The sequence below is a fragment of the Fibrella arboris genome, assembly GCF_041321095.1.
Lineage (GTDB): Bacteria > Bacteroidota > Bacteroidia > Cytophagales > Spirosomataceae > Fibrella > Fibrella arboris.
Genome location: NZ_JBGGWE010000004.1, coordinates 403,700 through 461,370, shown reverse-complemented (window position 1 = coordinate 461,370; position 57,671 = coordinate 403,700). Strand labels below are relative to the sequence as shown.

The 57,671-nt window shown below is 51.7% G+C and carries 47 protein-coding genes and 1 tRNA gene (2 of these 48 running past the window's edge); 26 read left to right on the top strand and 22 right to left on the bottom strand.

All coding sequences use genetic code 11. From position 1 onward, the window contains the following. The 11 genes from ACAW75_RS09510 to ACAW75_RS09460 form a co-directional block, all read right to left on the bottom strand. Positions 1 to 260, bottom strand: the 5' portion of a protein-coding gene (locus ACAW75_RS09510) for a hypothetical protein (RefSeq protein WP_370728459.1). The gene continues 1,081 nt to the left of window position 1, outside the view; only the first 260 of its 1,341 coding nucleotides appear in the window; its start codon is at positions 258 to 260; the stop codon falls past the left edge of the window. Positions 261 to 380: 120 nt separating this feature from the next. Next, the gene (locus ACAW75_RS09505; protein ID WP_370728458.1) at positions 381 to 1,676 is read right to left on the bottom strand and encodes a metal-dependent hydrolase family protein; all 1,296 of its coding nucleotides are present in this window, start codon (positions 1,674 to 1,676) and stop codon (positions 381 to 383) included. Between the two features lie 85 nt (positions 1,677 to 1,761). After that, positions 1,762 to 2,187: a hypothetical protein gene (locus tag ACAW75_RS09500; RefSeq protein WP_370728457.1), complete on the bottom strand. Its 426-nt coding sequence runs from the start codon at positions 2,185 to 2,187 to the stop codon at positions 1,762 to 1,764. Positions 2,188 to 2,280: 93 nt separating this feature from the next. Beyond that, the gene (locus ACAW75_RS09495) at positions 2,281 to 2,673 is read right to left on the bottom strand and encodes a hypothetical protein (RefSeq protein ID WP_370728456.1); all 393 of its coding nucleotides are present in this window, start codon (positions 2,671 to 2,673) and stop codon (positions 2,281 to 2,283) included. A 139-nt stretch (positions 2,674 to 2,812) separates the two neighbouring features. Beyond that, entirely contained in the window at positions 2,813 to 3,265 is a 453-nt protein-coding gene (locus ACAW75_RS09490; RefSeq protein WP_370728455.1) for a DUF4920 domain-containing protein, read from the bottom strand. Positions 3,266 to 3,358: 93 nt separating this feature from the next. Beyond that, positions 3,359 to 6,592: a DUF7948 domain-containing protein gene (locus tag ACAW75_RS09485; protein WP_370728454.1), complete on the bottom strand. Its 3,234-nt coding sequence runs from the start codon at positions 6,590 to 6,592 to the stop codon at positions 3,359 to 3,361. A 168-nt stretch (positions 6,593 to 6,760) separates the two neighbouring features. Next, positions 6,761 to 7,399, bottom strand: a complete 639-nt coding sequence (locus ACAW75_RS09480) for an ABC transporter ATP-binding protein (RefSeq protein WP_370728453.1) — start codon at positions 7,397 to 7,399, stop codon at positions 6,761 to 6,763. Positions 7,400 to 7,503: 104 nt separating this feature from the next. Then, complete coding sequence (lpxA, locus tag ACAW75_RS09475; protein WP_370728452.1) at positions 7,504 to 8,295, bottom strand: acyl-ACP--UDP-N-acetylglucosamine O-acyltransferase; 792 nt, start codon at positions 8,293 to 8,295, stop codon at positions 7,504 to 7,506. 122 nt (positions 8,296 to 8,417) lie between these two features. Continuing rightward, positions 8,418 to 9,812, bottom strand: a complete 1,395-nt coding sequence (locus tag ACAW75_RS09470) for a bifunctional UDP-3-O-[3-hydroxymyristoyl] N-acetylglucosamine deacetylase/3-hydroxyacyl-ACP dehydratase (RefSeq protein WP_370728451.1) — start codon at positions 9,810 to 9,812, stop codon at positions 8,418 to 8,420. Between the two features lie 105 nt (positions 9,813 to 9,917). Then, positions 9,918 to 10,943: a UDP-3-O-(3-hydroxymyristoyl)glucosamine N-acyltransferase gene (gene lpxD, locus ACAW75_RS09465; RefSeq protein ID WP_370728450.1), complete on the bottom strand. Its 1,026-nt coding sequence runs from the start codon at positions 10,941 to 10,943 to the stop codon at positions 9,918 to 9,920. Between the two features lie 124 nt (positions 10,944 to 11,067). Further along, positions 11,068 to 12,312, bottom strand: coding sequence for an HD domain-containing protein (locus ACAW75_RS09460; RefSeq protein WP_370728449.1), 1,245 nt, complete (start codon positions 12,310 to 12,312; stop codon positions 11,068 to 11,070). 116 nt (positions 12,313 to 12,428) lie between these two features. Between ACAW75_RS09460 and ACAW75_RS09455 the strand changes: the two genes are divergently transcribed. From ACAW75_RS09455 to ACAW75_RS09390, 14 genes are all read left to right on the top strand, one after another. Then, positions 12,429 to 12,502, top strand: a tRNA-Ile gene (locus ACAW75_RS09455). Positions 12,503 to 12,751: 249 nt separating this feature from the next. Continuing rightward, positions 12,752 to 13,591: an MBL fold metallo-hydrolase gene (locus ACAW75_RS09450; protein WP_370728448.1), complete on the top strand. Its 840-nt coding sequence runs from the start codon at positions 12,752 to 12,754 to the stop codon at positions 13,589 to 13,591. A gap of 63 nt (positions 13,592 to 13,654) precedes the next feature. Then, a complete protein-coding gene (locus tag ACAW75_RS09445) occupies positions 13,655 to 14,416 on the top strand; it encodes a patatin-like phospholipase family protein (protein ID WP_370728447.1) in 762 nt (253 codons plus the stop codon). Between the two features lie 368 nt (positions 14,417 to 14,784). After that, positions 14,785 to 17,955 carry a SusC/RagA family TonB-linked outer membrane protein gene (locus ACAW75_RS09440; protein WP_370728446.1) on the top strand — a complete coding sequence of 1,057 codons (3,171 nt, stop codon included), beginning with the start codon at positions 14,785 to 14,787 and terminating at the stop codon, positions 17,953 to 17,955. 27 nt (positions 17,956 to 17,982) lie between these two features. After that, positions 17,983 to 19,629 carry a RagB/SusD family nutrient uptake outer membrane protein gene (locus tag ACAW75_RS09435; protein WP_370728445.1) on the top strand — a complete coding sequence of 549 codons (1,647 nt, stop codon included), beginning with the start codon at positions 17,983 to 17,985 and terminating at the stop codon, positions 19,627 to 19,629. A 381-nt stretch (positions 19,630 to 20,010) separates the two neighbouring features. Next, entirely contained in the window at positions 20,011 to 23,256 is a 3,246-nt protein-coding gene (locus tag ACAW75_RS09430; RefSeq protein ID WP_370728444.1) for a SusC/RagA family TonB-linked outer membrane protein, read from the top strand. 18 nt (positions 23,257 to 23,274) lie between these two features. Further along, positions 23,275 to 24,960, top strand: a complete 1,686-nt coding sequence (locus ACAW75_RS09425) for a RagB/SusD family nutrient uptake outer membrane protein (protein ID WP_370728443.1) — start codon at positions 23,275 to 23,277, stop codon at positions 24,958 to 24,960. A 320-nt stretch (positions 24,961 to 25,280) separates the two neighbouring features. Continuing rightward, positions 25,281 to 28,358, top strand: coding sequence for a SusC/RagA family TonB-linked outer membrane protein (locus ACAW75_RS09420; RefSeq protein WP_370728442.1), 3,078 nt, complete (start codon positions 25,281 to 25,283; stop codon positions 28,356 to 28,358). Positions 28,359 to 28,385: 27 nt separating this feature from the next. Then, positions 28,386 to 29,729, top strand: a complete 1,344-nt coding sequence (locus ACAW75_RS09415; protein ID WP_370728441.1) for a RagB/SusD family nutrient uptake outer membrane protein — start codon at positions 28,386 to 28,388, stop codon at positions 29,727 to 29,729. A gap of 205 nt (positions 29,730 to 29,934) precedes the next feature. Further along, positions 29,935 to 31,128, top strand: coding sequence for an OmpA family protein (locus ACAW75_RS09410; protein ID WP_370728440.1), 1,194 nt, complete (start codon positions 29,935 to 29,937; stop codon positions 31,126 to 31,128). 96 nt (positions 31,129 to 31,224) lie between these two features. Next, positions 31,225 to 31,878, top strand: a complete 654-nt coding sequence (locus tag ACAW75_RS09405; RefSeq protein ID WP_370728439.1) for an endonuclease III domain-containing protein — start codon at positions 31,225 to 31,227, stop codon at positions 31,876 to 31,878. A gap of 25 nt (positions 31,879 to 31,903) precedes the next feature. Further along, positions 31,904 to 33,019, top strand: a complete 1,116-nt coding sequence (locus tag ACAW75_RS09400) for a hypothetical protein (protein WP_370728438.1) — start codon at positions 31,904 to 31,906, stop codon at positions 33,017 to 33,019. 161 nt (positions 33,020 to 33,180) lie between these two features. Then, the gene (locus ACAW75_RS09395; protein ID WP_370728437.1) at positions 33,181 to 34,476 is read left to right on the top strand and encodes a cation:dicarboxylate symporter family transporter; all 1,296 of its coding nucleotides are present in this window, start codon (positions 33,181 to 33,183) and stop codon (positions 34,474 to 34,476) included. 120 nt (positions 34,477 to 34,596) lie between these two features. After that, on the top strand, positions 34,597 to 36,864 hold the full coding sequence (locus ACAW75_RS09390; RefSeq protein ID WP_370728436.1) for an NADP-dependent malic enzyme: 2,268 nt from the start codon (positions 34,597 to 34,599) through the stop codon (positions 36,862 to 36,864). Positions 36,865 to 36,946: 82 nt separating this feature from the next. Here the strand turns inward: ACAW75_RS09390 and ACAW75_RS09385 are convergent, their stop codons facing one another. From ACAW75_RS09385 to pth, 5 genes are all read right to left on the bottom strand, one after another. Continuing rightward, positions 36,947 to 37,336: a Rossmann-fold NAD(P)-binding domain-containing protein gene (locus ACAW75_RS09385; RefSeq protein WP_370728435.1), complete on the bottom strand. Its 390-nt coding sequence runs from the start codon at positions 37,334 to 37,336 to the stop codon at positions 36,947 to 36,949. Beyond that, positions 37,285 to 37,827 (bottom strand): NAD-dependent epimerase/dehydratase family protein, encoded by a 543-nt coding sequence (locus tag ACAW75_RS09380; protein ID WP_370728434.1) that lies wholly within the window; start codon positions 37,825 to 37,827, stop codon positions 37,285 to 37,287. The genes ACAW75_RS09385 and ACAW75_RS09380 overlap by 52 nt, the downstream gene beginning before the upstream one ends. A gap of 108 nt (positions 37,828 to 37,935) precedes the next feature. Continuing rightward, positions 37,936 to 38,865, bottom strand: coding sequence for a helix-turn-helix domain-containing protein (locus ACAW75_RS09375; protein ID WP_370728433.1), 930 nt, complete (start codon positions 38,863 to 38,865; stop codon positions 37,936 to 37,938). Between the two features lie 242 nt (positions 38,866 to 39,107). Further along, positions 39,108 to 39,554 carry a hypothetical protein gene (locus tag ACAW75_RS09370; protein WP_370728432.1) on the bottom strand — a complete coding sequence of 149 codons (447 nt, stop codon included), beginning with the start codon at positions 39,552 to 39,554 and terminating at the stop codon, positions 39,108 to 39,110. Between the two features lie 240 nt (positions 39,555 to 39,794). After that, a complete protein-coding gene (gene pth / locus ACAW75_RS09365) occupies positions 39,795 to 40,355 on the bottom strand; it encodes an aminoacyl-tRNA hydrolase (protein ID WP_370728431.1) in 561 nt (186 codons plus the stop codon). Positions 40,356 to 40,463: 108 nt separating this feature from the next. Here pth and pyrR point away from each other — a divergent pair, with 108 nt between their 5' ends. Beyond that, positions 40,464 to 41,024 carry a bifunctional pyr operon transcriptional regulator/uracil phosphoribosyltransferase PyrR gene (gene pyrR / locus ACAW75_RS09360; protein WP_370728430.1) on the top strand — a complete coding sequence of 187 codons (561 nt, stop codon included), beginning with the start codon at positions 40,464 to 40,466 and terminating at the stop codon, positions 41,022 to 41,024. Between the two features lie 178 nt (positions 41,025 to 41,202). Then, entirely contained in the window at positions 41,203 to 44,451 is a 3,249-nt protein-coding gene (locus ACAW75_RS09355) for a TonB-dependent receptor (protein WP_370728429.1), read from the top strand. A gap of 89 nt (positions 44,452 to 44,540) precedes the next feature. On the opposite strand, the gene ACAW75_RS09350 is transcribed toward ACAW75_RS09355, so the two are convergent. Further along, positions 44,541 to 44,975: an Hsp20/alpha crystallin family protein gene (locus tag ACAW75_RS09350; RefSeq protein ID WP_370728428.1), complete on the bottom strand. Its 435-nt coding sequence runs from the start codon at positions 44,973 to 44,975 to the stop codon at positions 44,541 to 44,543. 279 nt (positions 44,976 to 45,254) lie between these two features. Between ACAW75_RS09350 and ACAW75_RS09345 the strand changes: the two genes are divergently transcribed. After that, positions 45,255 to 46,595 (top strand): tetratricopeptide repeat protein, encoded by a 1,341-nt coding sequence (locus ACAW75_RS09345; protein ID WP_370728427.1) that lies wholly within the window; start codon positions 45,255 to 45,257, stop codon positions 46,593 to 46,595. Positions 46,596 to 46,805: 210 nt separating this feature from the next. On the opposite strand, the gene ACAW75_RS09340 is transcribed toward ACAW75_RS09345, so the two are convergent. Further along, entirely contained in the window at positions 46,806 to 47,579 is a 774-nt protein-coding gene (locus tag ACAW75_RS09340) for an AMP nucleosidase (RefSeq protein WP_370728426.1), read from the bottom strand. 55 nt (positions 47,580 to 47,634) lie between these two features. Here ACAW75_RS09340 and ACAW75_RS09335 point away from each other — a divergent pair, with 55 nt between their 5' ends. The 3 genes from ACAW75_RS09335 to ACAW75_RS09325 all read left to right on the top strand — a co-directional run bounded on the left by ACAW75_RS09335 (position 47,635) and on the right by ACAW75_RS09325 (position 50,026). Continuing rightward, positions 47,635 to 48,081: a type I restriction enzyme HsdR N-terminal domain-containing protein gene (locus tag ACAW75_RS09335; protein WP_370728425.1), complete on the top strand. Its 447-nt coding sequence runs from the start codon at positions 47,635 to 47,637 to the stop codon at positions 48,079 to 48,081. A 71-nt stretch (positions 48,082 to 48,152) separates the two neighbouring features. Continuing rightward, positions 48,153 to 48,992, top strand: a complete 840-nt coding sequence (locus tag ACAW75_RS09330) for a crotonase/enoyl-CoA hydratase family protein (RefSeq protein ID WP_370728424.1) — start codon at positions 48,153 to 48,155, stop codon at positions 48,990 to 48,992. 119 nt (positions 48,993 to 49,111) lie between these two features. After that, on the top strand, positions 49,112 to 50,026 hold the full coding sequence (locus ACAW75_RS09325) for an SDR family oxidoreductase (RefSeq protein WP_370728423.1): 915 nt from the start codon (positions 49,112 to 49,114) through the stop codon (positions 50,024 to 50,026). A 73-nt stretch (positions 50,027 to 50,099) separates the two neighbouring features. On the opposite strand, the gene ACAW75_RS09320 is transcribed toward ACAW75_RS09325, so the two are convergent. Next, positions 50,100 to 50,879, bottom strand: a complete 780-nt coding sequence (locus tag ACAW75_RS09320) for a UDP-2,3-diacylglucosamine diphosphatase (protein ID WP_370728422.1) — start codon at positions 50,877 to 50,879, stop codon at positions 50,100 to 50,102. Between the two features lie 122 nt (positions 50,880 to 51,001). Between ACAW75_RS09320 and ACAW75_RS09315 the strand changes: the two genes are divergently transcribed. The 6 genes from ACAW75_RS09315 to ACAW75_RS09290 all read left to right on the top strand — a co-directional run bounded on the left by ACAW75_RS09315 (position 51,002) and on the right by ACAW75_RS09290 (position 55,575). Beyond that, entirely contained in the window at positions 51,002 to 51,775 is a 774-nt protein-coding gene (locus ACAW75_RS09315) for a hypothetical protein (RefSeq protein WP_370728421.1), read from the top strand. Positions 51,776 to 52,074: 299 nt separating this feature from the next. Continuing rightward, a complete protein-coding gene (locus ACAW75_RS09310; RefSeq protein ID WP_370728420.1) occupies positions 52,075 to 53,028 on the top strand; it encodes an OmpA family protein in 954 nt (317 codons plus the stop codon). Between the two features lie 19 nt (positions 53,029 to 53,047). Beyond that, positions 53,048 to 53,539 (top strand): helix-hairpin-helix domain-containing protein, encoded by a 492-nt coding sequence (locus ACAW75_RS09305; RefSeq protein ID WP_370728419.1) that lies wholly within the window; start codon positions 53,048 to 53,050, stop codon positions 53,537 to 53,539. Between the two features lie 12 nt (positions 53,540 to 53,551). After that, a complete protein-coding gene (locus ACAW75_RS09300) occupies positions 53,552 to 54,250 on the top strand; it encodes a helix-hairpin-helix domain-containing protein (protein ID WP_370728418.1) in 699 nt (232 codons plus the stop codon). 114 nt (positions 54,251 to 54,364) lie between these two features. Beyond that, a complete protein-coding gene (locus ACAW75_RS09295; protein WP_370728417.1) occupies positions 54,365 to 54,925 on the top strand; it encodes a thioredoxin family protein in 561 nt (186 codons plus the stop codon). Then, positions 54,922 to 55,575 carry a hypothetical protein gene (locus ACAW75_RS09290; RefSeq protein WP_370728416.1) on the top strand — a complete coding sequence of 218 codons (654 nt, stop codon included), beginning with the start codon at positions 54,922 to 54,924 and terminating at the stop codon, positions 55,573 to 55,575. The genes ACAW75_RS09295 and ACAW75_RS09290 overlap by 4 nt, the downstream gene beginning before the upstream one ends. Positions 55,576 to 55,591: 16 nt before the next feature. On the opposite strand, the gene ACAW75_RS09285 is transcribed toward ACAW75_RS09290, so the two are convergent. The 3 genes from ACAW75_RS09285 to topA all read right to left on the bottom strand — a co-directional run. After that, the gene (locus ACAW75_RS09285) at positions 55,592 to 56,296 is read right to left on the bottom strand and encodes an endonuclease III domain-containing protein (protein WP_370728415.1); all 705 of its coding nucleotides are present in this window, start codon (positions 56,294 to 56,296) and stop codon (positions 55,592 to 55,594) included. A gap of 35 nt (positions 56,297 to 56,331) precedes the next feature. Further along, positions 56,332 to 57,051, bottom strand: a complete 720-nt coding sequence (locus ACAW75_RS09280) for an SIR2 family NAD-dependent protein deacylase (RefSeq protein WP_370728414.1) — start codon at positions 57,049 to 57,051, stop codon at positions 56,332 to 56,334. Between the two features lie 145 nt (positions 57,052 to 57,196). Then, on the bottom strand, positions 57,197 to 57,671 hold the final stretch of the coding sequence (topA, locus tag ACAW75_RS09275) for a type I DNA topoisomerase (protein WP_370728413.1). It continues 2,099 nt past the right edge of the window; the window shows 475 of its 2,574 coding nt (coding positions 2,100–2,574); its start codon lies off the right edge, out of view; the stop codon is at positions 57,197 to 57,199.

Below are 57,671 nucleotides of genomic sequence, written 5' to 3'. Positions count from 1 at the left end.
AAGTTGGCCAGGAAAGCGGCAAAAAGTACATAAAATGTAGCGCGTATCATGCTGTACGACAGCGATATAAGTACTTGTGGTATTCCCTCCGTATTGAGCAGGAAATTGTGTTGCAGGTAACTGAAGGCCGAATCGAGCAGGTCGGGTAGTTGCAGAATGGCAAACATCGCAACGCCCGAAATGGCCAGTTCGAGGTTCCAGCTCTGGGCGGTCAGTTCCCGTAGTTTTTCCTGCTCTTCAGGTTCTAACGATGAAGCCATAAAGTGTCAAGTGTTGAGTGTCAGGTGTCAAGTATCAGGTGTCAAGTGCTGTGCTTACCCACCATCTGGTTGATAAGCACAGCACTTGAAACCTGACACCTGACACCTGACACTTAACACCTATTTATACTGCTTGCCGTCTTTCATCACGAACCGGACGGCCTGCAAGGTTTTGATGTTCTGGATAGGGTTTTCGTCAACGGCAATGATGTCAGCGAACTTACCGGGCTCGATCGAGCCGATCTGCGCATCCATGCCCAGCAGTTTGGCATTGGTCATCAGGGCCGACCGGATGGCTTCGACCGGCGGCATGCCGGCCTCGACCATGTATTCGAACTCTTTGGCATTGTAGCCATGCACATACACGCCTGCATCCGTGCCGAAGGCAATATTTACGCCTGCTTTGTAGGCTTTGGCAAACGTGGCCTGAATTTTCGGGCCAATGGCCAGTGCTTTGGGTGTCACCAGTGCCGGATAGTAGCCAAACATACGCGCCGAATCGGCCACGGTTTTGCCCGCAATGATGGTGGGTACGAAGTAGGTGCCCATCTTCTTGCAGATAGCTATGGCCTCATCATCCATGTACGTACCGTGTTCGATGGTCTGAACGCCCGCGCGGGCCGCCCGTTTGATGCCTTCAGCCCCGTGGGCATGGGCGGCAACAGCAAAGCCATAATCTTTGGCCGCTTCAACAATAGCACGAGCTTCTTCTTCCGTAAACTGTGGACCAGAACCGTCTTTTGCATTGCTCAGAACGCCGCCCGTAGCCGTAATTTTGATTAGATCGGAACCGTCTTTATACCGCTGACGAACCGCTTTGCGGGCTTCATCAGGGCCATTGATCACACCGTCTTCAGGGCCCGGATCACCCATGAGGTCTTTCCGGTAGCCGTTGGTCGGGTCAGCGTGTCCTCCCGTAGTCGCGATGGATTTACCCGCCGTCATGATCCGTGGGCCATCCACCAGGCCCCTGTTCACCGCATTACGCAGCGATACGTTCACGCCGGTTCCGCCCAGATCGCGTACGGTGGTGAAACCGGCCAGCAGCGTTGTTTTGGCGTATTTAGCGGCCTGAAAAGCAACATCAGGTACGTTCATTGTAAACCGGTCGACCAGGCCGCCCCGCCGGGTCTCTGTTTCCAGGTGCACGTGCATATCGATGAGGCCCGGCAATACGGTTTTACTTTTCAAGTCGATTACCCGATCCTGAGCAGTTGGGGCCGTGTAGCCTTTCTGGATCGTTGCGATCCTGTTGCCTTCGACCACAACAGTCATTTCGCGTTGCAGGTCGTTGCCCGTGCCGACAAACAGATTGCCGCAGTGAAGTAGTGTGCGGGCTGGCGCGGCCGTTTGGGCCAGTAGAGAAGACGTGCCCAGGCAAAGCCCGAGCAGTAAGGACAAGTAGTAACGGTTCATGAAGTTGATTTGAAGGGTACAAAAAACGCAACCTGTTTGGGTTGCGGCCTTGAAGATAGGAAAATGATCGGTACGCCTTCTATAATCAGAGGGGGGCAAGCTGAAGAATAGCGCGTCCCAGACGACTTTGTTCAGTTTCACCGATATATTGCCCGCTCAGAATCACTTTGTAGAGCTGGCCCCCTAGCCGAACGCCTGTCGAATCACTGGAACTAACGTCGCGCCGACCCTGGCTATCGAAAAAAGCAAAAAGGCGTACCGACTGGCTTTCCCGATCACGTACCAGGCGAAGTGATGCCGATACGTTGTCAGGGGCAAAGCAGGCTGCTGGTTTAGGGCAGATGGATACGCGTATAGTATCCGCAATGACAGTTAGGTTCGATGACGTAAGTACTGGTTTACCTGTCTGTATCTCTACGTAACCGGCCGGAAGTGGCGGTACTGACGCATCCTGCTTGCAGGCATACGCTACCGTGATAATAGCTAGCAGAAGGGCGACAGACTGGTTCATGGACTGGGTTGGCTTAGGAAAATAGAGCTGTTTGAGCGTTCAGTTTTGTCACCCCGACAACGGAGGGATGACAAGAAAGGCAATGGTCATTCGTTACAGCTTCGACACGTCAATAACGGCTTGTGGAGCAGGCGATGTTTGATTGGCTGTCGGGTAGGGCGTTACGTCACGCAGGATCACTTTGTACGTTGCTCCCGACAAGACGACCCCCGTCGAATCGGATTTCTTTCGGGTACCGTTGGCCATGTCGGGTCCCAGCACCAAACGTACCTGGGCCTTATCAACGTCTTTCGACAGGCTTGCTTTCACCACCACGTTACCTTCCCAAAGGCAAACTACGCCCTGCGGACAGCGGCTGTCATTGAGCGAGTCGACCCGAACCGTGATGTCATTTTGTAAACGGCCCGACTGGTAAGCACTGAGCGTCACCCGGTTTGTGGGCGTCATGTCTGTCGATTTACAGGCATAGGTCAGTAGTGATGCCATGAAAAGAAAAGCCGCCAAAGATTTTTGTGAGTAAGTCATACCAAAAGCAGATTAAATCAGAAAAGCGTAGTTCATACCGCCACTGCCGCATGCCTACGCTTTTATTGACCCGACCAATAAACTGATCGTTGGAATCGATTTATTGTTTTTTAACAATCACGCCATCGGCCACAAACGTGAGGGCTTTCTCTGGCTCAGTAATCTTCGCGATTTCTTCTTTACTCTTGCCGGCATCTTCAGCATAGTGGCGCAACTCATCAACGGGCGTAATGCGTTGAACAGCAGTGCCCTGCATAACTACTTTCTTGCCGACGATGTCTTTCGGAACGAAAAAGCCGTAATCTTTAAACGACACGCGCATGGTTTGGCCATCAGTCGTATTCACCTTCATCCAGCATCCTTTAACCTTGCAGACCGATTCAACAGTGCCTTCTACCTTCGCGGGCATCTCCTTCTTATCAGCCATCGTAGCGGCTAGCTGAGCGGCGGGAACGGCACCCTTTTCAGTGATTCTTTTCCCGTGGAAAGAATCCTGGGCCGACGCGCCAATGGCGAGCCCCATCATAAGGGCCAGTGTTGCAACGAGTTTCATGTTAGTTTGTGTGTTTATGATACAAAGGTAATAGTTTGAGGTTTCAGGTGTCAAGCTTCAAGTCTCAAGCTTCAAACCTCGAACTACTCCCCCTTATTCCAGCACCTCGATCCAACCTTTGCACTGGCTGCCACCGGGAGTAGTGAGCAGGTAGAAGTAGGTGCCGTGGGCAATTTTACGGCCCCAGTCGTTGGCGTAATTATCGGTTTGAAAAAGCAGCTTTCCCCAGCGGTTATAAATGGCTAGTTTGGCGCCGGAAAACCCAACGTCGAATACGTCGTTTTTACCGTCTTCATTGGCCGTGATAGTGTTGGGGATCTGACTGAAATCTTCGTAAATAATTGGGTACGTCAGCGAAATAGCGCAATCATTCTTCATCGCAGTAACCACAATTTCATAGGTACCGGATCGTGGATACCGGTAATTCTCCGGCACGCGCGTTCGGAGCGTATCCCCTGTGCCCATAACCCATACGAATTGGTTGGCCCCAACGGTTGAATTGGTGAAGGCAAGCCGGGTGGGTTGACCACAGTCGGGCGTTGCCTCAACGCTAATATTGGGTTTAAACGTGTTGTCGGCACTCACAGTGACGGTCCGTGTGACCGAACAACCATACTCGTTGGTGATCGATACACTGTAGGTAGTCGTGGTTTTAGTTGCCACCAGGATACTGGCCGAGGTTGGATTGGCTAGTCCGGCCGCTGGTGACCATAAATACGTTACGCCGCCCTGCGCCGTGAGTGATACAGGCCGGTCGGCGCAAAGCGTGGTGTCTTTGCTTACCCGAAAGGCCGACGGTAACACGGTGATTAGCTGATCGGTTGAGTCAACGAGTTTGCAATTCAGTGGATTATAGGCACGCAGTCGAACAAGGTATTCGCCGGGTCTATCGAAGGTGTAGGTAGCAGCAAGCGGGTCGGTTGATTGCACTTTACCCACAATTTGCCATTCGTAGCGACGTCCACCGATGCTGGTATTCTGGAAGTTCAGCGTCAGTGGTGCGCAACCGGTAACCACATTTTTTCGGGTACCCAGGTACGTATCGAAGGTAGCTTTAAGCTTATCGGTGTCGAACTTGAACGCAATGTTGTTACAGTTGGAGTTGCCGCGTGTTTTTGACCAGGCAGTTGCCGTGGCCGGAAACAGGTTCGAGCGACAGCTACAGGCTGCATGGTAGATCGTGCCATCCTTATCGAACCGGCACGTGCCGCCATCCACATGGTCGCCATCAGACGTAGCAGCGGCGGCCGACCGGGTATCGCCCATAAACGTGCCGTACAGCAATGATTTGGCGTTGCGTTCCAGTACGCCAATCCAGAAATTACTGGCACTGGTAACAGGTTGATAGGCATCGGTCGTGACGGGTAAACCGGTGGTGGTACTGAACGCGTTGTAGCCGTTCAACACGTTGACCGACCCGCCCCACCCGGCAATGTAAATATTACCGCAGGAATTGACCAGAAAAGCCGTTGGCGAAATGTCGGGGCCCGTTACCGATCCGTTTGGCTGCAAGGCCCGCCCGGTACCAAGCACCGTAGAGAAAACGGTTTTGCTTAGGTCAGGTGAGAGGGCGTGAATAAACTGACCGCTCCGCGCATTGGTATACACGTTTGCCGAAACGGGGTAAAGCCCTTTGGTCAGCCCCAGCACGTGCGGAACATTGTCGGGCCCAATATCAACCAGATCGGCCACGTCGGAGAAAGACGTGCCCAGGTACGTTAGCGCCGTGATGGTACCATTGACCAACCGCGCCAGGTACCCATCATTCAACCCGGCAAGTTGGGGTTGCAGGCTCCCGGCGGTGCCGAGGTTCGTGCTGAATGTGCTCCCGCATACATACAGCGAACCATCAGCGGCAAGGCGCAGGCCGTGGGCTTCGTCGGCATTGTTGCCGGCAATTCGGGTCGACCAGCGAAGTTGGGTCAGGTCAGCCGAAAGCCGGCAAACAACACCATCGAACGTACCTGATAACCTCGACCCGTCGGTCACCGGAAAATCAGTCGACTGCGAGCTGCTGGCCAGGTACACATCATCGTCGGGACCAACGATAACCTCGCCTCGAAACTCATCGGAGTAGTTACGGATGTATGCATTGCCCGGAACCGGATTTAATCCGTCGTTATTCGATCCGCCCAGCAAGGTGCTGCCTGTCAATGTTTTGCCATCGCTGCCCAGTCTGACAATGAACAGATCGCTCGCCAGGTTGTAGCCGAGATACCCCCCGTAGACGGATGTGCCACCGCCCAGAATGGATGTCAGTGTGCGCTGAAAAGCCCCGGCGGTGGTGGGAAAAGTGGGGGAGGCTGTACTGCCCATCACAATTAGCTCGCCTTTGCTATTCACAACGGCGCTGTGCGGTAAGTCGGCCCCGCTACCGCCCAGGTTTACGGCAAAGAGCAGTTGTGAACCATCGGGTGAGAACTTCATGATACCAACATCCGTTTGTCCGGCGTAATCGACCTGAAAGGCACCAGTCGTTGCGGGAAAACTAGTACCCCAGACCGAGCCTGCCACATAGGTATTGCCCTGGGCATCGTAGGTGGCCGTGTGACCGAAATTGTCGGCTCGTGAACCTGAGAATGTCGTAAAGACCAGTTCCGGGTCAACGGTCAGGGTTTGTGTGTTGTCATACCCTTTTGGAAACTCGAACCGGGCTACCTGCCCTGTCAAAACCCAGCGAGTGGCTACTTCGGTGGCCTTATCGGCCCGGGTGACAAAGCTATAAGGGGCATTTTCCCGAAACTCATTCACCGACGTTTTGATAATCAGTCGGTTGTCGAGGAGAGAAAGCTGCTCGGCGCCGGTGTAGGCCAGTTGAATACTGGCTGGATTGGCACCTGGCTGCACGACGAACTCGTACTTTAATGTTTCGTAATAAGCGTAAATCCGCAGGTTGATACCGGGGTAAACGTCATGGTAGATCACCTCCGGAAAGCCCCGAATGCCGCCTGCCCACCGCGAAAGATCGTTGCCGGTAAAATAACTGAACGACGTACCTACCGGATTGACGCCCTCCATATGCCCTGAACCAGACTGATTCAGCAACGAAACCGCGACGCCGTGTGCTCGTATGGTAGGTGAAACGGGGTCAGTTGGGGCCGCAGCTGCATGGCGACGGGCTGTTTCGCGGGTATCGTAAAAAACGTAATGAAGCCCGCTTTTTTTCAGGAAAAGAAAACCACCCGGCAGATCGGCCCTGAACAGAACATCGCTCGCCCACTGCCCCTTGTTCTCAACAAACACCACCCCCGATGTGGTGCCTCCGGGGGAAGACCAACAGGTCAGGAAGGGTAAAAACAAAGTGATCCAGAGTAGAATAAAGCGCATAAGGGCAGGGTGAGAAGTAACCTTACCTAAAGCTACAAAAATTATTCCGCGCCCGCTGAACCGTCGATCTTTTGGCTGGCTCCGGTTGCTTAGGCACTATACCGGAATACTGCCGCCAGACCAGATACGTTGCCAGACAAACTGGCATTCAGTAGTTTTTTTGGCCATTTATGAACGCTTCCACTGACCGACATCGAGTACGTTCGGGCAGAAATCGTATTCTGCGGGCTGATTGGAGCCGATCAGGAGTAAGACCGGGGGCGTTGTTGCGGGATCAATCAACCGGCTGACCTGCTCGTGATACCAGGCGGCGCCCTGCCGGTCGAGGTTCGAGGTTGGTTCGTCGAGCAGGACGATACTGGCTTCTGAGAAAAACGCGAGCCCCAGCTTAACCCGTTGCTTCATGCCCGACGAAAAAAACTTGATCTCTTTATCCCGGGCGTGGGTAAGTTGCATCTGATCGATCAGCTCAAGCGATGCTGTACCATGCCGAAACGGTTTGAACCGTCGGTGAAAATCAAGCAGTTCGAGCAGCGTTAGTTCTTCAATGAGCTCGAGATAAGGCGCCGCCAGAATAAGGTGACGAAACCAGTTTTCGTCGTCGATCTTTTTGTTCCCGACCAGATACGTTAACGTACCTGCCGACGCGGGCTGCATACCGGCCAGTACTTGCAGTAGCGTCGATTTTCCACTACCGTTCGGGCCAACAAAGGTGTAGCTGTTTCCGGCCGAAAGCGTTAGATCAACGCCCCGGAAAATCCATTCCCGGCGGTACTTTTTGCCAATCTGTTCAGCTATAACTTTCAAGTTTGCAGGTTGCAGTTTACAGTCCTCAGTTGCTTTGCCAGGTAGCAACGCATTCAGCAAGCAGCGCAACTTCAACCGGTGAACTGCATACTGTAAACGGATCTTTATTCCCCGCTGCCTCCACCTGGCCCTTTCATGATACCGCGCTCCGAATTCCGGATGAAGTTGAGCACTTCGTCGCGCTCGGCAGTGGCCGGTATGTCAAGCTCGATGCGATTCAGGGCTTCGGCGTTGTTGAAGCCGCGCAGGAAGATGTAGCGGTAAATTTCCTGAATCTCGTTGATCTGCTCGTTGCTATATCCCCGGCGACGAAGTCCGATAGAATTTATGCCCGCGTAGGATAATGGCTCACGCGCCGCTTTCGTGAAGGGCGGAACATCTTTACGCACCAATGATCCGCCAGATACCATGGCATGCGAACCAACTTTAACGAACTGGTGAACAGAGCTCGATCCACCGATGATGGCCCAGTCGCCCATGTGTACATGACCCCCCATCTGCACATTATTGACAATGATGCAGTGATCGCCAATCCGGCAGTCGTGGGCTACGTGGGCATAGGCCATTATGAGGCAGTTGGCCCCGATTTCCGTGCGCCAGTGCTCTTCGGTTCCCCGGCTAATGGTGGCATACTCACGAATGGTGGTGTTATCACCGATGATGGCTTGGGTTATTTCACCATTGAACTTTAGATCCTGAGGGACACCGGCAATGACGGCACCTGAATAAATTTTACAGTTGCGACCAATGCGTGCGCCAGAGTTGATGACGGCATGAGAGCCAATCCAGGTGCCTTCTTTGATTTCAACGTCCTTGTGGATAATAGCGAAAGGCTCAATCACCACATTCTGAGCAATCTTGGCTTCGGGGTGGACGTAGGCTAATGGTTGAATCATTCTGAAGATGGTTTGCTGTTTACCGTTTACCGTTTACTGTTGCTCCGCTTGCTCAGGTACGTTCAGATTAGCAGCGCACCGCAGCGGCGGACCGCAGTAAACAGTAAACAGCAGACAGTAAACTATTTTTTCTTTACCAAACTGGCGATCATGTCGGCTTCGCAGACCAGATTATTATTCACATAGCCACGTCCCTGCATTTTTACGATGCCGCGCTTCATGGGTGAGCTGAACTCACAACGGAAGATTACGGTATCGCCGGGCAATACGTTGCGACGGAACCGACAGTTTTCTATACCGATCAGGTAAGGCCAGTAGTTTTCAGGATCTGGCACGGTACTTAGAACCAGTATACCACCTGTTTGCGCCATTGCTTCCAGCTGCAATACGCCCGGCATAACCGGATTGCCCGGGAAATGCCCGGGAAAGTAAGGTTCGTTCATCGTCACGTTCTTGATGCCGACCACGCTGCTCTCGTCGAGCGCAACGATTTTGTCGATCATCTGAAACGGATAGCGGTGAGGCAGTAACTGCGTAATGCGGTTGATATCGAGTACGGGCGGCTGCTTGGGATCGTACTGAGGCACCTGGTTCTGAGCGTTCTTTTGAATCAGGCTTTTAATTTTCTTGGCAAACGCTACGTTGGCGGCATGACCCGGCCGGGCGGCCAGGATCTGCGCTTTAATGGGCCGGCCGATCAGAGCCAGATCACCAATCATGTCGAGCAGTTTGTGGCGGGCCATTTCGTTGGGATAGTGCAACTGCAGGTTATTCAGGATACCCGCCTGCTTGTTTACGCCAACGCGTGGCTTGTTCAGTAGCTGGGCCAGATGATCGAGCTCCCCTTCATCAACGTCCCGGTCAACGATGACAATGGCGTTGCTAAGATCACCCCCTTTGATCAGGTTCTGCTTGTAGAGGGCTTCCAGTTCGTGCAGGAACACAAACGTGCGGCACGAGGCAATTTCCTGCGAAAAGAGCGTCAGGTCATTCAGCGAAGCATGCTGGCTGTTGATCACCTGCGAGTTGTAATCGACCATCACCGTCAGGCGATAATCATTCAGCGGCAGGGCCGCAATCTCGATGTCTTTTTCGGGATTCCGGTGATGAACAAACTCAGTGATTTCGAAGTACTTCCGGTCGGCGTTTTGCTCTTCAAGACCGGCAAACTGAAGGGCTTCCACGAATTTGATCGATGAGCCATCCATGATGGGGGGCTCCGGCCCGTCGAGCTGGATCAGGGCATTGTCGATCTGGAGACCAACCAGAGCCGCCAGCGTATGCTCGACAGTATGGATGCGGGCCCCATTCTGCTCGAGCGTAGTGCCGCGCGACAGGTCAACGACAAAATCTACGTCGGCATCTACTGTTGGCTGACCCGGCAGGTCGATCCGCTGAAATTTATAACCGTGGTTTGCAGGCGCCGGCATGAACGTCATGGTAGCTGACACGCCCGTGTGCAATCCTACGCCCGATACCGAAACGGCTTTTTGTATAGTTTGCTGTTTAATATTCATCGTAAACTGTTTTCTGTCTTCTGTCTTCTGTCTTCTGTTGCGTTGCTATATGATATACCAGATGAATAGCGCAGCAACAGAAGACAGAAAACAGAAGACAGAAAACTAATTTTGTTTTTTTTCTAATTCATTAACCCGGCGTTCCAGCTCGGGCAACCGACGGAAGATGGCCTGCGAGCGCATATTATCACGAAGCAGAAAGGCTGTTGATCCATTCAGCGAAACGCCTTCTTCCGACACACTCTTGCCAATGCCCGACTGGGCACCAACTTTAGTACCATTGGCAATGGTGAGGTGACCGGCAAAACCGACCTGACCCGCGATAACGCAATTCTCGCCAATCCGGGTTGACCCTGAAATGCCCGTTTGGGCGGCAATAACTGTATTACGGCCAACCTCAACGTTATGACCAATCTGAATCAGGTTATCGAGTTTGGCTCCCTGACGAATGATGGTAGACCCCATGGTGGCGCAGTCGATGGTCGTATTGGAGCCAATACTGACGTAATCCTCTATAACTACGTTGCCCAGTTGGGGAATGGTTTTGTAGGTGCCATCGGCCTGAGGCGCAAACCCAAATCCATCTGAACCAATAACGGCGTTGGGGTGGATGATGCAATGACGGCCAATAACCGTGTTGTCGATAAGTTTGACACCGGAATGGATAATGGTGTTATCGCCGATGGTCACATTATCACCAATGTAGCAGTGCGGGTATATTTTTACGTTTTGCCCAATCTTGCATTGCTTGCCGATATAGGCAAACGCCCCCAGATAGCCCCGCTCGCCCATGCTGCTGCTCTCATGTATGTAGGACGGCTGCTCGACGCCAACGCGTGCAAAACTGATTTGCCGATGGTATTCTTCTAATAATTGGGTGAACGCCAAATAAGCGTTTTCGACCTTAATCAGCGTGGTAGAAACAGGCTCACGTGGTGTAAATGAGTGGTCTACAATGACAGCAGACGCCTGAGTACTGTATAAAAAAGGCTCGTATTTCAGGTTGGAAAGGAAGGAAATACTACCGGTAGATGCCTCTTCGATTTTAGCTAACTGGCTGACCGTCAATGTGTCATCGCCACTAACCTCAGCGTTAAGCAGGGCAGCTATTTGCCTGACTGTGAACTCCATAAGCGTTTAATAAGCCGGGAACTAGGATTCCGTCTAAGTAGACGTTAGGTTCGCAAGGTAGCCAACAAATTGCACTATTCGTATAAATGGTCATTTAATTCAATTTATTGTTTGTGCTGTCTAATCAGGAGCGGGCAACAACCCAATTCAGCTCGCGTGCCCAGCAAACGTAGTGGCGTCTGACGATGGTAGAGAGCGCACCAATGTTGGCTAGATCCGACGCATCGGCAATATCACGCACGAGTCCATTCTTGAATTTGATCCGAATAGAGTCACCCGTGGGCAGGTAAGCGGCATTCGTCGCCTGGCCTTCAACCAGAAAATAAGACAGTTCATCGTCGGAAAGCCCTTTGCGGCGAAGTTGCTGGGTCATCTCTTCGACCAGAACGGGCTGGAAAGGCTCGGTCGATAGGATAATCTTGAATAGCCGCCGATCGAGCAGCATCTGACAGAGTATGGACAGAACCGGATCAGGGTGCGTGGCCCAGGCTTTAACGCAGGCCCAGACGTCGTAATCATCGATCTGGGTAAAGGCCTGCAGGTACGTTGGATTTGCCCTGAACTCATCGATAGAGATGCTTTCACGCAGGAACATCAGAAAGTCGGGCAGCGCGTCAATTCGTTCGCCATTGCGCGCCAGAAAGCGAGCCCGTCGAAGAATCTGCACCAGCATGGATTCGCAACAGATCGACGTTTTATGCAGGTAGACCTGCCAGTACATCAGCCGCCGGGCATTCAGAAAATTTTCGACGCTAAGAATCCCTTTATCCTCCACAACCAGCTGATCATCGGCCAGATCGAGCATTTTAATGATTCGCTCCGCCCCGATGGCGCCTTCCGCAACGCCCGTATAAAAACAGTCGCGATTCAGGTAATCCATCCGGTCCATATCTAACTGGCTGGATATCAACTGGTGGAAGAATGGCCGATGATACGTGCCTTCGAACATTTCGATCGCCAGTGACAAGGCACCACCAAACTGCCGGTTCAGGTCGTGCATCAGCATCAGTGATATTTCCTCGTGGTGTATGCCTTCCAGAATACAACATTCCAGCACATGCGAGAACGGGCCGTGGCCTACATCGTGAAGAAGGATGGCAATCTGAGCGGCTTCGCATTCGGCCTCCGACAACTGATTTCCCTTACTGCATAACGTACCGGTGGCCTGCCCCATCAGGTGCATAGCCCCCAGGGCATGGTGAAAGCGGGTGTGCAGGGCGCCAGGATATACGTATTCTGACAAGCCTAACTGTTTGATACGACGAAGGCGCTGAAAATGGGGATGTTCAACCAGATCGAAGAGTAACGGCGATTGAATGCTGATGAAACCGTAGACCGGGTCGTTAAGGATTTTCTTCTTGTTGGCCATGGGCTAAAGGTAGCAGGTCGCTACCGCCTTAAAAACGAAAAAATCGGCGGGATGGTCATAAATTCGGTTGAAAGGTGTATTTTTGTGCTGTCAGAACGGCAACGACGGTCTGATAAGGGCTTGTAACTCAGTTGGTTAGAGTAACTGACTCATAATCAGTAAGTCCCTGGTTCGAGCCCAGGCTGGCCCACACAGCAGCCCCGCAAGCCAACTGGTTGCGGGGCTTTTTACGTTTTAGGACCCCCTTAGCCAGGGTTAAGCAGGCTCAGCTCAGGCGAGGAAGGACCCGTTACTACCAGGTCAGCTCAGTATTGGCCGATTTGTTGCACCAGCCGGTAAAGCAGAGGCTATCAGCGTTCCTGGATGCGTTTAGCCAGGTAGGGGCTACCCTGTCGCTGAAATTATCCGTAAGTTCGCCCAGGACTTGTCAACGCACTCAATGACTGTACAGACGATTGATACGGGCTTTTTCAAACTCGATGGAGGAGCCATGTTTGGGGTAGTGCCAAAACCGCTCTGGCAGAAGAAAAATCCGGCCGATGAGCAGAACCGCTGCAATTGGGCCATGCGGTGCCTGCTCATCGAGTCCGGTAACCGGTTGATACTGGTCGATACAGGCATTGGCACGAAGCAGGACGAAAAGTTCTTTGGCCATTATGCACTGAATGGCGATGCCACGCTGCTTTCATCGATTCAAAAGGCTGGCTATTCGGTATCGGATATTACCGATGTGCTGCTGACACATTTGCATTTCGACCACGTTGGTGGCGCCGTTGAGCGGGTAGGAGAGACCCTTCGCCCTACGTTCCCGGCGGCTAGTTACTGGACGCACCCGGCCCATTGGGAATGGGCTGTTCGTCCGAATCCGAGAGAGCGAGCGTCGTTTCTGCGCGAGAATATCCTGCCGTTGCAGCAAAGTGGACAACTGCGGTTTGTGAACGACACGTACCTGAACGTACCTGGCCTGGAGCTACTCTATGTTGATGGGCATACCGAAAAAATGGCGTTGCCCAAGTTGACACTTGGCGAACAAACAGTGGTATTCTGCGCTGACCTTATACCCTCGGCGGGGCATTTGCCGCTCCCCTACGTAATGAGCTACGACGTGCGCCCGTTACTAACCATGACCGAGAAAGAGCAATTGCTGGCGCAGGCAGCGGCCGAAAACTGGGTACTTGTGTTTGAACATGATCCGGTCATTGAAGCCGCCACTGTACACCAGACCGAAAAAGGCGTCACGATTCGGGAGCAGGGCCGACTGGCCGACTTACTGGCGTAAACCTTCGCCGAGGATAGTACGTTTCCTAGGTGCGTTCGTTGGTCTTTTATCAGCTGAAACTACATGAAGATTGGTTTGGTCTTATCGGGAGGTGGCGCGCGCGGCATTGCTCACCTCGGTGTCATAAAAGCCCTGATCGAACAGGGCATCCAGATTGATCGTCTGTCGGGTACGAGCGCCGGGGCTATAACAGGCGCCCTGACCGCCACTGGCTACACGCCCGACGAGTCGCTGAAAATTATAGAGTCTTCCTCCTTTGTCCGGCATTTGCGGCCTGCCTGGACCCGGATGGGCTTGTTACGGATCGACACCGCCATTGATCTGTACCGTAAATATATTCCTACCGATAGTTTTGAGGCACTCAGTATTCCCCTGCACGTCGCTGCCGTGGATCTTAATGCAGGCGAACTGGTGATCTTCGATCAGGGTGAGCTGATTCGTCCCGTGCTGGCTTCCTGTTGCTTGCCGGGAATTTTTGAGCCCTTACTCATTAACAAGAAGCAGTACATTGACGGAGGAGTGCTGAATAATCTTCCGATCGAGCCCGTAATCGACCATGTAGATTACCTGATCGGCTCGCACTGCAATCCATTTCCGGCCAATAAGCCTATCCGAACGGCGCGCGGCGTTATTGAGCGAAGTCTGGTCTTATCGGTGCGTAGTAAAACTAAAGAGCGCCTGGAGCACTGCCACTTTGTTATTGAGCCACCAAGCCTCGTTAACTTCTCGGTAACGGATATTCGCCACGCCCGCGAGATCTTCCAGTCAGGTTATCGGTACGCCCGAACGCTCCGGATAGCAGACGCTATTGCCAGCGCTGTCTGACATAAACACATACGTATTTTATAAGAAAGGCAACAGCCAGCTGGTAGTTGGCCGCCTTGCTGTATTACTATACTTACTTATTTTTTTAAGTATTAAATGGTATATGTAAGCTGAGTGTTGATCAATAAAGTGGTATATTCTAGTGGTTTATGGCAAAGATTTTAGATTGGCTCGTAAATCATTACATTATAAAAAATATCGAATACTAGAATAATATTCTGATATAGTAATTTATTGCCGAATAAAAAGTTGCCAAATACAGGAAGGCCTATTGTCTACTCACCGAACAATAATTAGTTTTGTGAATTCATTAGCACTAGTACTTTCACTCAATCTAAAAACCGTACTCTATGAGGCAACTATTACTCATGAGCTTACTTCTAGTTTGCTCTACCTGGACTATATGTCTAGCCCAGGACAAAACCGTAACCGGAAAAGTAATTTCAGCCGATGATAACCAGGCTGTACCGGGTGTTTCAGTCGTTATCAAAGGCACAACGCGTGGGACATCATCAGATGCGGAAGGAAACTACTCAATCGCGGTGCCTGGCACGGGTGCAACCCTGGTTTTCAGCTTTGTCGGGTCTGTAACGAAAGAAGTAGTCGTTGGCAACCAATCTGTAGTGAATGTGTCACTCGCTAGTGATGCCCGTCAACTTGGCGAAGTAGTGGTAACCGGTGTTGGTGTGGCTACAACGAAAGCTAAACTGGGTATTGCGGTTGAATCGGTATCGTCAAAAGATCTGCCTGCTGCTCCAACCGCCTCGATCGATCAGGCCTTGGTCGGTAAAATTGCCGGTGCCCAGATTGTGAGCGCAAACGGCACACCCGGTGCACGGGCCAATATCCTGCTGCGTGGGATTAATACGGTAAACCGGGGAACGGCTCCCATAGTGCTGATGGATGGTGTGCAGGTTGGGGTGACCGACCTCAACTCGCTGGATCTGAGCAGCATTGATCGGGTCGAAGTGATTCAGGGTGCCGCTGCCTCAACGCTCTACGGAGCGCAGGGTGCCAATGGGGTCATTCAGCTGTTCAGCAAGCGCGGCGTCGACGGCCCAATCCGGGTTAACTTCTCAAACAGCTACGCCGAAAACACGTACCTGAACATTGGTAACGTACGCAAAGCCGACAAGCATGCCTTTGTGACTGACGCCAGTAACAATGTTATCGGTGTATCGGGTAAGCCCATTACGCTTGACCCGAACTCCCTCCGGTGGAGCGAAAACGTGCAGTACAACGCACTGGATGTAAACAGTAACGCCAACAAAGCCTACGACCAGAACCTGAAGTACTACGATCACTTCAACACCTTCATGGTTCCGTCGAAAACGATAAACAACTCGGTGAACCTGTCGGGTGGCAACAGCCGGTCCGATTTCAGCATCACGCTCTCGAACAACTACCAGTCGAGCCCAATTCGGAATAACGGTGATTTCAACCGGACCAACCTGGTAACCAATATCGGCATGACGCTGGCCAAAAACCTGACACTGCGCAGTGTAACGCAGTTGGTATACACGCGCAATTCGCTGAAAGTGGATGACCGGAATTTGCTTTACTCGGTAAACAACACGCGTCCTTTTGCCAACTACGATGCCGTTGACGTAGACGGAAATTACGGTGGATATTATGGGGATGCATCGGGTGTAAATGCGTTTAACCCAAATTACCGCCAGCAATATCTGACCCATAACGACAATAAGATCGATGTGATTCAGAGCCTGAATCTGACGTATAGCCCCATCAAGTTCCTTGATCTGAACGCCCGTTACGGGCTGAATTACCAGACTGAGACAGATCGGTATACATACCTTAACCAGACGCAGAATCGTAATAACATAGCCGACAGAACACGGTATACATCGTATTATAACTCTGACGGAAGCGGCGAGATCACGGAGTTTAACTACAAAACCGTGTTTCAGAACGCGTTTACAAGCGCGACCATCAAGACTGATTTCCAAAAGGATTTTAACATCAACCTGCCCATCCGTACCAACACCCTGGTAGGGTTTGATTACCGGAAAAACGTGTATAGCGAAAACGGTGTAGCCAATCTGGGCCTGCCCCTGTATAGCCCCGTAACGGCAGCTCAGGCAACCTCTACCCGCACCCGGTTCGACAACGTGACTCCGTTCATCACCTTTGGGTATCTGGTCAGCCAGAACATTGAATTTGGCGATTTCGGTGGGGTAACAGGTACGTACCGCAGCGACTACTCATCGGCTTTTGGTCGTGGGTCAACGCCATTTGGCTTCCCGGCGGGTAACGCTTATATCCGGCCATCTTCATTCAACTTCTGGCAGAATAGCTCGCTCGGGCAGATTGTACCCGAGTTCAAGATTCGGGCGGCCTATGGCGAAGCTGGTATTCAGCCCCGTCCGTTTGACCGGTACGTGACATTAAGTACCAGATCGATGGGCACCAACAACGTATTCTACTACAGTCCAACTCAAAGTAACCCTGACCTGAGCGTAGAAGTATCGAAAGAGCTGGAAGTTGGGACCGATTTTAGCGTAAAAGGTGGCAATGGCGACTGGCTGCGTAAACTGAACTTCTCATTCTCCTACTGGAAACGGAGCACCGACAACTCAATTTATAACGTCGATGCTGCGCCATCTACGGGTATTGGCCAACTGAAAGACAACGCGTTTGGGTTATCATCGAATGGGCTTCAGTTCTCACTGAATACAACCCTGTATCGCGGTAAGAACATTACCTGGGATTTCACAACCAACTTTGGTAAACAGACTTCAGAGATTACGTCTGTAAAAGGGAACGCACAAATTACAGTAACCTCAAGCGCGGGTAGCACAAACTACGTGCTGAAGGCCGGTGAGAAAATTGGCCAGTTGTTTGGATTCGTGGCCATTCGTGACCTGAACCAGATTTTGCCTGATGGCACGCCGGCTATTTCGGAGGCAAACAAAGCCTTATATGAAGTGGCAAGCAATGGGTACGTTGTCAACAAAACGACAAAACAGCCTTTGTTCAGCTCGAAGCAGTACAGCCTGGGTGACCCCAATCCGGCCTTTACCTCGACGTTTATCAACAGCGTATCGTTCCGGGATATTGTGACGCTCGGGTTCCAGTTTGACTGGACGCAGGGAAGCCATGTTTACAACCAAACCAAAAGCTGGTTGTATCGCGATGGTATTAGCTCAGACTATACCGAGCCAATCACCATCAATGGCAACACCGGTGCCTGGACAGCCTTCTACCGGGGCGTGTATCAGGCCGGTGCTAACAATGGTACCAAGAACTATTTCTACGAAGATGCTTCGTTTGTGCGCCTACGGAACGTCTCGCTCCGGTTCAACCTGGCAAAAGCCATTCCTAAACTGCCTGTTCGCAACCTGCAACTTGAGCTTAGCGGCCGTAACCTGCTAACGTTCACGAAGTATACGGGCATGGACCCTGAAGTGAGTTCAGGCCAGACAACGGGTAACGAAAACTCAGCCTTTGACCGGGGAACAGATCATAATACCATGCCTAACCTGCGCTCATACCAGATTGGTCTAAACTTCGGTTTCTAATCGCTCAATCAACACTGAATCAAATTCATGAAGACATACATCAAAAATACCCTGCTTACCCTGACCGTCACCGGCTTACTGATGGCCTGTAGCACGGACGAGCTGGATGTAAAAAACCCCAACCAGCCTACGCCCTCCAGCGCGGCAACGGAAGTGGGCGTAATCTCGCTTGCCCAGGGAACGGTCTATATCAACGGTATGGGTAACTCAAGTGCCGGTATAAAATATTATGACGGTGTGCCCGGCGGTTTCTGGACAGGCGCTGTTGGCTTTCACTCCCTGATGGGTGATGAGGTGGGTGAAGAAGCCGCCAACCAGTTTGGTAATCAGATCGGTATGCCCGATCTGGTGACGCTCGATGATGGCACAAAAGTGACTAACCCAAGCTCGGTAAATACGCAAATTGCCCTGATTCGCACGGTAAACGTAAACGCTCAGGGTGGTGCCAATCCGTTGTTTAACGAGTGGGCCTACATGTATAACCTGAATAACGGGATGAACTCCGTGCTGGAAATTGCGGCCAGTACCAAATTTGCGGGCGATGCGGCGGCTCAGGCTGCCAAGCTGAACACCCTGAAAGCCTGGGCTTACTGGTGGAAAGGCTATGCCTACTCGCGTATAGGCTCCATCTACTATGCCGGGCTCATTAACGATAAGGCCGGAGTAACCAGCGGAAACTACGTTACTAAAGAAAAGATCATTGAAGAAGCCGCTAAAAACTTTGACCTCGCCAGCACCGCGCTTACGGCGTTGGGTGCAGGTGGTACTGATTATACGGCGGTGATGAGAGGCTTGATCCCTTCGTTCAACCAGGTGGGTAAAGGCGTAGTGCCAACACCAGACGAGTGGAAGCGGAATATAAACACCATGAAGGCCCGTAACATACTGGTCAATACACCAGCCAAAACGATGACCGCCGCACAATGGAGCCAAGTGCTGACGCTGACTAACGATGGGGTGAAAGCAGCGGATAAGGTGTTCACAGGCCGGTCCAATGCAAACTCTGATTTTATGAGCAGGCTGGACGGGAACATTGCGGCTAAGTCTACCGGCCCAACTGGGGGTACATTTAAGATCAGCGAGCGCCTGATTCAGGATTTCCCGGCGGGCGATAAGCGGTTAGACAACAACTTCACTAAACAACCGTCGGCGATCCTGTTCAACCAGGACCGGGGCAATTCATTTAACACCCGCTGGTTGATTGATGACGGTGGTAAGGGGATGGCTGGTGTTGTGGTGTTGAACAACCGGACCGAAGGTGCCTATGAACTGTATCTGGCGAGTACGTTTGAAGAAAACGAGCTAATGAAAGCCGAAGCCAAAATCTATACCAGCGACATTGCCGGTGGCTTGACATCGCTTGATGCCGTTCGTACATCGCAGGGTGCTGGTCTGGCCCCGTTAACGGGCCTCACCCAGGCGCAGGCTCTGGAAGAATTACGTAAAGAACGTCGGGTAGCGTTGGTCTTCCGTGGTTTAGCATTCTACGATGCCCGCCGCTGGGGCGTGATCACCGATGGCCGCAAAGGGGCTGTCGTTGTGGATAAAGCCGGTAAGGTGAGCACCAACGCCACCATCAACTACAACTTCCTGGATTATTGGGACGTACCTGACAACGAACTGGCCTATAACCCAGCCGCTACGGGTAGTGCCGCTACAAAGAATCCGAAGTAAGCTACCGACACGTTGGGGTACACCCAGTCGTAGGTTCATGAACACACAACGCCTGGCCAATTGGTCGGGCGTTGTGCGTTTACAGCCTACTGGCTAAAGGTGGAGGCCGCCAAAAGCGCCATGAAGCAGGAATTCAATTAAATTGTTATTAAAAACCCAGGCCATTTCCAGGGAGACAAGGCGTAAACATCTGCGTTTTTGTATTTAATCATTTATTTGTATAAATAAAGAATATACAAAATATTATATCATGAAATAGTGATAATACGGTATAAACTACCGGTAAATGCGAAAAATGTATATTGCTTTCTCTATGCCAGTACCTGTCTGACAGGCTAGGTATAGGGCTGTTGGTATTACTTAATCTAACGATCTATTTACATGAGGCAATTATTACTTATGAGCTTACTGCTGGTTTGCTCTACCTGGACTATCGGTCTAGCTCAGGACAGGACAGTGACCGGAAAGGTTACTTCGGCCGACGACAACGCAGCCATACCTGGTGTATCGGTTGTGATCAAAGGCACTACACGGGGAACATCAACGGATGCCAATGGTACTTATTCGATTGCCATTCCAAGTAAGGGGGCTACACTTGTCTACAGCTTTGTAGGTGCCGAAACCAAAGAAGTTGCCGTTGGTAACCAGACATCACTGAACATTGCGCTCGGTAGCGATACCCGGCAGTTAACCGAAGTGGTAGTAACGGGTAGTGGGGTGGCAACCAGCAAGGCCAAGCTGGGGATTGCCGTAGAGAGCGTGTCGGGGAAAGATCTGCCACAAACACCAACGGCCTCTATTGACCAGGCATTAATTGGTAAAATAGCCGGTGCCCAGATTTCGTCGGTCAGTGGTAATCCTGGTGACCCGGTGAACATTCTGCTTCGGGGCATCAACAGCGTTCAGGGCGGAACAAAACCACTCATTATGGTAGACGGTGTACAGGTCGCTTCTACTGATATTAACTCGCTGGATCTGAACAACGTTGACCGCATCGAGGTGGTGCAGGGCGCTGCTTCAGCGTCGATCTATGGCGCGCAAGGCGCTAATGGCGTTATCCAGGTGTTCACTAAAAAAGGGAAGAAAGGGCGCACGGCCATCAATTTCTCGACCAGCTACTCGGCCAATCAATTCCTGAATACAGGTAATGTGCACAAGGCAGAGTTGCACCCCTACCTGACCGATGCCAACAATAACATCGTTGATGCTAAAGGCAATATCCTCGATTATACGGATGTGGGGGCTATCACGGGTATTTCCTATAAGTATGGCGGCGCCACTCGCTATGCCATTCAGGATATTCGGAATGACGCCAACACCCCGTATAGTGGTAATCTGAAATATTATGATCACTTCAAGCAAGTGTTTCAGACGGGCGTTACTACCAATAACAACATCAGCATTTCGGGCGCATCAGATAAAAGCGATTTCAACATAGCGGTTGCCAACAACCATACTACATCGCCTATCCTGACGAATAATAACGGTTTTGTTGACCGGAGTAACTTCTCCGCCAACCTGGGCACGGAACTGTTCAAAGGATTTACACTTCGGTCGAACACGCAACTGATTTACACCAAGAATACGCTGAAGCCAGGTTTGGGGGCTGCGTTCGGAACGGGGAATGGTAGCGTTGGCTCGGTCTACGGGTTTCTGAACACATCGCCTTTCTTTGATCTGACCCGTAAGCTGGCTGATGGCACGTACCCCGTTTATCCGACGGCCGACTTTTTGAGTATCAACGCCGGTAATCCTTATTACCAGGCGGCCTATACCGACGCGGTAAACAACAAGATCGATGTGGTACAGAATTTTGAAGCGGATTACAAGCTCAACAAGTTTGTTGACCTGAACGCGAAGTATGGTATTAACTACCGTACCGAAACTTCGAGACAGACCTACTTTAATCAGTCTCAAAATATAAGCTCCAATTACTATAATTCGTACGCAAGTGCCTACGCACCGGATAACCTGGGCGAAATTGACAACTATCAATACACCAATACTTTCCAGAACTTCCTGGGAACGGCTTTCATTCGGACCGACTTCCAGAACGATTTCAATAGTAAGCTGCCTATTCAGACCAGCACGCAGATCTCGTTCGATTATCGGAAGAATAAGTCGACAGAATATGATACGTACGGTATTGGCTTAGGTACTGCGCCTCCGTATAACATTGGTGCCACATCGACGCAGTCAGTAGCTTACGATAACGTGACTCCCTTCATTACGTACGGTTATCTGGTGAACCAGAAGATTGAGTATGGCGACTATGGCGGCCTTACAGCTGGCTTCAGAACCGACTATTCATCTGCCTTCGGTGCCGGTTCTACGCCCTTCACCTTCCCGCATTTCGACGCCCACGTTGCGCCGCTATCTTTCGTGAAAAATAGCGCGCTGGCTAATACGCTGACATACTTCAAGCTAAGGGCAGCCTATGGCGAGGCAGGTATTCAGCCGGGCGCGTTTGACCGGTACCCTGTATTAAGTCAGCGGAACCTGGGTTCGGGCCTCGTCTACACGATTCCAACCACTACCAACAACCCGAACCTACAGGTAGAGGTATCGAAAGAATTGGAAATCGGCACTGACTTCACCGTGGGAGGCAACTCGAACCGGGCGTGGTTCAACGCAATTTCAGGTTCATTTACCTACTGGAAACGCTCGAGTGCCAACGTAATCTATACCGTTAGTGTGCCCCCTTCGATTGGCTCCACCGGCCAACTGACCAACGCGATCGATATGTCGTCGAACGGTGTGCAGTTCTCGTTGTCGATTCCTGTATTTAAAACGCCTGGCCTGCGGTGGGATTTCACCACAAACTTTGGCCATCAGATTTCTAAAATTGACGCTATTTCTGGTGGGGCGGACATTATCCTGACCTCAAGTGCCGGCAGCACCGCCCTGGTGTTAACACCCGGTCAGCCAATTGGTCAGGTATACGGTTACAAAGCGTTGACAAGCCTCGACTATGTAAATCAGGCGGGTGTTCCGTATATCCGTGAAGCAGACAGGGCCAACTATACGATCGTGGATGGTCGTGTGGTGAGCAAACTCACGTATCAGCCACAGTTTACGAATGAGACGTACCCACTGATGAACCCAAACCCGATTTTCAATGCATCGTTCATCAACGGCGTGACCTTCAGAAACTACCTCACGTTGAACTTCCAGTTCGACTGGGTGTATGGCAGCCACTTATACAACCAGACCAAAGAGTGGATGTATCGCGATGGCATCAGCGGTGATTTCTCGAAACAAGTGACTATTGATGGAAAAACGGGCGCTTTCCCCGCCTACTGGTCAGGTGCTTACTACAACCTGTGGGGTAGCACACGTGGCGCCGGTAATAATGCGACCAAAGATTTCTTCGTGGAAGATGCTTCGTTTGTACGCCTTCGGAATATCTCTCTGGCCTTCGACGTGGCCAAATTTGTTAAGCTCCCTTACCTGAATAAGTGCCAGCTAGTCTTTACCGGACGCAATATTTTAACCTTCACGAAGTATACGGGCTACGATCCCGAGATCAGTTCTGGCTCGTCAAACTCATCGTTCGACAGAGGGGTAGATCACAGCACACTGCCGAATACCAAGTCGTATCAGGTTGGCCTCAATATTGGGTTCTGACCATTAACTTCCCTGACTATGAAACGCATTCATACAAATAAAATTATTGCTTCAGTGCTTGCAACGGTGGTCCTGATGGGATCAGTCTCTTCCTGCAAGGATCAACTAGACGTCGGTAACCCGAATGCGCCAACCCTGGCGGCCAACGTAAACAACGAAGCCGGTCTTATCGGGTTTGCCCAGGGCGGGGTGTATGTAAACGGTTTTCTGAATGGCGATGGCTGGTTAGGCAACAGCTACTTTTCATTGCCCTGGGGATACAGCGAACTAATGGCCGATAACGTTGGCGCCGATGCCTCGAACAATCAGATCACCACAATCGGCGTACCCGATTATATTATTCTGGACGACGGCTCGAAACAGACCAACCCTGCTCCGCAGATCGGCATCATTCGTGCCTACAATAGCCGGGCTGCTACCGGGGCCGGCAATAACCCAATTTATTATCAGTGGCTGAACATGTACGCCCTCAACAACGTCTGCAACCAGATCCTGGACCTTACCGGAGCGATTAAGTTTGAGGGCGACGCCGCCAGCCGGGCCAATACCATGCGGGCCTGGGCATATTGGTGGAAAGGGTATGCGTATGGGTCAATCGGTTCGATGTATTACGCTGGCCTTATCGCAGACAAAACCGGGACAACAGATGGTGGGTACGTGCTGCACGACGTGATGATCAGTAAATCGAACGATTACTATAACCTGGCGGCTACGACACTGGGCAAGGTGACTAGTGCAGCTGATTATCAGACGATCATGTCTAAGCTGATCCCGTCGTTCTTCCAGGTTGGTAATGGTACCGTGCCAACCATCGATATGTGGAAACGGAATATCAACACCATGCTTGCCCGGAACATTCTGGTAAACAAGCTGGCTCCGTTTGTAAAGGGTAACCCTGCTGCCACAATCGCCAAGTCATCGACAACGGCCATGACCGCTGCTGACTGGAACACGGTGCTGACGCTGGTTACCAATGGCATCAAGAAAGGAGACGCCGTATTTACGGAGCGTAGTTCAGCAGCGAACTCCCCGTTCTCCCCAACGGGAGGCACCGTTGCTGCGTTAACCTCCAACGTGAACACAAGCTCGACATTTAAAATTAGTGAGCGATTTATTCAGTCGTTTAACCCAGGTGACCAGCGGTTGGCCAACAACTTCAACACCAAAACGATGTATAAGAACAACTATTCATTTACCACCCGGTACAGTATGGTGCCGAATGGTAATGGGCTGGCAGGTGTATACGTGTATGGCTCAAAAGACGTTGGTGCTCACGAAGTATACATAGCCGGGAGTTACGAGGAAAATACCCTGATGTTGGCCGAGGCTAATATGCGTCTGGGAAATATTGAAACCGGTCTGGGCTTTGTTGATGCCGTTCGTGCTTATCAGGGCGCTGGTGTGCCGGTTACGGCAGGCACAAAGCTCACACTGGCGGGAGCACTGACTGAACTCACAAAAGAAAGACGAGTGGCCCTGTTTAGCAGAGGGCTGGCTTTTTACGACAACAGACGCTGGGGGTGGATCTACGATATTGCCAACGGGGGTGGAAGCTACGGCAATGTCATGATCACATCGGCCGGCACGGTGATCAATAAAAATGTGACCATCAATTACAACTTCCTGGATTATTGGGACGTACCTGCCGACGAGTCGGTACTAAACACATCAACAGGTGTTGCTGTTAAGAATCCCAATTTTTAACGGATAACCTTACGTATACAAAAAGCCCGGCCATATGGCCGGGCTTTTTGTATACGCTGACCGGCAAACCCACCGGCCCAACGTGGTCTGGACCTGAATGCTATGGCAGAAATCTACTTATACTAAAACACAAGTATACGAACTCGCTGGAATGGTAATTGATTTCTTACTAAAATTAAAATACAGAATTATATTTTGATACTTTTTTGAAAGGAAGTATAAAAATTTGCCGAAATCAGCTAGTAACGCAATTACGTATTAATTGGTTTTTAATTTTGTGGCTTAGTAGTCCGTGTATTTCAACTTACTAAAAACAAAGTATGAAACAATTATTACTCGCAAGCCTGCTTTTGGTGTGTTCAACCTGGAGCATCTGTTTCGGACAGGATAGAACAATAACGGGGCGAATCACGTCATCTGAAGACGGTTTGCCTATACCAGGTGTATCTGTACTGGTTAAGGGAACAACGCGTGGTACATCGTCTGATGCGCAGGGCAGCTATTCATTGTCGATTCCGGGAGGGAATGCTACGCTGGTCTACAGTTTCATTGGCTCAACCACGCAGGAAGTGGTTGTTGGCAACCAGTCGGTTGTCAACGTAGTACTGCTGAATGAATCACGGCTACTTTCCGAAGTAGTAGTTACCGGATATGGGCAGCAGATCAAGCGTGATCTGACCGGGAATATCGCCAAGATTCGTCCGGCCGATATTCAGGATCAGCCTGTTACTACCTTCGATCAGGCTATTCAGGGAAAAGCCGCCGGGGTGCAGGTGAATGCAGGAAGCGGCAAGCTGGGCCAGGGTATTCAGGTGAGCATCCGGGGGAAATCGTCGGTGTCAGCCTCCAACCAGCCGCTGTATGTGATTGACGGTACGCCGGTTACGACCGATAACCTCTCGTTCAATTCGGCCGCCACGAACCCGCTTAATGATATTAACCCGCAGGATATTGAGAGTATCGAAATTCTGAAAGACGCGTCGGCGGGCGCTATTTATGGGTCCAGGGCCGCCAATGGGGTAGTGCTGATCACAACGAAGAAAGGTAAATCGGGCCGGACCAACATCACATTTGGGGCCCAGGTGGGGTCCAGCAAACCAACTCGTAAGGTTCAGTTTCTGAACACGCAGCAATACGTTGATTTTTACCGGAAAGCGGCAGCCAACTCAGACCGCATAGATGGCTACGATGCCGCTGATCCTGATTCCTACACGACCTACATGGAAGATTTTTTCGTGACGCAGGGGCTGGGTACGTTCACTAAGGACAAGCAGGTCAGCACCAACTGGGGTGACCTGAGCTACCAGGATGCCCCTTATCAGCAGTACGACATGAATATCAACGGCGGTAATGAGAAGACAACCTTCTACTTATCAGGGCAGCTGCTCGACCAAAAAGGCATTCTGATCGGCAACGCAATAAAACGGTACTCCGGGCGGATCAACCTCGATCACAAAATTTCGGATCGGTTCCGGGTGGGCTTCAACACAGGTATCACGCGCACCTTCAACGAACGTTTATCGGGCGACCGGCAGTTCGATAACCCGATGCAAATGGTGGCCTTACCACCCATGACGCCTTCAATTGATCCGGCCACGGGATTGCCGGCTGGTACACCCCCCGGCGATATCAGTATTCCGTACTATTACAACCCGATCGTGAATATTGGTAACTCGATGTTCAATACGACCGTGTACCGCAACATCAGCAATGTGTATGGTCAGCTGGGTATTATAAAAGGGCTTACGTTCCGGTCAGAATTTGGCCTGGATGTCCTGAATCAGCAGGAAGAACTGTACTACAACAGCAAAACACAGCGTAACTCCGGCTCACCGTTGGGGGAGGCCTCGAACCGGTATGTGCGGGTTGAGAACTATACGACCAACAACTTCTTCACCTACAACACCGTAGTTGGCCGAAACGCGATCGATGGCATTGTGGGGATGTCGTACCAGCAGTCGCAAACACGGGCGAACCTGGCTGAGGGGCAGGATTTTCCATCGGATGCGTACAAGCAGATTGCCAGTGCCGCCCGCAAAACAAACGCCAGCTCATCGGCCACCGATTACCGGTTCCTGTCGTACTTTGCCCGGGCCAACTACAAGTTTGCCGACCGTTACCTGCTGGGATTGAGCGCCCGGATCGACGGTTCGTCACGATTCGGTAAGGATAGCCGGTACGGTTTCTTCCCGGCGGCATCGGCAGGCTGGGTCATATCGGAAGAAAATTTCCTGAAAAACACGGCCGTCGTTAGCTTCCTGAAACTCCGGGCCAGCTACGGCCGCACGGGTAACGCCGAAATTCAGAACTTCCCGCAGCTTGGCCTGTTCACCGGCGACGCTGGCTATGCTGGCCTGCCGGGTCAGCGCCCTTCGCAGTTGGCGAACCCTGACCTGAAATGGGAAACAACCGACCAGGCCGACTTCGGTATCGACTTTGGGTTCCTGAACAACCGGATCAATGGCGAAATCGACTACTACAATAAACAGACAACCGGACTGCTGCTGAACGTGAACGTACCTGGGACTACCGGCTTTGCCACACAGTTCCGCAACGTGGGTAGCCTGCAAAACCAGGGTTTTGAGTTTGTGCTGAACACGGAAAACACGACGGGTGCGTTCCGCTGGACTACCAGCCTGAATGGGGCGTTTAACCGCAACAAGATCACAAACCTGCAGGGTCAGGTTATTGAGGGCGGGTTAAGCTCAATGAGCCGGGCCGTTGAAGGCCAGCCGCTGGGTGTTTTCTTCACACCCGAATACGCCGGTGTAGACCCCGCTAATGGCAACGCTATCTGGTACAAAAACACGACGCTGGCCGATGGCACTATAGACCGCACAACAACCAGCACCTACAACTCGGCGCAACGGGTGGTAGTGGGTAACCCTCAACCTAAATTCACCGGTGGGGTAACCAATACGTTCAGCTACAAAGGATTGAGCCTGAGCGTATTCTTCAATGCGGTCATCGGCAACAGCATCAACTTCTACGGTATTGGCCGGTTCTCGTCGGCGAATGGCCGTTTCGAGGATAACCAGACCGTTGATCAGCTGGCGGCCTGGACACCGCAGAACACCATCACGAACGTACCTGAGGCCCGGCTGTTCTTTAACAATGGTGCACAGCCATCGAGCCGCTTCATTCTGGACGGCTCGTTTGTGCGGCTTCGCACCGTTACGCTGGCCTACAACCTGCCTAAAGCCGTTATCAGCAAGGTTAAGCTGAACTCGGTACGGCTGTTTGTCACGGGCCAGAACCTGCTGACATTCACCAAGTACGCCGGCTGGGATCCGGAAGTCAACGCCGATGATATCGTGAGCAACATTGCTCAGGGCTACGATTTCTACACGGCACCACAGGCACGCACCATCACAGGTGGAATCAACATTGGTTTTTAAGCAATCAGACAAACTGAACTTCACACGATGAATATATATAGCAAAAATGGCCTGGTCGTTGGTTTAAGCATCCTGGTGATGACCGCCTGCAGCGACCGCCTGAATGTGCAACCGACGCAGAGTATCGATGCCACACAGGCATTGGCTACCGAGCAGGACGTGACTATTACCCTGACTGGTGCCTATGACGGAATCAGCGACGGGAACCTGTATGGAGGTGGTATCCAGTATACGGGCGAATTGCTGGGCGACAACAGAGACGTTGTATTTGGAGGCACCTTTACCACCCTCGACGAGTTCTGGCGCAAGACGATCACCACGAGTAACACCGACGTGCGAGACACCTGGCTGGATGGGTACAATGCCATTAACCGGGCGAACAACGTATTGGCCAATATCGACAAGGTAGGGACGACCAACAAGAATTCGATCGAAGGACAGGCCCGTTTCATTCGTGGAGCGATGTATTTCGAGTTGGTCAAGCTGTACGGGAAAAGCTACAACGACGGGTCACCAGCCACTAATCCGGGTGTTCCGCTGGTGCTGACGCCGACCAATAGTGTTACCGATGCCGACTACCGGACACGAAACACCGTGGCTGAGGTATACACGCAGGTGCTCGACGACCTGACCAAGGCGGAGCAACTGCTGCCTGCTACCCAGGCCAACGGTACTGGTTTTGCTACCAAAGGAGCGGCGCAGGCCATGTTGGCGCGGGTGTATCTGCAACAACAGAACTTCTCTTCGGCGCGCGATGCTGCCAACCGGGTCATCACGTCAGGTACGTTCTCGCTGGCTACCACATTTGCTGCTGCATTCACCGATGCTTCGCCCGAAACGATTTTCAAAATTGTTGTGACGGATCAGGACGGCAGCAACGGACTGAATACTTACTATGGCTCAACCCGCGTATCTGGCCGGGGCGACATTCGGGTGCAGACCAAGTTCCGCCAATTGTACTCAGCAGCAGATGTTCGCGGTCAGTTTTTTACAACGGTGAGCAACAACGTGTTTACGAATAAGTTCAACGACCGGTTTGGCGACGTACCTATAGTGCGTCTGGCCGAAATGTACCTGGTTCGGGCCGAAACGAACCTGCGTCTGAATAGTAGTGTGGGCGCGTCTCCACTAGCCGACGTGAATACCATTCGGGCCCGCGCCAGTGCGCCGGTGCTGGCAACGGTAGACCTGGCTACTGTTCTGCTGGAGCGCCGCCTTGAACTGGCGTTTGAGGGACAGCAAATTGCCGATGTCAAGCGCACCGGTGCTAGTATCGGCACTACGCCGTTTTCGGCCAATAACCTGGTGTTACCGATTCCACAGCGTGAAATTGACACGAATAAAAAATTAGTCCAGAATCCGGGTTATTAAGTCGGCTTTCAGGATAGACAAAAGGCGAACTGCATCAGCGGTTCGCCTTTTTTTATGGCAACTGTTGCCGGAATTGACCATAACGCTACCGCTTGATGGCCGATTTGCCGTTTATACGAAACTGGCGCTCCTCATACATTAAACCTAAACTACAGCACCAACTCTAACGTTTTGACTACGGTATTCACGTAGGCTTAACCCACATATGTTGACGCGTATTCTTGTCATTCTAGGCGTTTTCGCTTCTTTCTGTGCACAGGCACAGGCTGTTGAGTATTCAACGCCCCGCCCACGGGTCGACGATGCCAATGGCCAGAGCGTTGTGATCAACCGCATTGACCTCACGGCACAGTATACGATTATTTACCTGCGCTTTCGGGAGCGGTCTCGGGAGGGCAGTACGATCGAATTTGTCTCTTCTGCCCGGCTATATGCCAATGATGGGTCCCGGTCGTTTAAGTTTATCCGGGCAGATAATATTCCCATCGATGAAATGCGTCGTAAGGTCAAGCCCGGCGAGGAAGTTGACTTTGTGGCCTATTTTGAACGGCTCGATCCGGGTATTCAGACATTTGACCTGTTTGAGTGTTCGGATCGGAACCGGCCCGGCATTACGTGCTTCAACTTTTGGGGCGTGCACGTCACGAATCCGTTGAAACGCCAGCAGCGTACCCCCCCTCAGTCGCCACAAAAGCCGGCGTCGCCCCGGCAGGTGCCCCGCCCTACGCCGGCTAAGCCAGCTCCAGAGCCAGTGCAACCACCCGCCCAAACCACACCGACGCTGGCCATCAAGGGTGTGGTGCGTGACGCTAAAACCGGGAAACCCATGGTGGCTACGATCACGTACCGGCTACTGTCGGGCGCTGAAACATATAGCCATGCCGCCCCGGACTCAATCCGGTCAACGCCGCAGGAGGGTGCGTATCAGATTCCGGGCGATGCCCTCACGGTCTGGGATGTAGCCGTATCGGCGCGGGGTTATTTCGGGCAACGCGATACCATCAGCATCAATTTAACCGAGAAAACAGTGAATTTTGAGCTGGCCCCTATTGTGGCTGGTGCCAAAATCACGCTGACGAATATCTATTTTGAGCAGTCGAAATACGAGTTACAGGCAGAATCGTTTCCTGAACTCGACAGGTTAGTGGCCCTCATGCGTCAGAACCCGACGATGACCATCAGACTCGAAGGACATACCGATATCATTGGCGATTTCGACAAAAACCTTGCACTATCGCGCAACCGGGTACAATCGGTTAAGCAATACCTGACCAGCAAGGGGATCGCTGCTGCGCGGGTCGAGGCGACTGGTTATGGCCATTCGCGCCCGATCAACAGCACGCCCGGTAAACCGCACCCCGAAAACCGCCGGGTTGAGATGGTGATAACCAAAGTTTGAGTTTACAGTTTTCTGTTTACTGTCTGCTGTGGCGGAGATGCCATTTAGGTGAATAAGCAGCGGAAGACAGTAAACCGAAAACGGCAAACACATTTTATGTTCCCTCTCGATACTGTTTTAGCCGCTATCGAACCGGCCATAGCGAAGTACCCGAAAGCCGCCATGTTTGAACTGTTCGAGCGCGGCTATAACAGTTTGTTCGAGCAGCTGATCTCCTGTATTATTTCGATTCGCACCCTCGACGAAACGACGATCCCCGTGTCGCTGCGGCTATTCGACGTAGCCCGCACGCCCGCCGAAATGGCCGCGCTCTCGCCCGATGAACTGATTCCATTGTTGTATGGTACGAGCTATCCCGATCAGAAAGCATACACTATGCTTGGCATAGCACAGCGCATCATGACTGAGTTTTCAGGTACGTTGCCTGCCGATTTCGACGTGCTCACGTCGCTCAAGGGCGTTGGCCCGAAATGTGCCAATCTGGCGCTGGGCGTAGCAACCGGGCAGGCGGCCATCAGCGTGGATATCCATGTACACCGCGTCACGAACAGGTGGGGTTTTGTGCACACGAAGACGCCGGAAAAAACATTGGCTGCGCTGGAAAAACAGGTACCCGTTGAGCAGTGGATCAACATTAATCGACTGCTGATGCCTTTTGGCAAGCATATCTGCACCGGTACGCTGCCGCACTGTTCGACCTGCCCCTTGTTGGCCTATTGCGAACAGGTGGGGGTAGAGCGGCACCGATAAACATAGCAGCTGTACTTTTACCGCAATGAGCCAACAGCCCCACCAGCAGGTCGTCCGAATTGCAACGACGACAGCAGTTCCCTTGTCTAAAAATCAGAAAACGTTCAATCGGCTCACCAGCCGTATTGGCGAGCAGGCGGGCGAGTGGGCCTTGCTTCAACAAACAGCTGAGAAAACGAGGCGACGAATTCAGACCGATCTGCTTCCCTTACAGGCCGAATTAGATAAGCTCAGGGCAAAAATGGTGTATCTGTTTGATCGGGCCTGCACGATGGGGAGCTACGCTAGCCCGGAGCGTAAAAAGCTCGTTTACCTGATCACCGACATGGCGTATGACCTTATCCAGCAGGGGTTTGACGAGCTGAAGCCCATTTATGACCGGTATAGTGACAACAGTTTCGATGAGGTGCTGGCCGAACTGAAAGCTTACGATGCGCTGATGGTGAAGCGAATGGCTGAGCTGAAATACGGAATTCAATTTGAGCTGGATGCCGACATTAGCACGCCCGAGAAACTGAACGCTTATATAGCCACTCAATTGCAGGCCCAGCGAGAAGCCACCGAACAGCAGAAGCGGGACGAGGCAACGCAGTGGGCCGGCAGGCCTAAAAGTGCCAGGCAGCAGGCACGTGCAGCTAAAAAAGAGGCAGAGGTCCAGAAAATGACAAAAGCCGTTCGGGCCATGTACATGGACCTGGTGAAAGCGTTTCATCCTGACCTGGAACTGGATGAAACGGAGAAAATCCGTAAAACGGCCATCATGCAGCGAGTAACGGAGGCCTACGAAAAAAGTGACCTGCTTGGCCTGTTCCGGCTTCAACTTGATTTTGAGCGCATTGATCAGGCGCATCTCGAAAAGCTGGCCGATACGCAGTTGACCTATTACAACGGCATCCTGCAACAGCAGGTCGATGAGCTCGATCAACGAATAGAGGCTGTACAGCAGGAGTTACGTTCGCTCGTCGGCGGTAAAACGCCTGGTTCCATCTCGCCAATAGGCATCGACTATGCCATTAACCACGATGTCCGGCAGATGAAGCAACACATCAAAACCCTGAAAGTCGACCTGAGAGCACTGGCTGATGCAGGCGTAATGAATCAGTGGCTGAAGATGTACCGGATTCCTAAATCCATCGATTAGTGCCAACAATCGGGCAGGTACGTTGCATTGCCGGTCGAAAGTTGGTTGGATTGGGGAAGGAAAATAGTAATTTCCAGCTTGAGCGCCGTTGCGGTGGCTACGCCTGCCTCGCGTAGGTTATTCGGCCCCAGATCCCGGTCGGCGCACTAGCCATTCTACGAATGAAAAAACTGGTTACGAACCTCACCTTTTGGGTACTCACCTCCATTACGCTAGGCATTTTGGTTGGCCATTTTCGCCCCGATATTGCGCTTTTGCCAGTGCTTGACGCGCCATTGAAAGGTCGTTTCATGGGGCAGGAGCTGACCATTGGCGCCACGTTCAGTGAGTTTCTGAGCGGCCTCTTCATCAGTGCCGTAAAGCTGTTTATCAGTCCTATCATTTTCCTGACCATCACGCTGGGGATCGTCAGCATGGGTGACCTGAAAAAAGTGGGTAAGGTGGGGGCGAAAGCCTTGCTCTATTTCGAGGTGGTCACTACCGTGGCTTTGCTGATCGGAGTGGTTGTGGCCAATGTTATCCGGCCGGGCGACGGGGTTGTGACGTTGGCGTTGAGTGGCGGCGATATTTCGAAATATACAAAGAGTGCCGAAGCCTTTAGCTGGTGGAAATTCTTTCTCGACAATGTGACGCTTCAGGTGTTGCTGGCGGCCATCATTACGGGTATGGTGCTGAGCCGGTACGAGGGCCGGGAACGGATCGTAGCCGGCATGAACCGGTTGTCGAAAATCATTTTCTCGGGTTTGCATAAAGTGATGTTGCTGGCCCCAATTGGCGCCTTTGGTGGTATGGCGTACACCATCGGAAAGTATGGGCTGGGTACGTTACTGCCGCTGGCAAAGCTTATGGTGACGGTGTATACAACAATGGCCCTTTTTATTTTTGGCGTGCTGGGGGCTATCCTATACACCTGTCGCGTGCCTATGCTCCAGTTCCTGCGCTACATCCGTGAAGAACTGCTGATTGTGCTGGGTACGTCCTCGTCAGAGGCAGGGTTGCCCTCATTGATGGAGAAGCTGGAGCGGATGGGCTGTGCTAAATCGGTGGTTGGATTGGTCGTGCCGGCTGGCTATTCATTCAACCTGGATGGAACCACGATCTATCTGTCAATGGCCACCATCTTCCTGGCGCAGGTCTTCAACGTGCATTTGAACGGCAGTCAGTTGCTAACGATTATCGGCATTCTGATGGTTACGTCGAAAGGTGCTGCCGGCGTTACGGGTAGCGGTTTTGTGGTGTTGGCCAGCACCCTGACGGCGATCAACGTTATTCCGGTAGAGGGGCTGGCGCTGCTGTTGGGCGTCGACCGATTCATGTCGGAAGCGCGGAGTATTACCAATTTTATCGGGAACGGCGTAGCTACGATCTGGCTGGCCAATCACGAAAAATCCTTTGACCGCCACCAAATGCAGCACGCTTTCGGAAATCTGGAACAGGAGGAAAAAATAAAGGTTTGAGGTGGGATCGGTGTACTTTTGGGGCAACATATATAACCGCAAAAACGCAAAGGTCCCGGAAGTAGTAGCTGACAGTCGCGCCGATGGCGCGTTCCTTGGTTTTTGCGGCTAAACCAATACATGAGCACGTCATCGCAAAAACTCCGCGAAGATGCCCTGCATTACCATGCCAAGGGCCGTCCCGGTAAAATTGAAATTACACCGACCAAGGAAACCGAAAACCAGCGCGACCTGTCGCTGGCTTACTCACCGGGGGTGGCTGAACCCTGTCTGGCCATCGCCGATAATCCCGACCGAGCCTATGATTACACGGCCAAAGGCAACCTGGTGGCCGTGATCTCCAATGGCACGGCAGTACTGGGCTTGGGGAATATCGGAGCAGTGGCATCTAAGCCCGTGATGGAAGGTAAGAGCCTGCTGTTCAAGATATACGCCGATATCGACGCTTTCGATATTGAACTGGAAACAACCGACGTTGACGAATTTATCAGGACCGTAAAGATTCTGGAACCAACCTTCGGTGGCGTCAACCTGGAGGATATCAAAGCGCCTGAATGTTTCGAGATCGAGCGGCGGCTGCGGCAGGAGCTGAATATCCCCGTCATGCACGATGACCAGCATGGAACGGCTATTACGTCTGGGGCAGCGTTGCTGAACGCGCTTGAACTGGCCGGAAAAAAGATCGGTGAAATCAAGCTGGTTGTGAATGGGGCAGGGGCGGCGGCCATCGCCTGCCTCGATCTGTACGTCGACCTGGGCGTATCGCCCGACCGGATTACAGTCTTCGACAAAGATGGACTGCTGACCAAAGATCGCACCAATCTGGTTGGTAATCAGTATAAGTACACAACAGACCGGCACCCGGCTGGGTACGTTCTAGCCGACGCAATGGTGGGAGCCGACGTTTTTTTGGGTCTGTCGGTAGGCGGCGTTGTTACGCAGGCAATGATCAAGAGCATGGCAGCGGATCCTATCGTGTTTGCCATGGCGAACCCGAACCCGGAGATAACGTACCCGGAGGCCACCGCCGTTCGCCCTGATATTATTATGGCAACGGGCCGGTCAGACTTTCCAAATCAGGTAAATAACGTGCTCGGTTTCCCATACATTTTCCGGGGGGCGCTCGACGTGCGGGCTACAGAAATAAACGAGACCATGAAACTGGCTGCCGTTCGGGCGTTGGCGCAACTGGCTAAGCGGCCTGTTCCAGAGGCGGTCAGTCGTAGCTACGGTACCGACGGATTAGTGTTCGGACGTACCTATATTCTGCCTAAGCCCACTGACCCCCGGCTACTGACAATGGTAGCTCCTGCTGTGGCCAGGGCTGCCATGGATTCGGGGGTCGCCCGGCTCAATATTCGTGACTGGGCTGAATACGACCTGCAACTGGCACGTCGGCAGGGGCAGGATAACTCATTTATTCGGAACCTGGTTCGGTTGGCGCAACAGGCGCCAAAGCGGGTTGTGTTTACCGATGGCGAGAACCTGTCTGTATTGCGGGCTGTAGCAGAGGTACGTGAGCAGAAAATGGCTGTTCCCATTCTATTGGGGAATCCCGACGTCATTCACGCGATGCTTCGTGAGCACAATATGGAATTGGGCGATACCCGAATTATCGATCATCGGGCAAGCCGACAGGATCGTATGCGGGAAACGTTCGCTCAGCTACTGCACGAGAAGCGGAAACGGAAAGGAATGACCCTGCCAGAAGCCCAAAACCTGATGCGCGACCGCAACTATTTCGGAGCCGTGCTGCTGGAAACAGGCGAAGCCGACGTACTCATTTCGGGGCTTACCCGTAACTACCCGCAAACGTTGCGCCCTGCCTTGCAGGTCATTGGTCGTCAATCGGGCATTCGTAAGGTATCCGGCATGTACGTGCTACTCTCACGCTTTGGGCCAATTTTCCTGTCGGATACTACGGTGAACATGAATCCCACGACGGCCGAAATTGTTGAGATTGCCGAAACCACGGCCCATGCTGTTCGTCGACTGGGTATTGAACCGCGTATTGCCCTGCTCTCGTACTCGACGTTTGGCAGCGCTACCGGCGACGATGCCGTGAAAATGCAGGAAGCAACGGCCATGCTACAGGCCCGCCACCCCGACTGGATTGTTGATGGCGAGATGCAGGCCCACCTACCGTTCAATCAGGAGTTGATGCGCGAATCGTACAGTTTCTCGCCCCTGGCTGATCAACCCGCGAACGTGCTTATTTTCCCGAGCCTGGCAGCATCGAACATCGCGTATAACCTGCTAAAAGAAATTGGCCGGATCGAGAAGATTGGCCCGGTGCTGATGGGACTGCGCAAGCCAGTTCACGTTTTGCAGCTGGGTAGCTCCGTTCGCGAGATCGTTAACATGGTAGCCATTGCCGTGGCCGACTAGGTACGTTAGTGCCCTGTGCGCCTACGATTGCTTTACTGATAAGGGGAGCAACCATAGGCGTACAGGGGGAAATTCGACGCGCCTATTTGGTAAAATAGCGCCCGTTTTCCAGGTCAGCCAACAGTGATGAGTGGCCGGGATGCCAGCCTAGCTGTTGCTGCGTGATGGTACTGGTAGCCGGAACGTCCATGCCAACAAAACGCGACATCCAACCGAAATGAGTGGCGGCCTCCTCGGGCGTTACGGAAGCCACAGGTACGTTCAAATGGCGGCCAACTACAGCGGCAATGTCGCGCATGGGAACGCCTTCGTCGGCAACACCGTGATAGCTGACTCCTATCGCTCCTTTTTCCAGCGCCAGCCGGAAAAGACGGGCCGCATCGAGCCGGTGCACGGCAGGCCAGCGGTTCAATCCGTCGCCTACATAGGCCGCCACGCCCTTCTGACGGGCGATAGTAATGAGGGTAGGCACAATCCGTAATCGCCGTCGTCATGCACAGAGGGGGCCAGGCGAACTACTGAGGCGTGTACGCCCTGCGCTGCCAATTTCATGGCTGTCTTTTCAGACAGGCGGGGCGAGGCGGCCGGTACATCGAGCTCGGTAGTGGGGCGACCTAATGAAAAACCGGCCAGACCGGCCGTCACGATGAGTGGACGGGCTGACCCGATAAGTGCGTTGCCAAGCGTTTCAATGGCGCGCCGGTCTGCCTCACCGGCGGCGGCGTAGGCGGCAAAATCGTGAATGAAAGCCAGGTGAACAACACCATCCGCAGCGGCGGCGCCACGCTTCAGGCTATCGAGGTCGTCGAGGGAACCCATATGGGCGTCGGCACCAGCAGCGGCAAGTGCCTGAGCGGCGGCATCTGAGCGGGCAAGACCGAGCACCTGGTGGCCTGAGCCAATTAATTCCTGAACAAGGGCCGAGCCAATGAAGCCCGTTGCGCCAGTTACGAAAACACGCATAAGAAGCTGGTTGAGTTTGATTGCTGATTGGGCAACAAAGGTCTACCGGATAGCTGGCGATGGGGCTGCGCAGGTCAAACTATTTACTGAATAATTCAAACAATGGTTTTAGGCCCGCAGTGCGCCCGGAACAAGCCCCGTCTGGCGTTTGAAAAAATTGCAGAAATGGGCCACATCCGCAAAACCCAGGCTTTCGGCAATTTCCGAGACGGTCCAGTTCGTTTGCTTTAACATGATTTTGGCTTCCTGTAGAACCCGGTTGCTAATCAATTTAGTGGTTGTCTGGCCGGTTGTTTCTTTCAATACCCGGTTCAGATGGTTAACATGTACGGCCAGCTGGTTCGCATAATCGTTGGCTGTACGCAGACGTAGTTGTTGCTGTGGACTTTCGAGGGGGAATTGCCGTTCCAATAGTGCAGCAAACAGGGTAGCTAACCGTGCCGACGCAGAGTGAGTGGGCGTGAGCGCCGTAGCAGGCTGAAGCTTTTGCCCCAGGTAGATCAGTTCGAGCAGATAGGCCCGAAGCAGGTCGTACTTATACGAAAAAGTAGATGTTATTTCCTGCGTCATCTTCAGAAATATAGCCTCTATGGCTACATATTCGTCGTTTGTTACCGACCAGATCGGGCAACTACCCGGCTGGAAAATGGATAGCTCGTCCAGATTCATCCCGCCTTTCGCCGGTAGCAGAAACTCGTCGGTAAAAATGCAGAAATAGCCAACCTGCGCTGAATCGCCCGGCAACCAGCGGTAGGGCACCCGCGACGTAGCAAACCAAATGGCACATTGATCAACATCAATGACCTGATCAGCGTACTCGACCTGACTTCGTCCACGAATCAGGCTGATTTTGTAGAAGGCCCGCCGGTCAAAGGTCATTGGCGGCTTGTCGCGGTTGCTACGCATCAGATCTTCCACATTGAACACATTGAAATGCCCGACCTCCCGCTGCATTCCCATAGATGACAACGTACCTGATGCTTCAGCAGCCACCGGTGCCATTTTGACATACAACTCTTCGAGTGACTTTTGCTTCATGACAGATCGTTGTAAAAAACAAAGATAGACTGGCTTGTTCTGCAAACGAGCTGCTCCTGGTGAAAACCGAAACCGCTTGAAGGAAAACGCCAGCCAACGGTCACATTGACAAAAAAGAAAGGGCCGGATCATCGACCCGGCCCTTTACTGACTATTCCTAAACCCTTAACCTTTTCTACTTGAAAAACTAACTTAAACTCGTTCTTGTTCCAAGAACCCAACTAAAATGGTAGATTTTATAACTACTCATTATCAGGCAATTGTGGTACTTCCTGGCTCACTACCCAGAAGTAAGATATCGTTTTAACGGTATTGTTCACCTGGTTTAACCACAGGCTGGCAACGTCGTCTTTTTGCTTAGCCAGTTGCTTTGTCACTGCTGACGAAGCCTGCTTGAATTTGGCACGTTCGGCTGCTGAAAGGGTCAACACCGAAACGGGATTCTCGTTGTACCTGGTCACTACATCCATCATGGTCTGCCACTCGGGCTGACGAGTCAGGCGGTTCATTTTTTGATCTGCGTAAACGCCGAACAGTTTTTCTGACCCATTAACTAACATTGTTCCCGCTGGCTTATTGGCAGCCGGGCTATCATCGATTGTGGTGGTAGCTACGCCAATGGCCGCGTTGGATGTTGCCGTGATACTTAATCCAAGAATCAACGATGCAAAGATAACACGCGTTTTCATTGTTTTATTCTATTTTATGTTCAGTGATAGAACACGAGTGCATTCCAGGAAGTTTACAAACTTTGGCTGGTTATTAGTGGCCTAACAAAATAATGTTTCGTGAAAAAGCAAAATATTAGCCGTTTTACCCAAATTATCTATCGAATATTCAGATTATTAAGAATAATATTCTCCTCTGATTTGTTACTACCTACACTTGATGACTCTTGGTATAATTCAAAAATTCTTTAAATAGTTATATCATTGGTTGTAATTATTCATGGTGTTCTGTATGCCCATAGTGCAAAAACTAACTACAGCCTCGCCAGCCCGATCCAGAAAATCGGGCAATTGAATCAATTCATCTTCTGGAAACTGGCCCAGCACGAAATCAATTTGCCGGCCCCGCGAGAAATCATTGCCAATGCCGATCCGTAATCGGGCATACTCCTGGGTGCCCAGCAACTCGTCTATGCTCTTGAGGCCGTTGTGTCCGCCGGGAGAGCCTTTGGGTTTCATTCGCAGTTTGCCAAAGGCAATGTCCTTATCATCGGTCAGTATCAGGATATTCTCGATCGGGATATGTTCCTGCTTCATGTAGTATGATACGGCCTTCCCGCTCAGGTTCATAAAGGTTGTGGGCTTGATGAAGACGAACTGCCGGCCTTTGTGCGACCAGCTAGCTGTATACGCAAGCCGGTTCATGGTAAAAGAGAACCCGTGTTGTGCAGCCAACCTATCGAGTACCATAAAACCCGCATTGTGCCGTGTCAGGGCATATTCGGGGCCGATATTGCCGAGGCCTACAATCAAAAATTTCATTGATTTGCTAAAAATGAATGCGTTTGTAATAAGAATTTTGTGGGTGCAAAGGTCATAAAATTGGTAGCTGAAAGCCAGAAACTACCGCCGGAAACCTACTTTTAAGGCATGAATCAAAAACGTCTCGTGTTGTCCAGCCCGTTGCTGGAGATCGTCATCAGTCGCCTGAGTCAGGAGTTGATTGAAAACCACAACGATTTTGCCAACTCGGTAGTGCTGGGCCTGCAGCCGCGCGGCATTTATTTTGCCGAACGGGTCGTGCGTGAGCTTAATCGGACACTGGCAGGCACGAACCCTGGCGTGACCGTACCACTGGGATATCTTGACGCGACCTTTTACCGCGATGACTTCCGCCGCCGTGATTCACCCCTGCGCGCGAACACAACGAACGTCCCGTTCCTGCTTGAGAACAAGCGAGTCATTTTGATCGACGATGTGATGGCGACCGGTCGTATGGTGCGGGCGGCACTGGATGCCATGACGGCCTTCGGGCGCCCGCGTAAGGTAGAGTTGCTTGTATTAATTGATCGGCTCTACAACCGAGATCTTCCAATTAAGCCTGATTACGTGGGTCAGCGCGTTCACACGCTCGATACGCAGCGGGTGTTGGTTGAATGGACGGAGCAGGGAGCTGAACAGGACCGGATCTGGCTGGTTGACCCGGAATAGCCTTTAAATTCTCCCGATTAGCTAGATGGGCTTAGAAACGGCCCCAGCGATTTCTAAGCTCATTTTATGTTAAATCAACGCTGTAAAAAATAACAGAATGGTAATAAACCAGGTGGTGTTCTTTAATTCGGGTTTAAGATGACCCCTTGTCCTTTGTCCTGATCAATGAATGATTGACATGAAACAGGGACTTTTTACCTTTTTGAGCTTATTGATAACCAGTAGCCTTTGGGCACAGATAACAACCAGTTCAATTGATGGGCGCGTGCTTGAAGCCAAAGGCGATGCCCTGATTGGCGCCACCGTTCAACTGACACACATACCGACCGGTACCCGCTATGGCGCTGTTACGGATGTAGATGGTCGTTACCGGATCTTCAATATGACGCCGGGTGGCCCTTACGAAATGCAGGTTACCTATGTTGGGTACGTTGCCGAAACCCGTCGGGATCTGAATCTTAGCCTGGGCTCGAACCAGGGGCAGGATGTTGCGCTGAAAAGCGATAGTCAGCGCCTGGGCGAGGTAGTCGTTAAGGCAACGCGCGGCGGAGATCGTCAGGGAGCCGGTGTTACTATAGGCGAAGCATCGATCAGGCAGTTGCCGACACTGTCGCGTAGTTTTCAGGATATTACCCGGCTTACGCCGCAGGCTACAAATACCAACTCATTTGCCGGTACCAACTTCCGTTACAACAACGTAACCATAGACGGTACGATCAACAACGATGCCATCGGGTTTAGTCCGTCGCTGGGCGGCACAACAGGTACGTCCGGGCAACCCGGTTCGAGTACGCGCACAAACCCCGTTTCGCTCGACGCCATTCAGGATGTGCAGGTTTATCTGGCTCCCTTCGATGTGAAAATCGGGAATTTTCTGGGCGGCTCTGTCAATGCAGTTACCCGGAGTGGTACCAACGAAGTGACAGGTTCGGTGTATGCCTACGGCAGAAATGCGTCGCTGGTGGGGCAGTATAGCGGTGCCGATGGCACCAGCAGCAAGTTTCCTGCGGCTTATCATGACGTGCAAACGGGCGTTCGGGTCGGCCTGCCGCTGATCAAAAACAAACTGTTTTTCTTTACCAGTGAAGAAATTACGGAACGGCGTGACCCGGTGCTCTTTCAGGCAGGTACGTCTTCGTCGCTGATTAAAGACGCGGCATTGGCCCAGAGCATCAGTGATTTTGTGAAGCAGCAGTACGGTTTCGATGCCGGCGCGTATCAGGGCGATTACAGCATTTATTCGAAGAGCACGAAATTTTTCAACCGGATGGACTGGAATATATCGGATAAACACCAGCTTACGCTGCGCAACAACACGGTGTTTTCGGAAGCCACGAACCTGGAACGGGATGCGTTGAATTTTCGCTTCGGCAGCATCGATTATCGCCAGAATAATGACCAGAGCAGCACCGTGGCTGAGTTGAAAAGTCGGTTTGGTGGCAAGCTCAATATATCAAACAGCCTGATACTCGGTTATTCAACCGTGCATGATTACCGCACGCCACTGTCTAACAACCAGTCGTTTCCGCAGGTAGAAATTGGATACAACGGCGGGACCATTCTGCTGGGTAATGACCGGGAAGCCACCGTATTCAACCTCCGCCAGAATACGTTTGAGGTGACCGATAACCTGTCGTTTTTCAAGGGCAAACACGCTTTCACCCTGGGTACGCATAACGAATTATATGCCATTACGTACGGCTTCGTGAACGCGCTGAATGGCCGGATCGCGTACCGGAACCCAACTGATTTTCTGGCGCAACTGCCCAATCGGGTGCGGGGCTCTTACGCGTTGAATGATGCGCAGAACAACCGCGACTACCAGGTGAATAATCCGTACTCATCGTTCAACGTGAACCTGATGAGCCTGTATTTTCAGGATGATTTTCAGGTGACCAACAACCTGCGCCTGTCGCCCGGCGTCAGGATCGATTACGCGGGATTACCAAAGCATCCTGGCCTGAACCCACAGGTACCTGCTACGGTGCTGAATCAGAATTACGGCACTACCTATACCACGCAGACCCCAATCAATCAGATCAATAACCAGTTCCTGAACATTAGTCAACCGTCCTTCCGCCTCGGCTTCAATTTTGATGCACTGGGCGATCGGAGTCTGATCATTCGCGGTGGGTCAGGTACGTTCACCGGGCGGATTCCGTTTGCCTGGCTTGGTTACGCCTACTACAATGATGGGGTTGGCTTTGGGGCCTACGACTACAACAACATTGCTACTGCCGCCGCTGCCAGCCGCCCGAAAGGCGACCCACTGAATCCGGCTACCGGTGGCGCATCCGGGTTCAATGCGGCCAATTCGACAACCCGTACCACGCAGGTTGATCTGGTAGCGAACAATTTTAAGATGCCCCAGATGTGGCGGAATAACCTGGCCGTAGACTATACCGTTGGGCGGTACAAATTCACGGTAGAAGGGCTGTATACGCAGGTGATCCAGGATGTTAAGTTTCAGCAGGTAAACACGAAAGATACCGTACGGTACTACAGCTTCGATGCCAGCCAGCAACAGCCTATTTATGTGGCGGCAAACGGGTCGGCCGGTGCCCAACGGATCAATTCAAATTTCGCCAACGCCTATATGTTGTCGAATACCGATCAGGGCTATCGCTACAGCTTTACGTTCCAGGTGCAACGCCAGGTGGCTGCTGGTATCGGTTTCTCGGCGGCGTATACCTACGGCAGATCGTATGATATTTCGAATGGAATCCGGAACTCGATGGAATCGAACTGGCAACTCAATCAGTCGCTCTCTCCCAACAACCCATCACTGGCGTACTCGAACTTCGACATCCGGCACCGCATTGTTGGTAACATCAACTACCGGCTGACCTGGAATCCCAAGAATGCCACGACGTTTACCCTATTCTATTCGTTCCAGTCGGGTAGTCCGTTCACCTGGGGTTACATCAACTCGAACATTGCCGGATCGGCGCAGTCTGCCGGGTTGGCCTACATCCCGCGCGATCTGGCCGAAGCGCAACGCTTATTGCCAACGGGCACGCAGGCGCAGGATTTCATGAATTTTGTGAACAGTGACACGTACCTGAGTAGCCGCAAAGGAAATTACACGGAGCGTAATGCGGGTCGCACGCCCTGGAACAATAACATGGATCTTCGATTGCTGCACGAGTTCCGGCTTCAGGGACGCCACACGATTCAGTTTAGCTACGATATCTTCAATTTCCTGAATCTGGTGGATAAGAAATTGGGCTACTATTACTTCTCGCCCAATACGTTCAACTCAACAGCTTCAGTAGGGCTGGCCCGGGCCACCAATCCAGCTTACTCGGCGAGCAACGTACCTGGCAGTGACCCAACGTTTACCTGGGCCAACCCAGCTTCGCCCTATTCTGTTGATCAGCTATCATCGCGCTGGCAGATGCAGTTTGGCCTTCGCTACTCGTTTTAACTGCTTATACAGCTACATAAAGAAAGACCTTCCAATTCAGGAAGGTCTTTTTTTATGCCATCAATCAGATGGTCAGGCTGACTACCAGATCAGGCAATGTCAATTTGTTTCACTTCTGGTTTTGGCTCTTCCATTTTTGGAAGTTCTACGGTTAGAATACCATCGGTGTACGTGGCTTTGATGCCTTCTACGTTTACCGTTTTAGGCAACCGGAAGCTACGCTCAAACGATTGAGCGTTGAACTCATGACGTACGTAGGCGTCTTTGGTTTCTTCGGTTTTCTCTTCGTTTTTGAACGCTAACGTCAGGATTTGCTGATTAACCGATAGGCTGAAGTTTTCTTTCTTCGCGCCAGGGGCAGCTACATCAATGAAGTAAGCGGCTTCGGTGTCTTTCACATTAACCGCTGGCGTAGCTACTGCTGGTTTTGTATACCGGGTAACGTAGGGGCGAGTAGCGTATGAAGGCCCGAAAAAAGTGTCGAATAAAGTAGGCATTGCGTTGATACGTGATAAGGTGTTCATGGTTGTTTCGTGTTTAACTGCGTTCGAGAGCAGGATACACAGCTATAATCAATTCCAATACCAACTGCCATTTAGTGACAATTTGTCTTAAAAAAGCGTTTTTGTCTTGTTGATATATGTCAAATTGTCTGATATATTTCTGGGAGTATACACCATTTAGGTTAATAAAGACAGTAGGTCGGCCAGCAAGGGAAACTTAATTTGTTGTGCCACGTCCCATATTGTAATTTTAAACTCCATTAGCTAACTATAGCTACGTAACTTAAACCTGTTTCATTTGTGATACGTCGTACTCTACCTGCCCTAGTGTTGCTGGTAAGCTTCATCGCTGGCGCACCGTCATTAGCTCAGCAAACAGCCGTCGATTATTTTGAGAGTGGGGTTACTAAAAGTCGCTCTGGTGATTTTACGGGTGCGCTCCAGGCTTTTAGTATGGCCATCACAATGAATCCCGATAATGCTGCCAGCTACTACAACAGGGGGTTAGCCAAAGCGAATCTGAAAGATCACCGGGGGGCCATTCTCGATTATGACCGGGCTATCGAGCTCAATCCGAAAGACGCCTTGGCGTACCTGAACAGAGGGGTCAGCAAAAGCCGGCAAGACGACCATCGGTCAGCCTTGCTCGATTTTGGTCGGGCTATCGAATTAAGCCCGGAAGATCCGCAGGCCTATTATAGCCGGGGAGCCAGCCGTAGTAAGCTGGAACAGTATCGGGGTGCTTTGCAGGATTTTAACCGTACCCTCGAGCTGGAGCCTGCTAATCAGGCAGCGCTGTATGCGCGTGGTATGACAAAGCAAAAGCTGGAGGAGTACTCAGGTAGCCTTGCCGATTTTACCAAGTTGATCGAACTAAGTCCTAAAAAATCGCAGCCTTATGCAGCCAGAGGCGCTTCGCGAATCGAGTTAAGCGATTTCAGTGGCGCGATCACTGACCTGAATAAAGCCATTGAGATAACCCCCGATGATGCCGAGTCGTTTCTGAACAGGGGATTTGCCAAAGGCAAACTGGATGACTTCAAAGGCGCTAATATTGACTACGACCGGGCTATTGTTCTGGATGCCAGCAACTACAAAGGGTATTACGGGCGTGGTTTCTGCCGTAGCAAACTGGGTGATCAGAAAGGCGCTATCCTGGATTTCAATCAGGCTATTGAACTGAATAATACCAATACGGAGTCGAAGGTATTTTTTAATGGACGGATCAGCCGGGCCACGCTCGATAACCTGCGTAATGTCGTGCAGGAACGGAACAAGCTAAATGAACTATCCGCTGAACGGTCAGAGGCGTATTTTAGCCGGGGTATGAGCAAAAGCAAACAGGGCGACGCTAAAACAGCTATTGCTGACCTGAACAAGGCGATTGAACTAAATCCAACCTACGCCGAAGCGTATTTCAGTCGAGGGATGATCAAATCGGCTCAAAACGATCAGAAAGGGGCCATTCTCGATTGCAACAGCGCTATCAAACTGAACCCACGCTACGCAGAGGCCTATTACGTACGGGGCATCATTCGTCACGGTTTGGGCGACGACAATGGCGGCTGCCTGGATTTGTCGAAATCAGGCGAGCTGGGCTATACGCCGGCCTATAAAGTGATTAGCGATTATTGTAATTAAAGGAGGAGGGAGGAAAGGGAAGAAGGAGGAAAGGGAGGAGGGAGAAAAGGGAGGAGGGGGGAAGGAGGAAAGGGAGGAGAGGGAAGAAGGGGATTGCTGACGCTAGCGTATTTACTCGTGCGTCAGCAATCCCCTTCTTCCCTCTCCTCCCTTTCCTCCTTCCTCCCTTTTCTCCTTCTTCCCTTCCCTCCCTTTCCTCCTTCCTTTCTCCTATTCGAACCGCAGGTGCTTGACCGACTCGCCCGATGTGGCTAGCTCAAGGAGGGAATCGATGCCAATTTGCAGGTGCTTATTGACAAACGAACTGGTCACTTTCTTATCGCTCTCTTCGGTTTTTACGCCTTCCGGCACCATCGGGTTATCAGATACCAGCAAAAGCGCTCCGTGTGGAATGGCATTGACAAAACCTACCGTGAAGATGGTAGCTGTTTCCATATCGATGGCCATGGCCCGGGTTTCGCGGAGGTATTCCTTGAATGTTTCGTCATGCTCCCAGATACGTCGGTTGGTTGTATAAACCGTACCCGTCCAGTAATCTAGTTCGTGCTTTTTAATCGTCGACGAAACGGCCCGCTGTAACCGGAAAGAGGGCAGCGCCGGTATTTCCGGACGCATATAATCATTGCTGGTTCCTTCGCCCCGAATGGCCGCAATGGGTAAAATCAGATCGCCGAGCAGCGTCCGTCGTTTGAGGCCCCCACATTTGCCAAGGAATAGCACGGCTTTGGGGCTAATTGCCGAAAGGAGGTCCATAACCGTGGCGGCCATGGCGCTGCCCATCCCGAAATTGATGATGGTGATGTTATTGGCTGTGGCTGTTTGCATGGCTCGCCCAATGCCATAGATCTCTACGTCGTGATCCTGAGCGAACATCTCGACGTAGTTAATAAAATTGGTGAGCAGAATATACTCGCCAAACTGATCAATAGGCGTACCGGTGTAACGGGGGAGCCAATTCTGTACTATTTCTTCCTTTGTTTTCATTGGGTGTATTAACGCGTGAAGGCTCAGGTACGTTCTTCACCGTGTATCTTCGTGTATGGACGCGCTGAATCTGCCCGAATTCGATTGTAAACTTACGGAGATCAATGGCAAACCGTATATTTTCGATTTGTTACGTCGTAAACACGTTCGCCTGACGCCCGAAGAGTGGGTACGTCAGCACGTGGTGAACCTGCTCATCAACCATTATCAATATCCGAAAGCACTGATCCGGTCAGAAGGCGGCGTAACCCTGAATGCTACCCAGAAACGCACGGATTTAGTGGCCTTCACGCGTGAAGGAAAACCATTTTTGATTGTTGAGTGCAAAGCGGCGCACATCCCCCTCACACAGGCCGTATTCGATCAGGCGGCGCGGTACAATCACGTGCATCAGGCCCCTTATCTGGTTATTACCAATGGGCTCGTCCACTATTGCTGTGCTGTGTGCCACCAAACGGCCGGCATTACCTTTCTGGATGATTTTCCGGTATTTGTGGGGTAGTGGCCTTGTCTTTTTAAGGGAATGTATACCTTTGCCACGCACCAAAATAGTATGCACGCATACTACTTGCTATGGCAGAGACGTATCAATCGCTTTCATGGACTACTCAAAACGGCGTACTAACATTGACCTTGTCGGGACCCGGAAAAGGTAACGCAATGGGGCCTGACTTTTGGGCTGAACTGCCACAGGCGATCGACGAGATAAACGGCATGGACGACATCCGTGTGGTGGTGGTTCGGGGTAGCGGCGACCATTTTTCGTATGGCCTCGACCTACCTCAAATGATGCCTAAACTCGCCGCCATGGTAGGGGGCAATCAGATGGCCGATCGTCGGCGAGAGCTCATGGCCATGATCCGGCAAATGCAGGCTGGTTTTCAAAAAATGCATGAGTCACCGAAACCATTCATTGCGGCTGTTCATGGCTGGTGCATTGGTGGAGGGCTGAACATGATTTCGGCTGCTGATATCCGGCTTTGTGCCGCCAACGCAAAATTCAGTTTGCGCGAGGCCAAACTGGCCATCACGCCCGACATTGGTGGACTACAGTGGCTGCCCCGCATTGTGGGCGAAGGAATTACCCGCGAAATGGCGTTTACCGCCGGGGATTATGATGCCCCCTTTGCGTTACGAACCGGGTTGGTCAACCACGTATTTGATACCCCCGACGAACTATTTGCGAAAGCAGACGCGATGGCCCACCAGATTGCCGATAACGCGGCTCTGGCTGTTCAAGGCGCCAAGGAGGTACTTAACTACAGCCTTGACAAGTCTGTTGAGGCTGGTTTGCAGTATGTGGCAGTCTGGAACTCATCGCAATTGCAGTCAATGGATTTTTCAGAAGCTATGCAGGCCACATCAGAGCGTCGGCAGGCTGCTTTTAATAAAAAACTGAATAGAGGCTATTAATTAAAAGAGCGAATGGCGAAAGAGTGAAGGGGTAGCTGACACAAGTACTATCTAGCCGCGCTGGCAGAACACACCTTCATCATTCACTCTTTCGCTGGTCACTCTGACACTCATTTCATATGACAACTACAGGCATGTTGCGCGATGATGCGCTTAAGGGGAAAACAATTATTGTAACCGGTGGCGGAACAGGCCTTGGGAAATCAATGACCCGTTATTTTCTGCAACTCGGTGCCAACGTCACTATCTGTAGTCGCCGCCAAGCGGTATTGGACCAGACGGCCGAAGAGCTAACCAGGGAAATGAGCGACCAGGCCGGGGCGGGGCAGATCCTGGCTGTATCCTGCGATGTACGTGACCCGATGGCGATTGAGAAAGTGATGGCCGACACCATTACCCGGTTCGGACGTATCGACGGACTGCTCAATAACTCGGCGGGTAACTTTATCAGCCCTACCGAACGGTTGTCGTACAAAGCGTTCGACGTAGTGGTAGACATTGTGCTGCGGGGTACGTATTACTTCACGCTGGCCGTTGGTAAATATTGGATCGAGAACAAGATCAAAGGGACGGTACTCAATATCTCAACAACTTACGCGACAACCGGTTCCGGGTACGTTGTTCCATCGGCTGTGGCTAAAGGCGGGGCGTTGATCATGATGAAATCACTGGCGGCAGAATGGGGTAAATATGGAATCCGCCTCAATGCCATTGCGCCGGGGCCATTTCCGACAAAAGGGGCCTGGGATCGGCTATTCCCTGAACCACTGGCCAGCATGATGGACCCCACTAGTCGAATTCCGCTAAAGCGTGTCGGCGAACATCAGGAACTGGCCAATCTGGCTGCCTATCTACTATCCGACTTCGCTGGGTACGTTACCGGCGAGTGCATAACCATTGATGGCGGTGAGGTGCTGGCTGCTGGCGAATTCAGCCACCTCGAAAAAGTGACCGAACAGCAGTGGGACATGATTGGCGAAACAATTAAACAGGCCAACCGGGACAGTAAACGGGAAGGGACGGTGAAAGAGTGAATGGCGAAAAAGCGAAAGGGTGAAAGAGCGGCTGACACCAGCGTAATCTTGCGTCAGCCACTCTTTCGCTCTTTCACCTTTGATATGTTTCCAGCCGCACAGTGTCGCCATCGAAAACGCCGTAGGTACGGGCATGAACCCACTCGCCGAGATTGATATAGCGGCTGGTTGGCGAAACGGCTAAGTCGAGCGGAAGGTGGCGATGACCGAAAATATAGTAATCGTGGTGTTGCCGGGCCTCTACTTCGCGGCAGTAATGCCAGAGCCATTCGTGTTCTTCGCCCCGAAACACCTCTTCCCCTTTTTGAGCGTTGCTGATCCGGCTGCGGCGCGACCAGGACTGAGCCAGCCCGATACCTATGTCTGGGTGCAGCCAGCGAAAAGCTTGCCGGGCCAGTTCGTTCTCAAACACCTTCTTAAGCCGTTTATACACATGGTCGCCTGGCCCTAAACCATCGCCATGACCGATCAGAACGTGTTTGTCGCCCAGTTGATAATCACGGGGTTGCCGGTAAACCGGAATGCCCAGTTCGTCGGTGAAATACTGCCGCATCCACATATCATGGTTGCCCGTAAACAGCGTGATCGGCAGGCCACCGTCGGCCAATTCGGCTAGCTTGCCCTGTAGACGGGTAAATCCCTTTGGAATGGCATGCTTGTATTCAAACCAGAAATCGAACACATCGCCAACTAAAAAAATGGCGGCGGCATCGACTTCTGCCGCACTTAGCCAGCGCACGACAGTTGCTTCACGCTCGCGGCTTTGAGCAGGGGAGGGAGTGCCCAGGTGAAAATCAGAGGCGAAGTAGATCTGACGACCCGGTGGCACAGCAATACGGTCAATAGCATCCATGTGGCACAAAACTACGCTAGAATCGGCAGGCTGTTACTGCCATATCGTTGGTTGGCCGCTAAAATCATCTCCGTAACATTCTGCCAGGAATTTGAGTTGAGAAGGGGATTATCAGTCAACTTATGAAACAATCAGCCATTCTTTTCTCAATAGCTCTGTTGGGCATGGCGTCGTGCCGGCCTAGCGAGCGTGACGCTGCCAATGATGCAGGAGGTACAGGTAGCCCTTATCTGGCCCGCGAGGTCGTCGGTGTACGGATGCTCTCAAACGACGCACTTTACGATAAGGCAAGCAATTTACTCGCTGAAGACCTCGTACGGGGTACGTTCGAACTGGGTGGCGACACCGAAGTGGAGGTTGTCGACGAAGCGCAGGGCGGAAAGTTTGTGTGGGGAAAAAATGAAGTGGATGTTTCATTCGCCACTCCACGGCCCTACCAGTCCATTTACCATGCTGAATATGCCTTTGACCGAATGTATCAGAATAAGCCGGCGGCCACAGAGATGATGCCCGTTCCATCGGCCATGAACGAAGAAAAGGAACTCAATGGCCAGAAAATAGCGGGTACCGGAGCCGAGACGCCGGCTGAGTCAGCAACCGGGTCAGTCAACAAGAAGGATGCATCCGCTAAGAACGATACAGCCACGAGTGTATCGCGCGAGACGCCGGTGGCTGCGCAACTGGTGACGCCTGCCGTTAGTACCCGAACGTTTGCGGCGTATGCGGGTTTGGGCGATAAAGCGGTTTGGGATGCTGCAACAAAAACGATGCATGTCCTGCTAAACAATCACATCCTGAACGTACGCGTCAATACCAGCGACAATGCAACTGTTGCCCGTCAGCGGGCTGCTATTTTGGCAAACGTCATGCTCGATGAAGTGCTAGGCAGTCATTAAGGGTATCATTCATCTGTTTAAAAAGCCTTCCCTCACAATGGGAAGGCTTTTTTGTTTTCGCCCAATCGCAGCAGCGAGCTGGCCGTTAAGTGCGCTAATCCTGGAGCGGAGATCTTTTCGGTTGCTCAGAAAGGCCGTTTCACGGGTTAGGCATCCGGCTCTTTACTTGCTGAAAAAGCCTGATAGTGTTGCATTTATACAGCACAGTTCTATTTTTGGATGACGATTAGCGACCTGCTTCGTCTAACCAATTTCCTACACCTAACCACCGGGGTAGGCGCCCTTATCATCATCTTTCTATGTTCACTAACAAAACCCCCTGGATTGTCCTGCTCCTCGTCTGGATGGCCGGATCGACGTGGTGGCACGTCTGTAAAATCAAGCAACTCTGCCTGGAGAAGCCGCTACCCACATCAATGCCTGTATCAACGGGCGTAAGTGCCCCTGGCTTATCTATCGTTGATGCTGACCGACTGAACCTGAACGTACCTGGTAATTTCAGCTATGCTAAGTCAGGCGCTGTTGCAAATGCCGCCGCCGTTGGTAATACACTTCAGTCGCTGGCCGATTACCTGAAAGCCAATACGTCTCGCCTGCTCACCATCAATGGCTATTATCAGGCCGATGAGCAGAACCCATCTACCTATCCTAATCTGGGTATTGCACGAGCCGAGGATATCAAAGCACAACTGGTAAAACTGGGTGTGTCGGCCGGGCAGTTAGCAACGGCTGGCGTACTGATCGGCGACACCAATGCTGAGCTGATGCCTTACAATACAAAAGGCGATTCCCTCTACGGTGGCTTGACGTTTGCCTTCAGTGGCGAGGCTTCCCCAGCACCAGTGGTTGACACAACGACGAAGGTCATTCCTAAAACAGAAGAGGCACTGGCCGATGCCCAGAAGTTTACATCTGTTTTCAAACCCATTGACCTCTACTTCAAACTCGGTCAGTCAGGGTATATTCAGACCAAAGAGACAAAGAAATTCTTCGATGAAGCAGCCAACTACCTGAAAGAGAATAAAGGTAAAAAGCTGATGCTGACAGGGCACACTGATAACGCAGGGCCAGAGGCGGTAAACCTTGAACTGTCGAAAGCCAGGGCTGGCAACGTGAAGAGTCGGCTGAAAAAGGCAGGCATTGATGGCGACCAGATCGTTGTGGAGGCAAAGGGTGAGTCGGAGCCTAAAGAGTCGAACGAGACAATGGAAGGCCGTAAGGCTAACCGTCGAGTTACAGTTGTAGTCCAATAACCGAAACCGCTGAAGCACTATGTTTACCATGAATCCCCTGAATTTACCCGATGCAACCCTGCAGCACTGGATTATGCTGTTTGTGGCTGGCACACTGGGTTTTATTATCGGTTATATCTCCCGGAAAGGGATGATTGCCCAGCTAGCAGGTGATCTGGCCAGTTCAGAACGTGAACTCGCTGATTGCCAGCGGGTAGTGTCGGCCCCCGCCGATCAGGAAACGTTGATCCTGAACCGGGTACGTGCCCGCGCCAATGAGTTGGATCTGGCTCGTATTGGCCGGGCTACAGCGGCTGAGGCCGATGATTTGAAAGATATTATCGGTGTTGGCCCCTTTCTGGAAAAGAAGCTTCACGCTATCGGCATCTACACGTTCCGACAGGTAGCCAACTTCACAAAAGAGGATGTGGCCAAAGTAAACGATATCATCGAGTTTTTCCCCGGTCGAATTGAACGGGATGACTGGGTGGGCCAGTCAGCTGATTTTGACCGTAAGAAACGTAACGCTTAACCCCCCTAGACCATGTTTGGATTAGATCCTTTTAGTCGTCCGGTTGCCATCATTGAAATGCTGTTGCTGCTTGCGCTGGCAGCTTTTGTTGGCTGGTTGATTGCCCGCCTTATCCTAAATAGCCGAGTTAATGCTTTACAGGCACAGATTGCCGAGAAAGAGGCCGAATTGAACGATTGCCGACGTACTAAGGCCGCTGCGCCGAAATCACCGATGAATACTATTCGGACAGAGGCGGTAATGCCTGCTCTAGTTAGTGAACCGCAGGTTGTACCGGCAATGGCCGCGCCGGTCCTGGAGGTGCCTGTTGAATTACCATCAGTTAGTAATATAGTCGACGTAGCTGTGCCTGAACCAGTCCCCGTCGCCCTGCCTGCTGTATCCGCTGCGCCGGTAGCGAGTTCCGAAGACGCTGTGCTTACCCGCATTGCATCGCGGGCCAGCGAAATCAATTTCGACCGTATTGGCCGGGCTACGGCTGCCGAAGCCGACGATCTGAAAGAGATAGTTGGCGTTGGTCCATTTCTGGAAAGGAAGCTCCACAGCCTGGGTATCTATACATTCCGGCAGGTCGGTAATTTTACGAAGGAAGACATCGACAAGGTGAACGAAATCATCGAATTTTTCCCCGGCCGAATCGAACGGGATAACTGGGTGAGCCAGTCGATGGCCTTTTACGAGCAGAAATATGGGGGTAAACTGACCGAATAATAACCCGTCAGTGAAATTTGATGGACTATTGGTATCAAGGCATGGTACCCGTAGTCCATTTTTTGTTGATTTGTGGGTACATTAGAATGACACTTGTTCCACTATTGGCCTCTTATGAAACGAACGCTACCTGGCATACTCGCGCTATACTGTTTGCCTACCATACTGTTTGCTCAGATAAACTTTCAGACCAAAAGCTGGAAGGAGGTATTGGCAGAGGCGAAAAGGCAACGCAAGCTCATTTTCGTTGATATTTATACAGATTGGTGCGGCCCCTGCAAAATGCTGGACCGCACCGTCTTTTCCAACGAAACGGTAGGCAAACAATTCAATGGCTATTTCATCAACTACAAGGCAAACGCAGAACGCAGTGGCATGGCTCTGGCCGCCGAGTATGCTGTTAGATCGTATCCAACAGGCCTGTTTATAGATGGCGACGGGCAGGTTGTGCACAGGTTTGTCGGCTACAGACCAGCGATGTTTTTTATGCTGGAAGGCGAACAGGCGATGTTGCGAACGCCCGACGGTATTACGATGGCATTGCAGCAGAATAAATTTAAGGAAGGCGATCGATCACCTGCTTTGGTTCGGAACCTCTTGACACTACACCGCAAGTATGGACAGGAGACACATAGTGTACTCGAAAACTACCCAACGTACCAGACGATTCATTGAACGTACCTATAAAGCTGTTGATCGCTTACGAACACGTGACACGGGTAGACAGTAAAGCGTTCGACGTACTGGTGGCTAATAAACATGACGTACGATTTCGTGACCGAGCCCGGATAGCGCTAAGTCAGGATATAGAGCGATCGGCGGAGAATCGGGATGAAAAGCGGCTACCCATGCTGTTGAACGCCGTGGAGCAATTAGAAACGGAAGGTGTTGATGAACGAAAAGCGGAATACAGCGCTCAGTTTTATCAGGCGTTGAAAGAATGGAATCAGTACGCAGCCCAGGCAGAAACCTATGCTAGATCGCATCTACTTCCTAAGTTGACGGCCGAAGCGAAGCTCCAGGATTCAACAACTTTCTGGCTGACTTACACCAAGCTGTGTAGCATTGGCTGGTATTTTTTCAAGAACGTTAAAGATGAGGCCAAGCTGAAAACAATGGCCGATTATGTTCGGCAGGTAAATCAACTAGCCGAAACGCCTGCCGCTGCTGGTGTCTGCGCCTGTTTACTGTACCAAACGGGCCAGAAAGACCTGGCAGTTCAACTGCAGGAACAAGCCCTCTTACTGGCTGAACAGGCAGGAGAAGCAGACAAAGAGGCCTATAAAGACAGGCTAAAACGAATGCAGAAAGGAAAGCCACTCTGAATTTCCCCGACAAAACTTACTTTTTTCGCGCCGGTGTGCTGCTCAACACCATTGTTTTGCCCGATTGTAGAAAATCACAGTGCGGTGCCAATGAGCATTGACTGCATTGAGGAGTGTACCAGGTACAGACACGTTGGCCGTGCCAGTAGAAATGTTTGTGAAAATTGAACAACTCGACGGCGTCATGCGGTAGGGCCGCCAGCAACAAGTCATGCGCCTTGCCCGCACTGATTTTCGGCCCGATCAGACCAACTCGCTGGGTGACCCGGTGTACGTGGGTGTCTACGGGGAGAACGGGTTTGTGAAAGGTAAAAAGCAATAAAAGGGTCGATGTTTTGGGGCCTATCCCTGGTAGGCGAGTCAGCCATTGCATGGCCTCTTCGGTAGATAGATCGGCCAGAAAATCGATATTGGCTTCGCCCCGTTCAGCAATCAATACAGACAGCAGCTGTTGAATGTAAGGCGCTTTAACTTCAGGATAATTAGCCGTTTTGATTGCCTCGACCAAATCGGCTACGGGCGCATCACGAACTTGTTCCCAGCTCGGAAATCGTTCCCGCATAGTCTGGTAGGCTGTTACTTCATTAGCATGAGTGGTCCGATGAGACAATATGGTGCCTACCAGCTCATGCATCGGGTCTTGGTACCCGTAAATCGCCTGAATGCCGTATCGTTCGTTGAGCAGTTGATGCGCCAGCCGCGTCTTTTCCGCAAGTGTCATAGCGGTAAAACGCGGCTGGCCTTGTTTAGGCGAACTTACACGGCCTTTTCCTCCCGACTGGCCCTGGCAATCAACTGATCTGCCAGGGTTGTCATGCCTACGCTGGCAGGTTCACCGATAAGCGTGAGGTTAGGTCGTGGTCGGATATCGGGCAGGTTCGGGTCAACCACATAAATTGGAACCGCTTTCGGAATGAAATCAACCAGACCCGCTGCCGGATAAACAACCAGTGACGTACCCACAACGATGAAGATATCGGCTGTTAAAGCAATATCAACGGCTTCTTCCATCATGGGAACAGATTCGCCAAACCAGACGATATGAGGCCGCAATTGTGATCCTTTTTCGCACTGATCACCGAGCTTGATCTCCCAACCATCAATCTCGTAGACCAGTGATTCATCGATAGAGCTACGGGCTTTCGATAATTCGCCGTGGAGATGAATGACCTGGCTGGAACCTGCTTTTTCGTGCAACCCGTCTACGTTTTGCGTAATGATAGTAACATCGTAATACTGTTCCAGCCGGACCAGCGCATAATGACCGGCATTAGGCGCAACAGACAGCGCCTGTTTGCGTCGCTGATTATAAAAATCCAGCACTAACTGGCGGTCTTTACGCCAGCCTTCCGGTGTGGCTACGTCCTCGATTCGGTGATTTTCCCAAAGCCCATTCGAGTCACGGAACGTGGCAATACCGCTCTCCGCGCTAATACCTGCTCCCGTTAATACGACAATTTTCTGACGCGTTTCCATCTGATTAATATACAAAAATCTGACTGAGTTTGACAAGTTGCCTGCGTGTTTTCCGGGTACGTTCCGTTAAAACAACGTACAGGTCAAACAACAGAAGCCCTACCGGAAGGTGGGGCTTCTGTTGTTTGACCTGTATAGGCTGACGTTATTTCTTCTTGGCAACCGCCTTTTTCGCTGGCGCTTTGGCCGTTGTCTTTTTAGCAGCCGTTTTCTTCGTTGCGGGTTCGCCTTTCGTGTCCTCACCCGCCAATTCGAGGCATTTTTCCAGCGTTAGTTCAGCTGGATCAATGTCCTTTGGCAACCGTACATTGCGTTTACCAACTGCCAGATAGGGGCCGTACATGCCATTTACTACCTTAATCTCGGGACGTTCCGGAAATTCTTTGATGTACTTATTGGCTTCCGCGTTCCGCTTTTGCTGAATCAGTTCAATCGCCCGTTCCAGCGTGAGTCCGGCGAGTTGTTCGCCTTTGGCCAGGGAGATATACTTGTCTTCGTATTTTACGTACGGGCCAAAACGCCCCTTGCCAGTAGTGACCGGTTTGCCGTCAAACTCACCAATCGATTCACTCGCCGATTCGGCGCGTTTTTGCTGAATGAGTTCTATGGCCCGTTCGGCA

Excerpts from the sequence above, each read along its gene's own strand:
- ACAW75_RS09405 (WP_370728439.1), top strand. The coding sequence starts at position 31,225 with ATGTTCCCTCTCGATACTGTTTTAGCCGCTATCGAACCGGCCATAGCG.
- ACAW75_RS09485 (WP_370728454.1), bottom strand. The coding sequence starts at position 6,592 with ATGCGCTTTATTCTACTCTGGATCACTTTGTTTTTACCCTTCCTGACC.
- ACAW75_RS09495 (WP_370728456.1), bottom strand. The coding sequence starts at position 2,673 with ATGGCATCACTACTGACCTATGCCTGTAAATCGACAGACATGACGCCC.
- ACAW75_RS09295 (WP_370728417.1), top strand. The coding sequence starts at position 54,365 with ATGAAACGAACGCTACCTGGCATACTCGCGCTATACTGTTTGCCTACC.
- ACAW75_RS09305 (WP_370728419.1), top strand. The coding sequence starts at position 53,048 with ATGTTTACCATGAATCCCCTGAATTTACCCGATGCAACCCTGCAGCAC.
- ACAW75_RS09375 (WP_370728433.1), bottom strand. The coding sequence starts at position 38,865 with ATGAAGCAAAAGTCACTCGAAGAGTTGTATGTCAAAATGGCACCGGTG.
- ACAW75_RS09450 (WP_370728448.1), top strand. The coding sequence starts at position 12,752 with ATGACTGTACAGACGATTGATACGGGCTTTTTCAAACTCGATGGAGGA.
- pyrR (WP_370728430.1), top strand. The coding sequence starts at position 40,464 with ATGAATCAAAAACGTCTCGTGTTGTCCAGCCCGTTGCTGGAGATCGTC.
- ACAW75_RS09400 (WP_370728438.1), top strand. The coding sequence starts at position 31,904 with ATGAGCCAACAGCCCCACCAGCAGGTCGTCCGAATTGCAACGACGACA.
- ACAW75_RS09415 (WP_370728441.1), top strand. The coding sequence starts at position 28,386 with ATGAATATATATAGCAAAAATGGCCTGGTCGTTGGTTTAAGCATCCTG.
- ACAW75_RS09370 (WP_370728432.1), bottom strand. The coding sequence starts at position 39,554 with ATGAAAACGCGTGTTATCTTTGCATCGTTGATTCTTGGATTAAGTATC.
- ACAW75_RS09330 (WP_370728424.1), top strand. The coding sequence starts at position 48,153 with ATGGCAGAGACGTATCAATCGCTTTCATGGACTACTCAAAACGGCGTA.
- ACAW75_RS09285 (WP_370728415.1), bottom strand. The coding sequence starts at position 56,296 with ATGACACTTGCGGAAAAGACGCGGCTGGCGCATCAACTGCTCAACGAA.
- ACAW75_RS09420 (WP_370728442.1), top strand. The coding sequence starts at position 25,281 with ATGAAACAATTATTACTCGCAAGCCTGCTTTTGGTGTGTTCAACCTGG.
- ACAW75_RS09425 (WP_370728443.1), top strand. The coding sequence starts at position 23,275 with ATGAAACGCATTCATACAAATAAAATTATTGCTTCAGTGCTTGCAACG.
- ACAW75_RS09500 (WP_370728457.1), bottom strand. The coding sequence starts at position 2,187 with ATGAACCAGTCTGTCGCCCTTCTGCTAGCTATTATCACGGTAGCGTAT.
- ACAW75_RS09445 (WP_370728447.1), top strand. The coding sequence starts at position 13,655 with ATGAAGATTGGTTTGGTCTTATCGGGAGGTGGCGCGCGCGGCATTGCT.
- ACAW75_RS09440 (WP_370728446.1), top strand. The coding sequence starts at position 14,785 with ATGAGCTTACTTCTAGTTTGCTCTACCTGGACTATATGTCTAGCCCAG.
- ACAW75_RS09335 (WP_370728425.1), top strand. The coding sequence starts at position 47,635 with ATGGACGCGCTGAATCTGCCCGAATTCGATTGTAAACTTACGGAGATC.
- ACAW75_RS09380 (WP_370728434.1), bottom strand. The coding sequence starts at position 37,827 with ATGCGTGTTTTCGTAACTGGCGCAACGGGCTTCATTGGCTCGGCCCTT.
- ACAW75_RS09325 (WP_370728423.1), top strand. The coding sequence starts at position 49,112 with ATGACAACTACAGGCATGTTGCGCGATGATGCGCTTAAGGGGAAAACA.
- ACAW75_RS09355 (WP_370728429.1), top strand. The coding sequence starts at position 41,203 with ATGAAACAGGGACTTTTTACCTTTTTGAGCTTATTGATAACCAGTAGC.
- ACAW75_RS09320 (WP_370728422.1), bottom strand. The coding sequence starts at position 50,879 with ATGGATGCTATTGACCGTATTGCTGTGCCACCGGGTCGTCAGATCTAC.
- ACAW75_RS09410 (WP_370728440.1), top strand. The coding sequence starts at position 29,935 with ATGTTGACGCGTATTCTTGTCATTCTAGGCGTTTTCGCTTCTTTCTGT.
- ACAW75_RS09470 (WP_370728451.1), bottom strand. The coding sequence starts at position 9,812 with ATGAATATTAAACAGCAAACTATACAAAAAGCCGTTTCGGTATCGGGC.
- lpxD (WP_370728450.1), bottom strand. The coding sequence starts at position 10,943 with ATGGAGTTCACAGTCAGGCAAATAGCTGCCCTGCTTAACGCTGAGGTT.
- ACAW75_RS09315 (WP_370728421.1), top strand. The coding sequence starts at position 51,002 with ATGAAACAATCAGCCATTCTTTTCTCAATAGCTCTGTTGGGCATGGCG.
- ACAW75_RS09430 (WP_370728444.1), top strand. The coding sequence starts at position 20,011 with ATGAGGCAATTATTACTTATGAGCTTACTGCTGGTTTGCTCTACCTGG.
- ACAW75_RS09340 (WP_370728426.1), bottom strand. The coding sequence starts at position 47,579 with ATGAAAACAAAGGAAGAAATAGTACAGAATTGGCTCCCCCGTTACACC.
- ACAW75_RS09310 (WP_370728420.1), top strand. The coding sequence starts at position 52,075 with ATGTTCACTAACAAAACCCCCTGGATTGTCCTGCTCCTCGTCTGGATG.
- ACAW75_RS09395 (WP_370728437.1), top strand. The coding sequence starts at position 33,181 with ATGAAAAAACTGGTTACGAACCTCACCTTTTGGGTACTCACCTCCATT.
- ACAW75_RS09505 (WP_370728458.1), bottom strand. The coding sequence starts at position 1,676 with ATGAACCGTTACTACTTGTCCTTACTGCTCGGGCTTTGCCTGGGCACG.
- ACAW75_RS09390 (WP_370728436.1), top strand. The coding sequence starts at position 34,597 with ATGAGCACGTCATCGCAAAAACTCCGCGAAGATGCCCTGCATTACCAT.
- lpxA (WP_370728452.1), bottom strand. The coding sequence starts at position 8,295 with ATGATTCAACCATTAGCCTACGTCCACCCCGAAGCCAAGATTGCTCAG.
- ACAW75_RS09490 (WP_370728455.1), bottom strand. The coding sequence starts at position 3,265 with ATGAAACTCGTTGCAACACTGGCCCTTATGATGGGGCTCGCCATTGGC.
- ACAW75_RS09300 (WP_370728418.1), top strand. The coding sequence starts at position 53,552 with ATGTTTGGATTAGATCCTTTTAGTCGTCCGGTTGCCATCATTGAAATG.
- pth (WP_370728431.1), bottom strand. The coding sequence starts at position 40,355 with ATGAAATTTTTGATTGTAGGCCTCGGCAATATCGGCCCCGAATATGCC.
- ACAW75_RS09350 (WP_370728428.1), bottom strand. The coding sequence starts at position 44,975 with ATGAACACCTTATCACGTATCAACGCAATGCCTACTTTATTCGACACT.
- ACAW75_RS09460 (WP_370728449.1), bottom strand. The coding sequence starts at position 12,312 with ATGGCCAACAAGAAGAAAATCCTTAACGACCCGGTCTACGGTTTCATC.
- ACAW75_RS09280 (WP_370728414.1), bottom strand. The coding sequence starts at position 57,051 with ATGGAAACGCGTCAGAAAATTGTCGTATTAACGGGAGCAGGTATTAGC.
- ACAW75_RS09435 (WP_370728445.1), top strand. The coding sequence starts at position 17,983 with ATGAAGACATACATCAAAAATACCCTGCTTACCCTGACCGTCACCGGC.